The organism is Phreatobacter sp. AB_2022a (assembly GCF_026847585.1).
Lineage (GTDB): Bacteria > Pseudomonadota > Alphaproteobacteria > Rhizobiales > Phreatobacteraceae > Phreatobacter.
Window position 1 is genome coordinate 1 of the sequence record NZ_JAPSET010000043.1, and the last position, 56,169, is coordinate 56,169.

Genomic DNA, 56,169 nt, shown 5'->3' on the forward strand with positions numbered 1-56,169 from the left:
GTCGGGCGCCCGGCGCGAGGTGCGCGTCGCCGCCGCCCCCGGCTCGGATCGCTCGGCCGGGCTCGACCCGCGCCTGAGCGAACGTTCGCCCCAGGGGCCGCTGCCGCGCGTCGCCGCCGACGGCCGCAAGCCTTACGAGGCCTATGGCCGCAGCTTCCGGCCACCGGCCGGCAACGAGGCCAACCTGCCGCAGGTAGCGATCCTGATCGGCGGGCTCGGCATCGGACAGAACAGCACGGCCGAGGCGATCAGCAAGCTGCCGGGTGCCGTGTCGCTGGCCTTCACGCCCTACGGCGCCGACCTCGAGCGGGTGGTCTCGCGCGCACGCGCCGAGGGGCACGAGGTGTTCCTGCAGGTCCCGATGGAGCCGCTGGACTTTCCGGAGAACGATCCCGGCCCGCAGACGCTCCTCACCACGCTCTCCGTCGAGCGCAACACCGAGCGGCTGCACTGGGCGATGAGCCGGTTCCAGGGCTATGCCGGCATCGTCAACTACATGGGTGCCAAGTTCACCGCCGCCGAAGGCGCGCTGGCGCCGATCCTGCGCGAGACGGCGCGGCGCGGCCTGATGGTGGTGGACGATGGCACCAGCGCCCGCAGCCTGGTGCCGCAGCTCGCCGGCACGCTGCAGCAGCCGATGGCCCGCGCCGACCTGCAGATCGACCGCGTGCCGACGCCGGCCGAGCTCGACGCCCAGCTCGCCCGGCTGGAGGCGCGCGCCCGCGAGCGTGGCTTCGCCTTCGGCGTCGGCGCGGCCCTGCCGGTCACCATCGACCGCGTCAGCCAATGGGCGCGGGCGCTGGAAAGCCGCGGATTGCTGCTGGTTCCGGTGACCAGCGCGGTGGCGCGCCGCGCGCCGGCTGGCTAAGATGCCGGCCCGTGTCGTGATTTCGAAATGGCTTCATTTTGATGTCGGGCACGGAGCGAACTTCGAAATCGAAACGACACCGGCTATCAGTAAGCTGCCGGTGTCCCGAACCGGACATTCGCTCCGCGCGCGCCGTTGGCCGAGGCGAATTTCAGGTTCGGGACACTCGTATTGACCGGACATGCGCCATGGCCCGCTTCGAAGACCTGCCCTACCGCCCCTGTGTCGGGGTGGTGCTGATCAACCGTGACGGCCTCGTCTTCGCTGGCAAGCGCCGCGGTCCCGCTCCCGAACATGTCGACGGCACGCATGCTTGGCAAATGCCGCAAGGCGGCATCGATGCCGGCGAGGCGCCGCTCGCCGCGGCGACGCGCGAGCTCTACGAAGAAACCAATGTCCGCTCGGCGACCCTGCTCGCCGAGGCGCCGGAATGGTTCGCCTACGACCTGCCGCCGGTCGTCGCCGGCCAGGCCTGGCGCGGGCGCTACCGCGGCCAGACCCAGAAATGGTTCGCCTTCCGCTTCGACGGCGAGGACAGCGAGATCGACGTCGCCCGGCCGGGCGGCGGCGCCCACAAGCCCGAATTCGAGGCCTGGCGCTGGGAGCATCTCGACGCCATGCCGGGCCTGATCATTCCATTCAAGCGCGGTGTCTACGAGCGCGTGGTGCAAACCTTCAAGCCGTTCACCCGTTGAGCGGCGAACGCCGCGCGGCCGGGCCTTAGGGGTTCTTCCGCATCGCATCCGGCGGTGATCGGGTTAGCCTTGCCGGCATCACCCCACGCCGCCGGGAGGCCACCATGGACAGGCCATTTGCCATCGACCGCCGCAGTCTCGTCGCCGGCGCCGCCGTGCTGGTCGCGAGCAGTCCCGGCTCATCGGCGCAGACACAGGACCGCCCCATGATCGACGCCAGGACCGCCCTCATCGTCGTCGACGTTCAGAACGACTTCTGTCCCGGAGGCCGGCTCGCCGTGCCGCGCGGCGACGAGGTGGTCGCCGTCGTCAATGCCATCGGCACGCGCTTCGCCAATGTGGTCCTGACCCAGGACTGGCACCCGGCCGGGCACAAGTCCTTCGCCTCGAGCCATCCCGGCAAGAAGCCGTTCGAGCTCGTCGACATGCCCTATGGCCCGCAGGTGCTGTGGCCCGACCACTGCATCTGGAACAGCGAGGGCGCGGCCTTCCATCCGGCGCTGGCGCTGCCCCACGCCCAGACCATCGTGCGCAAGGGCTACCGGCCCGAGGTCGACAGCTATTCCGGCTTCCTGGAGGCCGACCGGCGCACGCCGACGGGGCTCGGCGGCTATCTGAAGGAGCGTGCCATCACGCGCGCCGTGGTGGTCGGGCTCGCCACCGATTTCTGCGTCGGCTGGACCGCGCAGGACGCGGCCAAGGCCGGCCTCGAGACCTTCGTCGTCGAAGAGGCCTGCCGGGCGATCGACCTCAACGGGTCGCTCGCCAAGGCCTGGACCGACATGGCCGCCGCCGGGGTGAAGCGCATCAAGGTGGCCGACCTGCCGGCCTGACAATCGACCCGTCCTCCGGAAGCCGGACGGTGCGCTGGATATCCATCAGTCGAGCAATTTCACGGCCGTTGCGACCGGCAGCAACCGGCTGATCGGGCGGCTGGCAAGAGGCGTGAAACCGAACCGTCGATGGAAGCGCGGAGTATCTTCGTCCTGCGCATCGACGAGGATCGGGAACACCGCCGTCTCCGCCCGTGCGACGCGCATGATCGCGTCGAACAGCAAGGCCGCGCCCAGGCCTTGGGCGCGATACCGGTGATGCCGGCAGCACCCGATCGCGGGGCAGGCGCGCGGCGTCCGCCTCGGGCAATTCCGACATCGGCATGCCGGCGGCGGCGGCGTGCAGTAGCCGGCGACGATGGGATCTTCCGCCGGCAAAGCGACGCTGCAATGCACCGCCGGATGACCTGGCCGACCCGCGCGCGGAAACAGCGATCGAGCGCATTCCACCCCGCAGGAAAAGACCGCGCGATCATGCCCGGCCGCCAGTGGCCGGACAACGAAGCGAGCGGTCGCTGCGATCGCTGCACGCGGAGCCGATGCGCGTCACGCGCTTTGCGAGGCGCGGCCTTCGGTACAGGGGGCCGGTGAGCGCCGACGCGAGCGCCTGTTTGTCATCGCCTGACAGGGGCGATGCGGATCTCCGTGATCGTCCCTCGCCGCGGCCTCATGGGCGGCGGTGACGACGAGATCACCCAAGGTTCGTACGGCTCATCACCGGACATTCCAGGATGGCTCGCGGCGATCCGGCGCGCCGCCGCGCATTCCCGTGGGGGCGGCCCGGCCGCCATTTGTCCCGCGGCCGATCCATCCGGTCCAAAAAAGCAAGGGCCGCCCTGCAGGCGGCCCTTGAACTATCCGTCTGACGCCGACGCTCAGTGCGTCGACTTGTCAGTGCGTCGACTTGTCAGTGCGTCGACTTGGCGGTGGCGAGCACGGCCTTGACGCTGTTCAGCTGGTCGAGCTTCTGCGCCGCCTTGGCGCGCGCCGCGTCGTCCTTGGCGTCGGCGAGATCGTCCTGAGCGTCCTTGATCTCGGCGTCGATCTGGTCGGCGCGCAGGTCCTCGACCGCCGTCGCCGTCTCGGCGAGCACGGTCAGGGTGCCTTCGGCCACCTCGGCGAAACCGCCGCGGACATAGAGCCGCTTCGGCTGGCCGTCGCCATGGATCGTCAGGATGCCGGGGCGCAGCGAGGAGACGAAGGGCGCGTGGTTGGCCAGCACGCCGAAGTCACCTTCCGAGCCCGGCACGACGACCTGCTCGACGGCGCCGGAGAAGAGCTGCCGCTCGGGGCTGACCAGTTCGAATGTAAAGGTCGTCATGAATGCGGTCCCTCAATCGCTAAAGGATCAGGCCGCTTCCGCGGCGAGCTTGCGGCCCTTCTCGACCGCTTCCTCGATGGTGCCGACCATGTAGAAGGCGGCTTCCGGGAGGTAGTCGTACTTGCCGTCGCAGAGGTCGCCGAAGCCCTTGATGGTGTCCTTCAGGTCGACGAACTTGCCCGGCGAGCCGGTGAACACTTCGGCGACGTGGAACGGCTGCGACAGGAAGCGCTCGACCTTGCGGGCGCGGGCCACCGTCAGCTTGTCCTCTTCCGACAGCTCGTCCATGCCGAGGATGGCGATGATGTCCTGGAGCGACTTGTAGCGCTGCAGCGTCTGCTGGACCTTGCGGGCCACCTGGTAGTGATCCTCGCCGATGACGCGCGGGTCGAGCATGCGCGAGGTCGAGTCGAGCGGGTCGACCGCCGGATAGATGCCCTTTTCCGCGATCGAGCGGTTGAGCACGGTGGTCGCGTCGAGGTGGGCGAAGGAGGTCGCCGGCGCCGGGTCGGTCAAGTCGTCGGCCGGGACGTAGATGGCCTGCACCGAGGTGATCGAGCCCTTCTGGGTGGTGGTGATGCGCTCCTGCAGCGCGCCCATGTCGGTGGCGAGCGTCGGCTGATAGCCCACCGCCGAGGGGATGCGGCCGAGCAGAGCCGACACTTCCGAGCCGGCCTGGGTGAAGCGGAAGATGTTGTCCACGAAGAACAGCACGTCCTGGCCCTGGTCGCGGAAGTCCTCGGCGATCGTCAGGCCGGAGAGCGCGACGCGCGCGCGGGCGCCCGGGGGCTCGTTCATCTGGCCGAACACCAGGGCGCACTTGGAGCCCTCGCCGCCGCCCTTCTTGTTGACGCCCGATTCGATGAACTCGTGATAGAGGTCGTTGCCTTCGCGGGTGCGCTCGCCGACGCCGGCGAACACCGAATAGCCGCCGTGGGCCTTGGCGACGTTGTTGATCAGCTCCTGGATGAGCACGGTCTTGCCGACGCCGGCGCCGCCGAACAGGCCGATCTTGCCGCCCTTGGCGTAGGGCGCCAGGAGGTCGACGACCTTGATGCCGGTGACGAGGATCTCGGCCTCGGTCGACTGCTCGGCGAAGGACGGCGCCGGCTGGTGGATGGCGCGCGTGCGCTCGGTCTTGACGGGACCGGCTTCGTCGATCGGCTCGCCGATGACGTTGAGGATGCGGCCGAGCGTCTCGGCGCCGACCGGCACGGCGATCGGCTGGCCGGTATCGGTCACGTCCTGACCGCGGACGAGGCCTTCGGAGGTGTCCATGGCGATGCAGCGCACGGTGTTCTCACCGAGGTGCTGAGCCACTTCCAGCACCATGCGGGCGCCGTTGTTGGTGGTCTCCAGCGCGTTCAGGATCTGCGGCAGGTGATTGTCGAACTGCACGTCGACAACGGCGCCGATGACCTGGGTGATGCGGCCAACGGTGCCCGCTCCAGCGGCCGTCGCGCTCGTCGCTTTCTTCGCCATGATACGGTCCTCGATCTAACTTTTCGGCTTCAGAGCGCTTCGGCGCCCGAGATGATTTCAATGAGTTCCTTGGTGATCATCGCCTGACGCGCGCGGTTGTACTTGAGCGTCTGCTTCCTGATCATTTCGCCGGCATTCCGGGTCGCGTTGTCCATGGAGGTCATCTGCGCGCCGTAGAACGAGGCGTTGTTCTCCAGGAGGGCCCGGAAGATCTGCACCGCGATGTTGCGCGGCAGAAGATCGGACAGGATCTCGCCCTCGCCGGGCTCGAACTCGTAAGGGGTGCGGCTGCCGCTGGCATCGCCGGCAACCTCGGCCGGGATGATCTGGCGCGCGGTCGGCTCCTGGGCGATCACCGACTTGAACCGGGAGAAGAACAGCGTGGCGACGTCGAACTCGCCGGCGTCGAACAGCTTGAGGATCTCCTGCGCCACCTGCTCGGCCTGGGCATAGGCGAGCTGGCGCACGGCACGGAACTCGAGATAGCCGACGATCTGCTTCTCGAACTGGCGGCGGATCAGTTCGTAGCCCTTGCGGCCGACGCAGAAGAACTTGACCGTCTTGCCTTCGGCCTGCAGCGCCAGCGCCTTCTCCCGGGCGAGACGCACGATCGAGGTGTTGAAGGCGCCGCACAGGCCACGCTCGCCGGTGCAGACGAGCAGCAGGTGTACGTCCGACTTGCCGGTGCCGGTCAGCAGCAGCGGCGCATCCGCGCCGGCGACCGAACCGGTCAGGTTGGCGAGCACCGCTTCCATCTTCTCGGCATAGGGGCGGGCCGCCTCGGCAGCCGTCTGGGCCCGCTTCAGCTTCGCCGCGGCCACCATCTGCATGGCCTTGGTGATCTTCTGCGTCGCCTTGACCGACGAGATGCGGTTTCTGAGATCCTTCAAGCTCGGCATCAGCCGACATCCCTTCTGGCTTCGATGGCCTCACCCACCTTGCGGCGGAAGGTCAGCGGATCAGCAATTCTCTTGATGGGCGTGGCGTTGATGCCCGTGCCGTGGATCGTCACGTGCCCGAAGTTCAGAAGCCGGCCCCAGAAGGTCTGATCGACCGAGATCGAATCGACCTTCTCGAGCCGTTGCTCGATGGTGGAACGGGCGATCAGGCCCCATTTCGCCACCACCTTGCGCGAGGTCACCGCCAGTTCCGTCGCCCGGGTCAGGATCCAGGCGCCCAGCAGCCAGACGAGGCCGGCTGCCAGAACCACCGCCCCGTAGGGCGGCAGCAGAACGGTCGCGACCAGGCCGACGAGCACGGCCACGATAGGCCAGGCATAGGCGATCCAATGGATCGTGGCTTGGTGCACGACCGTCTCGCCCGGACCTAAGCTATCGGTGACGTAGCTCATGGACGGCCCGCGATCAGGCGAAGGACGCCGCGAAGCTCTCCACCACGGCCTTCAGCTTGCCGGCGGTCTCGTCCGACAGATCCTTGGACGTGCGAATCGCCTCCAGGATCGTGCCTTCCGAGTGAAGCTTGCCGAGCAGGCCTTCCTCGAAGCCGCGCACGCGGTTGAGCGGCAGCTTGTCGAGATAGCCGTTGGTGCCGGCCCAGATGACGCAGACCTGCTCCTCCATCTTGAGCGGCGAGTACTGGTTCTGCTTCAGAAGCTCGGTGAGGCGCGAGCCGCGGTTCAGGAGGCGCTGCGTGGTCGCATCGAGGTCCGAACCGAACTGGGCGAAGGCGGCCATTTCGCGGTACTGGGCGAGCTCGCCCTTGATCTTGCCGGCGACCTTCTTCATCGCCTTGGTCTGGGCCGAGGAGCCGACGCGCGACACCGACAGACCGACGTTCACGGCCGGGCGGATGCCCTGGAAGAACAGATCGGTCTCCAGGAAGATCTGGCCGTCGGTGATCGAGATCACGTTGGTCGGAATATAGGCCGACACGTCGTTGGCCTGGGTTTCGATGACGGGAAGAGCGGTCAGCGAGCCCTTGCCGGCATCGTCACCCATCTTCGCGGCGCGCTCGAGCAGGCGGGAGTGGAGATAGAACACGTCGCCCGGATAGGCTTCGCGGCCGGGCGGGCGGCGCAGCAGCAGCGACATCTGGCGGTAGGCGACGGCCTGCTTGGACAGGTCGTCATAGATGATGACCGCGTGCATGCCGTTGTCGCGGAAGAACTCGCCCATGGCGCAGCCGGAGAAGGGCGCCAGGAACTGCATCGGCGCCGGGTCGGAAGCGGTCGCGGCGATCACGATCGAATATTCGAGCGCGCCGTTCTCTTCCAGAGCCTTGACGAACTGGGCGACCGTGGAGCGCTTCTGGCCAACGGCGACATAGACGCAGTAGAGCTTGGCGCTCTCGTCATTGCCCTGGTTGAGCGGCTTCTGGTTGAGGATGGTGTCGAGCGCGATCGCGGTCTTGCCGGTCTGGCGGTCGCCGATGATCAGCTCGCGCTGGCCGCGGCCGATCGGGATCAGCGCGTCGATCGACTTCAGGCCGGTGGCCATCGGCTCGTGCACCGACTTGCGCGGAATGATGCCGGGCGCCTTGACGTCGACGCGGGCGCGCTTGTCGGCGACGATCGGCCCCTTGCCGTCGATCGGATTGCCGAGCGCGTCGACCACGCGGCCGAGCAGGCCCTTGCCGACCGGCACGTCGACGATGGCGCCGGTGCGCTTGACGGTGTCGCCTTCCTTGATGTCGCGGTCGTTGCCGAACAGCACGATGCCGACATTGTCGACTTCGAGGTTCAGCGCCATGCCGCGGATGCCGTTGTTGAACTCGACCATCTCGCCCGCCTGGACGTTGTCGAGACCATAGACGCGGGCGATACCGTCACCGACGGACAGCACCTGGCCGACTTCCGAGACTTCCGCCTCTTGGCCGAAGTTCTTGATCTGGTCCTTGAGGATCGCAGAGATTTCAGCGGCGCGGATGTCCATCAGCCGACCTCTTTCATGGCGTTTTTAATAGAATTGAGCTTGGTGCGGAGCGAAGTGTCGATCATGCGCGAGCCGACCTTGACGATCAGCCCACCGAGAATGGCCGGATCCACCTTCACATCGATCCTGGGTTCCTTGCCGAGCACGTCCTTCAGCGCCTCGGTCAGCGTCTTGGCGTGGGCGGCCGAGAGCTCCTCGGCGACCGTCACCTCGGCGGTCACCTCGCCGCGCGCCTGGGCGACCAGGGCGTTGAAGCCGCGGATGATGCCCTCGACGGCGAACAGGCGACGATTGGACGCAACCACCTTGATCAGATTGCCGGCGAGACCGCCGATCTTGGCCTGATCGAGAATGGCGGTGATCGCCTTGACCTGATCGTCGGCGGCGAAGACCGGGCTCTGGACCAGTCGCTTCAGATCGTCGGAACCATCGAGAAGAGCCTGGAAGCGGCCGAGATCGGCGGCAACCGCATCGATCTGTCCTGCCTCGGTCGCCAGTTCAAAAAGAGCAGAGGCATAACGCCCTGCCATGCCCGAAACGGTCTTATCTTCGACGGCCACCGCGTGTCTCTCGCGCTCGGCGCCGAGCCATTTCGTTCAGACCTTCGGCCGCACTCGCGTGTGACAGCCGCAAACCCTTGGCTCGACTGGGGAATTGATAACCGGAGAGAATGCGCTGGTGCGCCTGCCCCCCAAGGTCGCGTGTCCGTTAGCACACGTATTCCCGTGGTGCAACGGCACTTAGGGGCGGATCCGGTGCGCAAGAGACGGCAATCCCGGGCAAAAAGGCCACATGCCGCGGAATGGTCCGGATCGTCGCAGGCGGCACCGGCGGGACGGGCCGTGTCAGGCCGCGGGATGGACGGCGAGCCGCACCAGGGCCCGCGGCACCACCGCGCCCGGCCGGACGAGGCGGTCGCTCATGAGAATGCCGTCGAGGTGATCGATCTCGTGCTGAACGAGCTCGGCGAGGGCGGGATCGAGCGCTGCCGACCGGACGGCGCCGCCGTCGGAACGCGCGCATTGGAACCCGACGGAGCGGTGTCGCATGACCGCCATGCAGAGGTCTGGCAGGCTGAAGCAGTCGTCCCAGACCGGCATCAGCGCCTCGGATCGCCAGGTGATCTCGGGATTGACGGCGACGAAATGCCCGAGCGCGCAATCGAAGGCGATCAGGCGGAAGGGCGAGCCGATCTGCGGACCGGCGAGCGCGCGGCCGAAACCGAGCCGGCGACGAAGGTCGGCGAGTGTGTCGGCGAGATCGCGGGCGTCGTCCCGCCAGTCGTCGCGGTCGAGGTCCACCGGCCGGGCCGGACGGCGCAGCCGCGGGTCGCCGAAAGCGAGGACCGGCCTGACCGGCACCGCTCAGGCTTCCGCGGCAGGCATGTTGCCGCCGCACAGGACGGTTGCCACGGTCTTGCCGGCGAAACGGCCGGCGCGGGACATGACGGCGGCAAGGCCTGCCGCGCCCGCCGGTTCGACGATCAGGCCGTAGTGCCGGCGACAGAGGGCCATGGCTTCGCCGATCGCCGCCTCGTCGACCGCCAGGACCTCGTCCACCGTCGTCCGCATGCAGGCGAGGGCATAGTCGACCGGCTCGCGCACCGCGATGCCGTCGGCCATCGTTTCGGCCCGCGCGGTGGTCTCGATCCGGCCGCGCTCCCAGGACAGCTTCATGGCCGGGGCCGCGGCGGCAACCACGCCGATGACCCGCACCGCCGGCCGCGCCGTGCGCATCCATGCGCCCATGCCGGTGAGCAGGGCGCCATTGCCGAGCGGCACGACCAGCGTGTCGAGGCCCGCCTGGCGCCGGTCGAGCGTTTCGGTGATCTCGCGGGCGATGGTGCCGGCGCCTTCGGCGATCAGGCGCTCGCCGCCGTCCTCGACGAAGATCAGGCCCTCCGCGGCGGCGAACCGGCGCGCCGCGGCCTTGGCGGCGTCGAAATCGGCACCGTCGAGGACGACGGTCGCGCCCAGCCGCCGCATGGCCGCGACCTTGCCCGGATTGGCGGCCGCCGCCGCGAAGACGGTGAGCCGGCGGCCGCGCCGCCGCGCGGCATAAGCAAGACCCTGGCCGAAATTGCCGGCGGAGGCGGAAACGATCGGCCGGTCGGATGCGCCAAGGTGGGCCAGCCACCAGTCGGTGCCGCGCCCCTTGAAGGAGCGAATCGGGTTGAGCGTCTCGACCTTCGCGAGCAGCCGGCAGCCGAGCGCGGCATTGGCCTCGTCATGTTCGACGAGCGGCGTGTCGAGGAAGATCGGGTCGATCCGGCCGGCCGCGGCCGCGATCCCCTCGGCAGTGGGAGGCATCAGGTTGCTCATGCACTCTTGCTATCAAGTCCGTCTGGGTGAAAATCCCGAAAATGGCGGACAGATCGGGCGGAATTCCCAAAAGATGCAGCGAACGGGGGCGATCATGGAGCTGACTGGCCACGACAGGGCGATCCTGCGGGAGATGCAGCGCGATGCCGGGCAGACGATCGGCGAGCTTGCCGACAAGGTCGGCCTGTCGCCGTCCTCGACCCAGCGCCGGCTGCAGCGGCTCAGGGACGAAAAGGTCATCCTGCGCGATGTCTCGATCGTCGAGCCGCGCAGCCTCGGGGCGAGCGTCACCCTGCTGGTCGAGCTGGAGCTCGAACGCGACCGCCCCGAGCTCCTGCCCTCGCTCCATCACTGGATCTCACGCACGCCGGACGTGCAGCAGGCCTGGTGCCTTACCGGCCGCGGCGACTACACGCTGGTGGTGGTGACGGCATCGATCGACACATTCGACGTCCTGGCCGACCGCATGATGGCCGACAATCCGAACATCCGGAAATTCACCACCAGCGTGGTGCTCAAGCAGCTCAAGCGATCGCTGGAGGTGCCGGTCTGACGGCGGCCCGGACGCAGCGTCGCGCAGCAGGACGCGGGCCGGAACCGCATGGCACCGTTGCGCGACAGGCCATAGGAAAAACCTATGGATGCCCGACCAATGACGATTTGCCCGTCGCCGGCCGGCTCAGGAAGATCCCCGGCGCACTTGGACATCAGGGGGATTTCGATGGTTCCGACACGTCGCGCCTTGCTGAAGACTGCCGCCGCCTCGGTCGCGGCGGCCGCGTGGCCGCTCAACGCGCCGGCCATCGGCCAGACCGCCGGCCGGCGCGTCCTGCGGTTCGTGCCCCAGGCCAACCTGTCGGCGCTCGATCCGGTCTGGACCTTTGCCGCCGTCACCATCACCCATGGCTATTGCGTCTTCGATACGCTCTACGGCGTCGACGGCAAGCTTCATCCGCGGCCGCAAATGGCGGAGGGCGCGACGGTCTCGGACGACCAGCGGACCTGGCTGATCACCTTGCGCGAGGGCCTCGAGTTCCATGACGGCGAGCGCGTGCTCGCCCGCGACTGCGCCGCGAGCCTCGAGCGCTGGAGCAAGCGCGACCAGTTCGGCCAGACGCTCGCCGCGGCGACGGAGGCCTTCGAAGCCGCCGACGACCGGACCCTTCGGATCCGGCTGAAGCACCCCTTCCCGCTGCTGCTCGACGCCATCGGCAAGCCGCATTCCTCGCCGGCCTTCATCATGCCCGAGCGGCTGGCCAGGACCGACCCCATGACCCAGGTGACCGACATGGTCGGCTCGGGGCCGTTCCGCTTCAAGGCCGACGAATATGTGTCGGGCGCGCGCGCCGTCTACGAGCGCTTCGACCGGTACCGGCCGCGCGCCGAGCCGGCGGACTGGACCTCCGGCGGCAAGCGCGTGGAGATCGACCGCCTCGAATGGGCGATCATGCCCGATCCCAGCACGGCGGCGGCGGCATTGCAGACCGGCGAGATCGACTGGTGGGAGCAGGCACTGCCCGACCTGATCCCCCTGCTCGCCCGATCGCGCGACATCGGCATCCGCAACCAGGATCCTTACGGTTTCGTCGCGATGGCGCGCTTCAACGCCATCCAGCCGCCGTTCAACAACGCCAAGCTGCGCCAGGTTGCGCTGTCGGTGCTCCAGCAGGACGACTACATGCAGGCGATCGTCGGCACCGAGGCCGAGGCCTACCGGCGCTGCCGGACCATGCTGCCCTGCGGCATGCCGGGTGTGACCGAGCTCGGCGCCACGCAGATGCCGGCATCGCGCGACCTCGCCAAGGCGCGCGCGGCGGTCAAGGCCGCAGGCTATGCCGGCGAGAAGGTGGTCATCGTCAACCCGGTCGACTATCCCGCGATCAGCCCGCATGGACAGATCACCGCCGAGCTCCTGAAGTCGATCGGCTTCAACGTCGATCTCCAGGACATGGACTGGGGCAGCGTGCTGCAGCGCCGGCTGTCCAAGGAGCCGGTCGAACGTGGCGGCTGGAGCATCTACCACACCAACTGGCCGAGCGTTTCGATCGCCAATCCGGCGGTCAACACGACCATCCGGGGCGATGCCAACTGGACCGGCTGGTACAAGGACGACGAAACCGAGCGCCTGACCGCGGAATGGCTGGTCGCGACCGACCCGGCGCGCCAGCAGAGCCTCCTGGACGATATCCAGCGGCGCGCCCTGGACCAGGTGCCGATCCTGCCGCTCGGGCAGTTCTTCATCAAGACGGCGTTCCGCAAGTCCGTCCAGGGCGTCAAGGACGGCTCGGTCTGCTATTTCTGGGATGTGTTGAAAGCCTGACCATGACCCATCCAGCGGAGGCCGCCCCCGGCAGCTTCGACGTGATCATTCTCGGCGGCGGCTCGGCCGGATGCGTGCTGGCGGCACGCCTGTCCGAGGATGCGGCCCGCCAGGTCCTGCTGGTCGAGGCGGGACAGGACCTCGCTCCGGGCGCGGTCCCCGCGGTCATCGCCTCGCCCTATCCCGGCCGCGCCTATTTCAACAAGGACTGGACCTGGCCGGACCTCAGCGTCGCCATGGGCATCGGCGGGGGCGAGCACGACCGGGCCGCGCCGCGGCCCTACGAACAGGCGCGCATTCTGGGCGGCGGCTCGTCGATCAACGGCATCGGCGCCAATCGCGGCGCGCCGGCCGACTATGACGAATGGGCGGCGGAAGGCGCGAAGGGCTGGAACTGGGACAATGTCCTGCCCTTCTTCCGCAAGCTCGAACACGATCTCGACTACCAGGACGGCAATACGCTCCACGGCCATCTCGGCCCGATCCCCGTGAAGCGTGTCCCGCGCACGCTCCATGCCGGCTTCGTGCGGCATGTCGAAGCCGAGCTCGAGGCCCAGGGCTATGCCGCGCGCGACGACCAGAACGGCGCCTGGGAGGACGGCGTCTATCCGATCGCCACCAATCTCGACGAAGGCAACCGGCGGGTTTCGGCCGCCGTCGGCTATCTCACCGCGACGGTCCGCGCGCGGCCGAACCTGACGATCTGGACCGACAGCCATGTCGAGCGGATCCTGATGGACGGCGTCAGGGCCGTCGGCGCCCGCCTGTCACGCGCGGGCCGTTCGCTGGAGGTCAGGTCCCGTCTGGTCGTCGTCAGCTGCGGCGCGCTTCATTCGCCGGCCGTGCTCATGCGCAGCGGCATCGGCGCGCCGGACCACCTGTCGCGCCTCGGCATCGGCACCGTGGTGGGCCGGCCGGGCGTCGGCCGCAATCTGCAGGAGCATCCCTCGATCGGCGTCTCCGCCTATATCCCCGGGGAAAACCGGCTGCCGCGCGGCGACCACTATCATATCCAGGCGATCCTGCGCTGGTCCTCCGGGCTTGCCGGCGCACCGCGGGGCGACATGCATCTGGCCGTCAACGCGCGATCGGGCTGGCATGCGGTCGGCCATCGGATCGGAACGCTGTTCGGCTGGGTCAACAAGTCGGTCTCGCGCGGCTTCGTCACGCTCGCCTCGGCCGATCCGCGTGTCGAACCGCATGTCGATTTCCGGCTGCTGTCCGATCCCGCGGACCTGATGCGCCTCGCGGCGAGCTTCCGCCTTTCGGCCTCGATCCTGCAGGGCGTCGCGCTGCGCGGCGGCTGCCAGGACGCCTTTCCCTCGACCTATTCGGCGCGGGTGAAGAAATGGCTGCGCCCGGATCCGGTCAACGGCATCGCCATGGGCATCGTCGGACCGGCCATGGATGCGAGCGCCGGCCTGCGCCGGCTCGTCCTGAAGGCTGCCAATGACGGCACGCCCTCGGTCGAGGCCCTCATCGCCGACGAGGCCCTGCTTCACGCCTATCTCAAACTCAATGTCGGCGGCGTCTGGCACCCGTGTGGAACCTGCAGGATGGGCGACCCGGACGATCCGGCCGTCGTCTGCGACAGCCGCGGAGCGGTGGTCGGCACCGAAGGGCTGATCGTCTGCGACGCCTCGGTCATGCCGACCATCCCCTGCGCCAACCTCAACATCCCCGTGCTGATGATCGCCGAAAAAATCGCCGACCAGATCAGGCACGGCCCGCACGCCTGACGGCGGTCCTGCCGCGAGCGCTCGCCGCGCCGGGCGGCCGGCCTATCCGCGCCATTTGAGGCGCTCTTGCAGCTCCGCCTGCAGATGGCCGATGAAGGCGTCGGCGGCCCGCGAAATGGGGCGATGCGGCGCGACGAGCGCGTTCAGCGTCGCCCGCGCGCCCGACACGACCGGACGCTCGGCCACATCGGGAAACAGATCCCCGAGATTGGAGAAGGGATCGACGATCGCGACGCCGGCCTTGGCCTGAACCAGCGCCCAGGCCTGGGCGATATCGGTCACGGCGGCGACCGATCGGAAGGAAATGCCGGCTTCGGCGAACAGGCCGTTGGCGACCGGGGCAAGCCCCTTGCTGGACGCATAGGTGATCAGGGGGAAGCGGATGAGATCGGCAATGCGGATCTCGTCGAGCTCAGCCAGGGGGTGGCCGCTCGGGCAGATGCAGGTGAGCGGCGCCTTCACCAGTTCGCGCCGGACGACCCGCGGATCGTTGTCGTGGTAGAATGCCAGCCCGATCCCGTTCGCATCGGACAGGACGGAATCGACGAGATCGAAGTGCCGCCGGATGATCAGGCGCGACCGCACATCGGTCTTGGACGTGATGAAATCGCCGAGCAGCTTCGGCAGGATGTAGAGGCCGAGGGCCGATGTCGTGACGATGCTGACCGAACCGAGCTGCGCGTCGCGCAGCAGCTCCGAGGAATGATTGAGGCTCGAAACCCGCTCGAAAATGGCCTGGGCTTCACCGAACAGGATCTGGGCCTCGGGGGTCGGGACGAGCCGGCCCTTGATCCGCGCGAACAGCCGATATTTGAGCTTCTCCTCCGTCCGCCGCAGCATCTCGGTCACGGAAGGCTGCGACAGGTTCAGGGACTTCGCCGCGCCGGTGATGGTCCCCGCGAGCATCACGGCCCTGAATATTTCCATCTGGCGCAGGTTCATCGTCGTTCCGGCAATCTGCGGTGCGGATTCCCCGCCCTCGGCGGGCCCGGATTTCCGGCAGGCCCACGTGCCATAACACGGCGGGCGGCGGCGATCATCCGATGCCGAAACGACAGCGGGCGGCCCGAAGGCCGCCCGCCATGACGCAATCCGATCGAGGCGCCGTCAGGCGGCCTGCCTGGCCGCCTTCGGACCGTAGAAGGTCTCGCCGGAGGCGGCCATGTCGCGCAGCAGCCTGTTCGGCAGGAAACGGTCGCCGTACTTGGCGGCGAGCGCGTCGGCGCGCGCCACCAGCGCCTTGAGGCCGTACATGTCGATATAGGACAGCGTGCCGCCGGACCACGGCGCAAAGCCGAAGCCGAGGATCGAGCCGACATCGGCCTCGCGCGGGTCGGTGACGACGCCCTCCTCGAAGCAGCGCGCCGCCTCCAGCGCGCAGGTCATCAGGAGGCGGTCGATCACCTCCTGGCGGTCGACATCCTCAGGCGCGATCTGCGTGCCGACGAAGTCCTTCAGGCCCGGCCAGATGGTCTTCTTCTTGCCGTCCGGATAGTCGTAGAAACCCTTCTTCGCCTTCTTGCCGATCCGGCCCTCCTGCTCGACCAGGAAGGTCAGCAGCTTTTCCTGCTGCGGATCGACCGCCTGGGCGCCGACCTGCTGCTTGGTGGCTTTCAGGATCTTCAGGCCAAGGTCGATGGCGACCTCGTCGTTGAGCGTCAGCGGCCCGACCGGCATGCCCGCCTGCTTGGCGAGATTGTCGATCATCACGGCCGGCACGCCTTCCATCAGCAGGAGGTGGGCCTCCCGGATATAGTTGCCGACGCAGCGATTGACGTAGAAGCCCCTGGTGTCGTTGACCACGATCGGCGTCTTCTTGATCGCCTTGACGTAGTCGAGCGCAGTCGCCAGCGCCCGGTCCCCGGTCTTCTTGGCCATGATCGTCTCGACCAGCATCATCTTGTCGACGGGCGAGAAGAAGTGGATGCCGATGAACTGCTCGGGGCGGACCGAGTGCTCGGCCAGGCCGGTGATCGGCAGGGTCGAGGTGTTGGAGGCGAAGATGCAGTCCGGGCGGATCGCGGCTTCCGCCTTCTTGATGACGTCGGCCTTGACCGCCGGATCCTCGAAGACGGCCTCGATGATCAGATCGCAGCCGGCAAGGTCGGCATAGTCCGCCGTCGGCTTGATCTTGGCGAGCAGGGCATCGCGCGCCGCGCTGGTCGACCGGCCCTTGTTGATCTGGTCGGTGACCAGCTTGTGCGAATGGGCCTTGCCCTTCTCGGCGCTCTCCATGTCGCGGTCGAGCAGGACGACGTCCATGCCGGCGAGCGCGGTGACATAGGCGATGCTCGCGCCCATGAAGCCGGCGCCGAGCACGCCGACCGTCTTCAGCTGCGAAGCCGGCACGCCCCGGGGCCGGCGCAGACCCTTGCCGAGCGCGCCGATCGAGACGAACAGCGAGCGGATCATCGCCTGGGCCTGCGGCGAGCGCAGGACATGGGCGAAATGACGCGACTCGATGCGCAGAGCCGTATCCATCGGCACCTGCAGGCCTTCATAGACCACCTGCAGGATGGCGCGGGCGCCGGGATAATTGTCGTAGGTCTCGCGCCGGTAGATGGCGTTGGCCGGCGGCCAGGTCATCATGCCGGCCGGCGAATAGACCGGACCGGAGGGCAGGCGGAACTTCTCCTTGTCCCAGGGCTTCTTCGGATCGACGCCCGCCTTCAGGCGCGCCTTGGCAGCCTCGATCAGGTTCGCCGCCGGCACGACCTCGTCGATCAGGCCCATGGCCTTGGCGCGGTCGGCCTTGAGCTGGTCGCCCTTCAGCAGCATCTGCAGGGCGTCCTGCGTGTTGGTCATGCGCGGCACCCGCTGGGTGCCGCCGGCGCCCGGAAACAGGCCGACCTTCACCTCGGGCAGGCCGACGCGCAGCTTCGGATTGTCGGAGGCGATGCGGGCGTGGCTCGCCAGCGCGATCTCGAAAGCCCCGCCTAGACACATGCCGTTGATGGCGGCGACGAAGGGCTTGCCGCAGGTCTCCAGCTTGCGCAGCACCAGCGACAGCGACCGGCTCTCCTCGAAGAAGGCGGCCATGGCCGCTTCCGGACCCTTGGTCCTGACATTCGCCGCATAGGCCTTGCCGGAGCGCTCGAGCATGGTGAGGTCGGCGCCGGCGGAGAAGGTGTCCTTGCCCGAGGTGATCACGCAGCCCTTGATGGCCGGGTCGGCGACCACCGCGTCGATCGCCGCGTTGAGATCCTCGCCCACGGACTCGTCGATGACGTTCATCGACTTGTCCTTCATGTCCCAGGTCAGGAGCGCGATGCCGTCGGCGTCGACGGAAAAGGTGAAGTTCTTGAGGTTCATGACGGGAACTCTCCTCTCAGACGCGCTCGATGATGGTCGCGGTGCCCATGCCGGCACCGATGCACAGCGTGACGAGCGCGGTCGACTTGCCGGTGCGCTCGAGCTCGTCCAGCACAGTGCCGAGGATCATCGCGCCGGTCGCGCCGAGCGGGTGGCCCATGGCGATGGCGCCGCCGCAGACGTTGATCTTGTCGTGGGGGATGTCGAAATACTGCATGTAGCGCAGCACGACGGAGGCGAAGGCCTCGTTCAGCTCGAACAGGTCGATGTCGCCGACCGACATGCCGGCCTTCTTCAGGAGCTTGTTGGTGACGTCGATCGGGCCGGTCAGCATGATCGCCGGCTCAGAGCCCATATTGGCGAAGGCGCGGATGCGGGCGCGGGGTTTGAGGCCCGCGGCGAGGCCGGCCTCCTTCGAGCCGAGCAGGACGGCGGCCGCGCCGTCGACGATGCCGGAGGAATTGCCGGCATGGTGCACGTGGTTGACGCCCTCGATTTCCGGATGGGCCTGCACGGCGACGGCGTCGAAGCCGGCGGCCTCGCCCATCATGACGAAGGAGGCGTTGAGGCTTGCCAGCGACTGCATGGTGGTCGAGGGCCGCATGTGCTCGTCATGGTCGAGAATGGTCAGGCCGTTGATGTCCTTGACCGCGATGACCGAATTCTTGAACCGGCCCTCCTCCCAGGAGCGCGCGGCGCGCTTCTGGCTCTCCACGGCATAGGCGTCGACATCGGCGCGCGAGAAGCCGTATTTGGTGGCGATCAGGTCGGCCGAAACGCCCTGCGGCATGAAGTAGCTTTTCACCGCGATGGACGGGTCGACCGGCCAGGCGCCGCCCGAGGCGCCCATGCCGACACGCGACATGCTCTCGACGCCGCCGGCCACGGTCATGTCGTGCTGGCCGGCCATCACCTGGGCGGCCGCGAAATTGACCGCATCGAGGCCGGAGGCGCAGAACCGGTTGATCTGCACGCCCGGAACCTCCTGGCCATAGTCGGCCTTCAGCGCGGCGATGCGGGCGATGTCGCCGCCGGCTTCGCCGACCGGGTCGACGCAGCCGAGCACGACGTCGTCGACGAGCCGCTTGGTGTCGAGATTGTTGCGCGCCTTGATCGCCTTCAGCGCCTGGGTCGCCAGCTCGAGGGCGGTCACCTCGTGCAGGGACCCGTCGGCCTTGCCTTTGCCGCGCGGCGTGCGGACATGGTCATAGACGAAAACGTCGGTCATGGCGGGTTCCTTTCCCGTGATCCTAGCGTTTGGCTTGGCGCGCCCGCTTCAAAGCGTGCGCGAAATCAGAAGCTTCATGATCTCGTTGGTGCCGCCGTAGATGCGCTGGATGCGCGCGTCGCGGTACATGCGCGAGATCGGGTATTCGTCCATGAAGCCGTAGCCGCCGAAGAGCTGGAGGCAGCGGTCGACGATGGTGTTCTGCAGGTCGGAGAGCTTGTATTTGGCCATGGAGGCGGTGGCCGTGTCGCAGCGCCCCTCGATGTGCAGGCCGACGCAGGTATTGTAGAAGGCCTTGGCCATGGTCGCCTCGGTCTTCATGTCGGCCAGCTCGAACTGGGTGTTCTGGAAATCCAGGATGCGCTTGCCGAAGGCCTTGCGCTCCTTGACGTAGTCGATGGTCAGGCCGAGCGCGCGCTCCATCATGGCGACCGCCGCGCCGGCAATGGTCAGGCGCTCCTGCGGCAGCGCCTTCATCATCTGGTAGAAGCCCTGGTTCGCCTCCTGGCCGAGCAGCGCCTCGGCCGGCAGCTTCATGTCGTCGAAGAACAGTTCGGAGGTATCGGCCCAGTCGAGGCCGAGCTTCTTCAGCTTGCGACCGCGGCGGAAGCCCGGAGCGTTGTCGGTCTCGACCACGAACAGCGACACGCCCTTGGCACCCTGGCTCGGATCGGTCTTGGCCGCCACCACGATCAGGTTGGCGTGCTGGCCATTGGTAATGAAGGTCTTGGAGCCGTTCAGCACCCAGCCATTGCCCGAGCGCTCGGCCTTGGTGCGGATCGCCTGGACGTCGGAGCCGGCGCCCGGCTCGGTCATGGCGAGCGCGGCGATCAGTTCGCCGGTGGCCAGCTTCGGCAGCCAGTGGCGCTTCTGCTCCTCGGTGCCGTAGTGCTGGATATAGGGGGCGACGATCGGCCCGTGGATGGCCCAGCCCCAGCTGTCGGCGCCGGCAAGGCCGATCTCATGGGCAATGATCGCCTCGTGGCTGTAGTTGCCGCCGGCGCCGCCATATTCCTCCGGGATCGACGCCGACAAGAGGCCGGCGGCGCCGGCCTTCGTCCAGGCGTCGCGGTCCATCACGCCGGCCTCGGTCCAGCGGTCGATATTGGGCACGAATTCCTTGGCGAGGAAGGCCTTCGCGCTTTCGGCGAGCATGTCGTGCTCTTCGGTGTGCCAGGCCGGCTTCGGCAGGTTGATCGCGCTCATCGGATGAACTCCCGGGGTCATGTGCGGCGGCGACTGTCGCAGATCGGATGTGCTGTTACACCCTCCAAATCTCAGGCGACGTCATCTCTCTTTTGGGAGAGCCCGCCGGCGTTCCCGCGGGCCCTCCGGTCACGAAACCTTTCCGGCCGTCAGAACATCTCGGCCGGCAGCGCCATCATCGAATCGGCGCCGGCGGAAATGCGGGCGAGATGCGCCGCCGTTTCCGGCAGCATCTGCTCGAAGAAGAAGCGGGCGGTGGCGAGCTTGGCCTTCATCCGCTCCTCGTCGCTGCCGGCGGCGATCCTCTCGTTGGCGGCCTTCGCGATGCGCGCCCACATGTAGCCGAGCGCGACGAGGCCGAAGAGATGCATATAGGGCGTCGACCCGGCGCCGGCATTGTCGGGCTTGGCCATGGCGTTCTGCATGAACCACATGGTGGCCGACTGCAGATCCTTCAAACCCTTGGAGAGGGCTGCGACAAAGGGCCCGAGCGCGGCATCGTCCTTGTGCTGCGCGCAGAAGGCGCCGACCTCGCCGAAGAAGGCCATGACCGCGCGGCCGCCATTGGCGCCGAGCTTGCGGCCGACCAGGTCGAGCGCCTGGATGCCGTTGGCGCCCTCGTAGATCATGGTGATGCGGGCATCGCGGACGAACTGGCCCATGCCCCATTCGTTGATGTAGCCATGGCCGCCATACATCTGCTGGGCCTTGACCGCGTTGTCGAAGCCAAGATCGGTCAGGACGCCCTTCACCACCGGCGTCATCAGGCCGAGATGGTCGTCGGCCTTCTGCCGCTCGGCGGCATCGGTGGAACGGTGGTGCACGTCGGCGGCGAGCGCCGTCCACAGCACCAGCGCACGGCCGGCCTCGTTGATCGCGCGCATGGTCATCAGGGTGCGGCGCACGTCGGGATGGACGATGATCGGGTCGGCCGGCTTGTCGGGCGCCTTGGGGCCGGACAGCGACCGGCCCTGCAGGCGGTCCCTGGCATAGGCGACGGCGTTCTGGTAGGCGACCTCGGACTGCGACAGACCCTGCAGGCCGACCGACAGGCGCGCCTCGTTCATCATCACGAACATGGCCGCCAGGCCCTTGTTCTCCTGGCCGACGAGCCAGCCCGTCGCCCCGTCATAGTTCATGACGCAGGTCGAATTGCCGTGAATGCCCATCTTCTCCTCGATCTTGCCGCAGGAGACCGGGTTGCGGCTGCCGGCATTGCCGGCTGCGTCGGGCAGGAATTTCGGCACGACGAACAGCGAGATGCCCTTGGTGCCGGCCGGCGCGCCCTCGATGCGGGCGAGCACCAGGTGCACGATGTTGGCGGACATGTCGTGCTCGCCGGCGGAGATGAAGATCTTCTGGCCGGAAATCTTGTAGGAGCCGTCGGCCTGGGGCACGGCCTTGGTGCGCAGGAGGCCGAGATCCGTGCCGCAGTGCGGCTCGGTCAGGTTCATCGTTCCGGTCCACTCGCCGGTGGCCATCTTCGGCAGATAGGTGCGCTTGATCTCGTCATTGGCGTGGACGTGCAGCGCCGCCATGGCGCCCTGGGTCAGGCCCGGATACATGGCCCAGGCCAGGTTCGCCGACGACAGATATTCGCCGATCACCGCGTTGAGCACGACCGGCAGGCCCTGGCCGCCATAGGCCGGGTCGGTGGAAAGCGCGAGCCAGCCGCCCTCGCGATATTGCTGATAGGCCTCCTTGAAGCCCGGCGGGGTGGTGACCGAGCCGTCGTCGTTGCGATGGCAGCCGACCGTGTCGCCGACGACGTTGAGCGGCTGCAGCACCTCCTCGCAGAGCTTGGCGCCTTCGTTCAGCACGGCCTCGACGAGATCGCGCGGCGCATCGGCGAAACCGGCGAGATTGCCGTAATTCTCCATCTTCAGGACGTCGTAGAGAACGAACAGCGAATCGTCGACAGGGGCCTTGTAGACCGGCATGGCTCTTCTCCCTCAAGACAACCGGGCAGCGGCGGGGCTGCGCCGGGGTGTTCCGTTGCCGGCGGCGCGCCGGCGCGATGTCAGTCTTCGGCCGGCGCGGGACCGGCCGTATCCTTGGCCGCGAGCCGATGGTCGATGACCATGATGGCCCGCTCGAGTTCGCTGATCGCCGTGTCGATGTCGCGTTTCTGGGCGCGCAGCCGGGCGATCTGCTCGCGATATTTGCCGCGCGCCACCTTCATCTGCGTGACGCCGCCGTCGCCGAGGTCGTAGAGGTCGAGCATGGCCTTGACCTCTTCCAGCGAGAAGCCGACGCATTTGCCCATCAGGACCAGGCGCAGCCGGCCACGGTCGCGGCGCGAATAGAGCCGGTCCTGGCCGTCGCGCGTCGGCGCGATCAGGCCCTTTTCCTCGTAGAAGCGCAGCGCGCGGGCGGTGACGCCGAATTCGCGGGTCATCTCGCGGATGGTGATGAGATCTTTCGCCGCGGTCGGCGACCCGCCGCCGGCACCGGCCACCAGATCAGCCAGGGTCATGGTGGAGCCGCGGGCGTCACGGCCTTGGGCATCGAGGATCAGCGATTGCGCCATCCGGAAAGGACCTCGCGTCGTCTTGGGCCAGATGCTCGGGCAGGGCTCTGCCGCGATGGCGCCGGGTCTATCTGACGTTGACGTAAACGTCAACATATTTTGCCACAGCGAAGCTGACCGGAACCTCCGCCGACTTCGCCCGGCGGCCGTGAAATGCTAGGCCTTGCCACGAGGCTGCCGGCGGCCCTCGCGGCGCGCGGCCGGCCGGGCTAACCTTCGCGTTGTAACGTTCGCACCCCGGCGCCCGATATCGGAACAGGCATGGATCCCACGTGAAAGACCGTGACGAAGAATGGCGCGGGCTGATGCGGGCGGGTCTTGCCGGCGACGAGGCCGCCTATCGACAGCTCCTGCACGCGCTTGCGCCGTTCCTGCGGCAGATCGCGCGCAGCGGACTGGCCCGGGCGGGCCGGCCGGTCGCGGAAGCGGAGGACATCGTGCAGGAAGTCTTGATCGCCATCCACCTGAAGCGCGCGAGCTGGCTCAGCACCGAGCCCTTCGTGCCCTGGGTGCGCGCGATCCTCCGCCACAAGCTGATCGACGCGCTGCGCCGGCGCGGGGCGACGGGCAGCGTCGACATCGACGACCTCGCCGAGGTGATCGCCGCGCCCGACGGCACGCCGGAGATCGCGACGCGCGACGTGGTGAAGCTCGCCGAGACCCTGCCGGCCGGGCAGAAGGCGGTGATCCGCGCCATGTTCGTCGATGGCCACGACACGGCGGAAACCGCACGCGCCCTGAACATGAGCCCCGGAGCGGTGCGGGTGCAGCTGCACCGGGCCCTCGGCGCGCTCGCCGGCATGCTGCGCGGAACGATATGAGGCGGCCATGAAGACCGAGGACCTGATCGCCGCACTCGCCCGTGACGCCAAACCGGCAGGCCTTGCCCCCTCGCGCCGGCTGATGCTGGCGCTGGCGTCGGCCCCCATCATGGCCTTCGCCCTGCTGATCCTGGTGGTCAAGCCGCGCGCCGACCTCGCGGCCGCGGCGGGCAGCATGCTGTTCGAACTGAAGATCCTGTTCGTGGCGACCCTGGCGGTCGCCGCCATCGCGCTCGTCCGGGCGGCCGCCCGGCCGGACGGCGCCCTGCCGCGCGCGCTGATGGTCGTGCCGGCGCTCGTCCTGCTGTTCGGCCTCGGCCATGAAATCGCGACGCAGCCGGCCTCGCTCTACATGAGCCGCCTCGTCGGGCGCAGCTGGCAGCTCTGCCTTCTCGCCATCCCGTTCATGGCCGCCGGCCCGCTCGCCGCGCTGCTCTTCGCGCTGCGCTCGGCGGCCCCCGCCGATCCCGCCCGCGCCGGTGCCATGGCGGGTCTCGCCGCCGCGGCCATCGCAGCCCTGTTCTACGGCCTGCACTGCACCGACGACTCGCCGTTTTTCGTCGCCACCTGGTATTCGGTCGCGATCGGCGCGACCACCGCCGCCGGCGCCCTGCTCGGCCGGCGGCTGCTCGCCTGGTAGAGGCGGGGCCGGACCGCCATCGGCGGGCTTTCAGGTGTCCGCCCGACCGCCATCGGCCGGCCAGCGCGCCCGCCTGATCCGCGCCCGGCATTTCGGCGCACAGACGGCAAGGGATCGCCCGCTTCCGAGGGATGCGGCGGACGAAGGCGACGAGGCGGCATCGACCGGCGCGAAGATCGCCTCTCCCCGTCCGGCCGCGTGACGAACAGGAAGCGGCCGGCGGCGCCAAACCCGAAAGGATCGAGGAGCGTGCCGCCGCGCCCGCATGCGGCCATCTCGTCGGCCAGGCGCGCGAAACGTGTCCCTTCTTCCCCAGAACCCCCAGAAAGTTGGGCGGATGCTGAATCAATCCCTCAATGCCCGGCGCTGCCGCCCGTCGGCGCCGCGCACCGCGCGAAAAGGGCCGTTCGGCGCGAACGGCATGGGGACCGACGGGATCTTTCCGAACCGGGCCAAGGGCACGCGCAAGGCCGGCCCTCCCGCTGAGCAGGCGTTAGCGCGGCGTACCAAATGTCGCAGTCCGGCGCGCCGGAATCGGCCTTGCGTCACCCGTCACGTCATGCTTGACTGATCGAACAGTCAGTTCTCGGGCCCGCTTCTGCCCATGCCGCAGACCATCGCGAAAAACCGCGCCAAATCGACGTCGAAGGAAGACATCCTCGACGCTGCCGAGCGGTTGTTCGCCCGCCGCGGCTTCGACGGCACGAGCATGCGCGAGATCGCGCAGGCGGCCGGCGTGGCCCAGGCGCTGCTGCACTATCATTTCCGAACGAAGGAAGGGCTGTTCGAGGCGATGTTCGCGCGCCGGTCCGGCGCCATCAACCGGATCCGCCTCGCCCGGCTCGACACGATGATCGCGCGCGGCCAGGTGACCGTCGAGGAGATCGTCGATTCCCTTTTGCGGCCCACCGTCGAGGCCGGTCACGATCCCTCGCGCGGCGGCCATTATTTCGCGAACCTGATCCTGACGACCGCCGCCTCCAACAATCCCTGGGCACAGGGGCTGATCGCAGCGAGCTACGATGTGATGGCGAAGCGCTACATCGCCGCCCTCCGGATGGCGCTGCCGGAACTGTCGCTGGCAGACGCGACCTGGGGCTATCTCTTCATCATCGGTGCGACGCTGACGCAGATGTCGCCGACCGGTCGCGCCGACCGCCTGTCCGACGGGGCGACGACCGACAAGGACACCGAGGCGCTGCTGTCGCGCGCCGGTGCCTTCGCCGCCGCTGGCCTCAGGGCCTTCGTCGGCGACAAGACGCAGACCCGATCGCCGGGGGCCGCCGCGCCCTCGCGTTAAGTCCCTTTCATCATCAGCAGTTACCGGACGGCGAAGATCCGGATCGGAACAAGCTCGGCTCTAGGAGGATGAGATCCATGACCAAACTGACCCGCCGCGGTTTCACGGGCGGCCTTGCCGCCGGCACGGCCCTGACCGGCTTTCCCGCCATCGCGCAGACCCCGATGAAGGTGACCGTCGGCTATACCGCAGTCGCCGACTTCACCTCGGCCTTCGTCGCCCAGGAAAACGGCTATTTCCGCTCGCGCGGGCTCGAGGTCAATTTCCAGCTGATCGCGCTCAATTCCAACATTCCCGCGGCCATGCAGGCCGACAGCGTCCAGATCGGCGGCCCGACTCCCTCGGTCATGCTGCAGGCCAATGACGGCGGCCTCGATCTGGTGGCCGTCGCCGGCGGTTCGGTCACCTCCAAGGACGTCGCCAATTACGGTTTCGTGGAGAAGAACGGCGCGGGCATCACCGACGCCAAGTCGGCCGAGGGCAAGCGCGTCGGCGTGCCCGGCCTCGGCGCCTTCCTGCATGTCCTGTTCCGCAAGTGGATGACCGAGAAGGGGGCCGACTGGAAGAAGGTGACCTTCGTGGAAACGGCCTTCCCGCAGATGGCCGATATCCTGCGCGGCGGCTCGGTCGACGCGCTCGTCACCGGCTCGCCGATCATGGAACGCATCGTCCAGGGCAATATCGGCCGCGTGGTGTCCTATTTCCACACCGAGCTGCCGGCCGGCCTGCCGGCGATCCTGTATTCCACCACCCGCGCCTGGGCGACCAAGAACCCGCAGGCGATCAAGGCCTTCCGCGAGGGCCTCGCCGAGGGTTCGGCCTTCGTCGCCGACAAGGCCAACGACGCCAAGGTGCGCGCAGCGATCGGCAAATACATCGCACTGCCGCCGGCCGTGCTCGCCAATGCGATCATCTCCGCGCAGAAGCCGACCATCACCGTCTCGGAGATCGACTACTGGATCACCATCATGCGTGAACAGGAAATGCTGCGCGGCCAGCCAGTCGCCAGCAACGTCGTTCTGCCGTGAGCGGGACCATGCTCGCCCGTTCGCCGGCCGACCAGGCCGCGATCGCCTTCGCCGGGCTCCGTGTGGAGCTCGGCGGCAAGCCGATCCTGACGGATGTGAACCTCTCGGTGAAGCCGGGAGAGTTCGTCTGCGTCATGGGACCTTCCGGCTGCGGCAAGACCACGCTGCTGCGCGTGGTCGCCGGCCTCGTTGCCGCCTCGGGCGGCAGCGTCACCTCGTTCGGGCGGCCGATCACCGGCCCGACGCGCGAGGTGTCGGTGGTGTTCCAGGACTACGGCCGGGCGCTGCTGCCCTGGCGCGACGCGCGCGGCAATGTCGCGCTCGCCCTGGAGGCGGCCGGCATGCCACGCGCCGAGCAGGGTCCGCTGATCGAGACGCTGCTCGCCAAGGTCGGCCTGAAGGACCACGGCGCCAAGTTCCCCTCGCAGCTCTCCGGCGGCATGCAGCAGCGCCTGCAGATCGCCCGCTGCCTGGCGCAGGATCCGAAGGTGCTGCTGATGGACGAGCCGTTCGGCGCGCTCGACGCCATGACGCGCCAGCAGCTCCAGGACGAGGTCCTGGCGCTCGCCGCCGAGCGCAACACGACCGTGTTCTTCGTCACCCACGATCTCGAGGAAGCGCTCTATCTCGGCGACCGGGTGGTGGCGCTGATGCCCAATCCGGGCCGGATCGGCCGGCTGGTCGACGTGCCGCTGGCCCGCCCGCGCAACCAGCTCACCACGCGCGAGCACCCCGACTTCCTCAGGCTGCGGCGCGACCTGTTCGACATGATGCAAGAGAGCCACTGATGGCCTCCTCCTCCACCCGCTGGCTCAAGGCCGCGGCATTGCCGGTGGCCTTCCTCGCCGCGGCCGAGATCTGGTTCCGGGGACCGGGCAAGGATTCGGAAAGCCTCGCGGCGCCGACCGCCGTCGCCCGCGCCTGGGTCGAGGCGGCGGGCGACGGCACGCTGGCCCTCGCCACCTGGCAGACCCTGCTCGGCGCCGTCGGCGGGCTCGCCCTCGGCGCCGTCACCGGCCTCGCCCTCGGCTTCCTCATCGGCCTGTCGCGCACCGCCATCACGCTGACGACACCAGCGGTCGAGCTGTTCCGCCCGATCCCCTCGGTCGCGCTCATCCCGCTCGCCATGCTGGTGTTCGGCTTCGGCTACGGCATCGAGATGGCGATCGTCGCCTTCGCCACCTTCTGGCCCTGCCTGATCCTCGCCCAGGCCGCCGCGTCGCAGATCGAGCCCCGGCTCCTGGAGGTGTCGCGCGTGCTCGGCCTCTCGGGCGCGCAGCGCCTGTGGAAGATCGTGCTGCCGGCCGCCATGCCGCGCATCTTCGTGGCGCTGCGCCTTGCCGCCGGCTTCGCCCTGGTGGTGGCGGTCACCGTCGAGATCGCCGCCAATCCGCAGGGGCTCGGCTACATGCTGATGATCGCCCAGCAGACGCTGCGGCCGGAGCTGATGCTGGCGGCGCTCGTCTGGATCGGGTTCCTCGGCTGGGCCGTCAATGCCGGGCTCAACGCGCTGCAGCACCGGCTGTTCCGTCACCAGCGCATCGGCGCGGAGGCTCGGCCATGAAGAGCCGCGACATCGTCCTGTTCATCGGCTCGCTCGCCCTCGTCGCGGCCATGCTGTTTCTCTGGTGGCTCGCCTCGGTGGCCGGCTGGGTTTCGCGCGCCTTCGTGCCGAACCCGTTCGACGCCTGGGCGGCGCTCGTCAACGGCTTCCGGCGCGGCGACCTCGCGGCCCAGACGCTCGGCACGGTCGGCCGCATGCTGCAGGGCTGGCTGCTCGCCGGGCTGATCGGCATCGTGCTGGGCGCGGCGATCGGCCTGTCCAAGACCGCCCGCGACTATCTGCAGCCGACGCTGGAATTCCTCCGGCCGCTGCCGGCCTCGGCGATCATTCCGGTCGCCATCGCGCTGATGGGCCTGTCGCCGGCCATGGCGCTGACCGTCGTCGCCTTCGGCTCGCTCTGGCCGACCCTGCTCGGCACCATCCACGGCTTCGCCGAGGTCGAGCCACGGCTGAAGGAGGTGGCGCGCTGCCTGCAGATGTCCGGGCCGGCCTTCGCCTGGAAGATGGGCCTGCCCAATGCCATGCCCGACATCCTCGCCGGCATGCGGCTGTCGATGACGGTGGCGCTGATCCTCGCGATCATCTGCGAGATGCTGGCCTCCCAGGCCGGGCTCGGCACCGCCATCCTGCTCGCCGCCCGCTCGTTCCAGTCGGCCGACCTGTTCGCCGGCATCGCGCTGCTCGGTGCGATCGGCCTCGTTTCCAATCTGGCGCTGCGCCTCGTCGAGAAGCGTACCCTGCGCTGGCAGACCCAACATTGACGGAGGAACACTCATGGCGCGCCGCATCATCGATCTCTCGGTATCGCTGAGGTCCGACATCGCGTCCGATCCGCCGGGCACGACCCCGTCGATCACCTATGTCGACCACAAGGCCTCCGTCGACCAGATCCTGCGCTTCTTTCCCGGCCTGACCGCCGACGACCTGCCCGGCGGCGACGGCTGGGCGGTGGAGATGCTCGCCTGCTCCACGCATAACGGCACCCATCTCGACGCGCCCTATCATTTCCATTCGACCACCGACGGCGGCAAGCCGGCCTGGACGATCGACGAAATGCCGCTCGACTGGTGCCTGCAGCGGGGCGTCAAGCTCGACTTCCGCCACCTGCCCGACGGCTATGTGGCCACCCCCGACGATATCGAGGCCGAGCTGAAGCGCACCGGCGTGACGCTGCAGCCGCTCGACATCGTGGTGGTCAACACCGCTGCCGGCGCGCGCTACGGCGAGCCCGACTATCTCGCGCGCGGCTGCGGCATGGGCCGCGAAGCGACGCTCTATCTGACCGAGCGCGGCGTCCGCATCACCGGCACCGACGCCTGGAGCTGGGACGCGCCCTTCGTCCACACCGCCAGGAAATATGCCGAGACCGGGGATGCCGGCCTGATCTGGGAAGGTCATCGCGCCGGCATGGTGCGCGCCTACGGCCATATCGAGAAGCTGACCAATCTCGACCAGCTGCCGGCGACCGGCTTCCAGATCTCCTGCTTCCCGTTCAAGATTCACAAGGCCTCCGCCGGGTTCTGCCGCGCGGTCGCGATCTTCGAGGACTGACGCCGATGAAACTCGTCACGTTTTCCGCCGGCGACGCCGAGAAGCTCGGTGTCGTCACCGGCGCCGAGGGCGCCGAGACGGTGCTGGATCTCGCCGCGGCCGCGGCCCGGGCCGGCCGGCCGGACGAGGCCTTCGGCTCCATGCTGGCGCTGATCGCAGCGGGCCCCGCGGGCCTCGATCGCGTGCGCGCGATGATCGACGCGCGCGCCGGCGAGGCCGACCTGACGCGCCCGCTCGGCGAGACGCGGCTGCTCGCGCCGATCCCGGTGCCGCCGCAAATGCGCGACTTCTCGGTCTTCCCCGACCACATCACCGATGCGCCGGTGGGCATGCGCCGGATCATCGCGCGGATGAAGGGAGACGAGGCCGGCGCGCTGGCGCTGAAGCCCGACGCCGATGTGCCGCCGATCTATCGCGAGAAGCCGATCTACTACTTCACCAACCGCTTCAGCGTGGTCGGCACCGGCACGGACGTCCGCTGGCCGACCTATAGCCGGATCATGGACTACGAGCTGGAATTCGGCATCGTGCTCGGCAAGGGCGGCAGCGACATCGCCCATGCCGACGCCCGCGGCCACGTCTTCGGCTACATGGTGTTCAACGACTTCTCGGCGCGCGATGCCCAGCTCGCCGAAATGCAGGGCATGCTCGGCCCGGCGAAAGGCAAGAGCTTCGATGCCGGCAATGCGATGGGACCCTACCTCGTCACCGCCGACGCGGTAACGGACCCCTATGCGCTGAAGGCCGTCGCCCGGGTCAACGGCGAGGTGTGGACCGATAGCTCGACGGCCGGAATGCTGCATTCCTTCGAGGACATGATCGCCTATGTCTCGCGCTCGGAGACGCTGCATGCCGGCGAGTTCTTCGGCTCGGGCACGGTCAATGGCGGCTGCGGCCTGGAGCATGACCGCTTCCTGAAGCACGGCGACGTGGTCGAGCTGAGCGTCGAAGGTCTCGGCACGCTGACGAACCGCGTCCTGAGGACCGACGCCTGACGGCTGCCGCGGCAGCCGTCCCCCTTCCCTTCATCCGGCCCGCGGGGCACCAAGACCCCGGGGCGAACCTTGCGAGTGAAACGCCATGGCCAGCAGCCCGGCCAAGAACCCCATCGACGGCTTTACCGTCGACCGCACCCAGATCGGCTATGTCGGCGAGGGCCTGCAGCGTCCCGAATGCATCCTGGCCGAGCGTGACGGCTCGCTCTGGGCGGCGGACGCCCGCGGCGGCGTCGTGCATATCCGCCCCGACGGCACGCAGAAGCTGATCACCCAGAGCGAGGGCCAGGCCTTTGCCGGCGCCGGCGACGAAGAAACCCGCTTCACGGTCGGGACCCTGCCGAACGGGCTCGCCTTCGCCCGCAACGGCGACATCGTCATCTCCAATTTCGGCACCGACCGGCTGGAGCTGATGAACCGGACGACCGGCGCCACCGAGGTGCTGGCGGACACGATCGACGGGCGGCCGATCGGCAAGGTCAACTTCGTTCTGCGCGACAGCCGGGACCGGCTCTGGCTGACGATCTCCACCCGCATCGTCAACTGGATGCAGGCCGTCTCGCCCGCCATCGTCGACGGCTATATCGCCCTGTTCGACCAGGGCCGGCTCAGGGTCGTCGCCGACAATATCGCCTTCACCAACGAGATCCGCCTCGATGCCCGCGAGGAATGGCTCTATGTCGCGGAAACCACGGGGCCGCGCGTCACCCGGTTCCGGGTCGGCGAGGACGGCAGCCTGACGAGCCGGCAAACCTTCGGCCCGGAGGACCATGGCGCACCGATCGACGGCATCGCCTTCGACGCCTACGGCAATCTGTGGGGCACCCATGTGATGATGGATCGCATCTTCGCGATCACGCCGGAAGGCGAGCTGCGCATCATCCTGGACGACCACGATCCCTGGGCGAGCCGCCAGCTGATGGACGCCTTCTACAAGGGCACGGCGACGCCGGAGCTGATGCTGGCCGCCGGCGGCCGCATCGCGCCGTGGTTCGCCTCGGTCACCTTCGGCGGGCCGGACCTGTCGACCGTCTATATCGGCTCGCTGCGCGGCACGCGCATTCCGTTCTTCCGCTCGCCGGTCGCCGGCCTGCCGATGGTCCACTGGAACGAACGGTAGGCCGGCCGGCGATCGGTCAGGACGGGGTTGCCGCCGGCGCCTGGGCCGCGCCGGCGCGCTCGGCCGCCTTGGCGAGCAGCGACTGGCGCCACGCCTGCAGCGCATGGCGCTCCTCGTCGTTGAGCCCGATCACCGTCAGGTCGTCGTCGAGCAGCAGCGCCTCGCTGCCGGGCCTGCCGACGACAGCCAGCGCCTTGGTGTTTTCCGGGTTGAGAAAGAACGGCCAGGTGCCCGCTGGAAAGCGCACGGCGGTCTCCTTGCCGAGCGAGGGTCCGGCCGGCGTGTAGCGCCAGACCCAACCCTTGTCACCTTCCTCGTCGTGGCCGGTGACGTCGGCGATGACCGGCGTCATGACCGTGTTGTGCAGCGGCTTGAACACCTTGTTCATGCCCTCGTTGCGGCTGAAGGCCTTCCTGAGCAGGCCGAAGGCGCCGATGACGAACAGCGCGAAAAGGCCGACCGCGAGCAGGATGCGGTCCCAGAGATGCTCGAGCGCCAGCGACGTCGTCTGCATCGAGGGATTGTCCTTATGCTCGACGACATGCACCTGGTAGGAGCCGAAATGCAGGTCGAGGAAGGCGAAATGCGTCTCTTCCCGGGCCGAGCCCGACGGGCCGCGCCGCTCGATCGTGGCGTCGCAGAAGTGCAGGATCAGCTTGCTGCGGCACTTGCCGGAGACGACGCGGGCGTTGGCGGCCGGCACGTCGTTGCCGCTGATCTGGTAATCCCTGATCAGGCCGGGGCCGGCCAGATAGGCGAGGCCGCCGGCAAGGCCGATCAGAACGACGAAGAAAAAGATCGCCGCGATCTTGCTGGTGGCCTTCGGCAGGATGACCGGCAAGGGTCTGGTCGGGAAAATCGGGTTGGCCATGGCATCCTCAAATCAAAAAGGCCGGCTGTCGCGAGGTCGGGACCCAAGGCAGGCGCGGCGAATCTCCTAGGGGAAGCAGCGTAATTTCGCCGCGGAAATGCCTTGTTTCAACATTTGTCCGCGATGTGCTGCTCTTCCGCCCGTGCAGGGCGGCGCCGAATCGCGGCGCCGGCGGATGGATCGCATCGCCATGTTGCAGCTTGGTTGCGTCGCCCGCCCCCGGCACGGGCTGGCCGAGCCGATGCCGCAACGCCGGCGCCGCCCTGGCCAGCGCCACCCATGTACCGCGGGCGCCACGCTTCAGCCGTGCAGACCGGCTGCCGCCGACAACGCCTTTTCCTGTGGAAAACAGCCGGCGACGATCCCTAAAGCCGCCTGGTACAAGGGCTCGGGCGAAGCCGAAGACGACATGACGCGGGCGTCCGCGCCGGTCATAATGGCAGCCGACCCATCCGAGGCCGCACCGCATCATGACCGCAGATCATCACCGCCCCGTCCGCGAAGGCGATCGTGTCTTTCTCGTCGACGCCTCGTCCTTCGTGTTCCGCTCCTATTTCCAGTCGATGAACCAGGACCGGAAGTACAATTCCCGCTCGGACGGCCTGCCGACCGGCGCGGTGCGGCTGTTCGCCACCAAGATCCTGCAATTCGTCCAGGACGGCGCGCTCGGCGTGACGCCGACCCATCTCGCCATGATCCTGGACAAGAGCGAGAACTCGTTCCGCAAGGCGCTCTATCCCGCCTACAAGGGCAACCGGCCGCCGCCGCCGGAAGACCTCGTGCCGCAGTTCCCGCTGATGCGCCACGCCATCCGGGCCTTCGGCCTCCTGCCGATCGAGCAGGACACCTACGAGGCCGACGACCTGATCGCCACCTATGCCGAGCTCGCCAAGGCGCGCGGCGCCGACGTGCTGATCATTTCGGCGGACAAGGACCTGATGCAGCTCGTCGGGCCGCGGGTCGCCTTCTACGACCCGGAAAGCGGCATCAAGGGCAAGCCCGGCTACCGGCCCGAGCGCCTGCTCGTCCATGGCGACCGTTTCGAGCGCTGGAACGTGCCGCCCGACAAGCTCGGGGACGTCACCGAATATTGGGAAGGCCTGCCGCCCGAGAAGATCATCGACATCCAGGCGCTCGAGGGCGACACCTCGGACAATGTGCCCGGCGCGCCCGGCATCGGCCGCAAGACGGCCGCGCAGCTCATCGCCGAATATGGCGATGTCGAAGCGTTGCTCGCGCGGGCCGGCGAGATCAAGCAGCCGAAGCGGCGCGAGACCCTGACCGACCCGGCGGTCGTCGAGAGGGTGCGCCTGTCGCGCCGGCTGGTCGAGCTTGTCCGCGACGTCGCGCTGGAAGTGCCGCTCGACGATATCGGCCTCGAAAAGCCCGACGGCCGCACCCTGGTGAGCTTCCTCAAGGCCATGGAGTTCACCACCATCACGCGGCGCGTCGCCGAGCTCTACGGCGTCGATGCCGGCGCGGTGGAGGCCGATCCCGAACTGGCCGCCACGCCCGGCGCGACCCGCCCCGCGACGCCGGCCGCAGCCCCGGGCGCAGCCGAGGCCGCGGCCGCGAAGCCTGATACCGACGGCGCGGCGACACCGGAAGCGCTCGCCGCGCGCATCGCCGAGGCGGTGCGCCAGACGCCGGTCGACCGGTCGGGCTATCTCTGCATCACCACGGTCGAGGCGCTCGACGACTTCATCGCCGAGGCGCGCGAAAAGGGCGTTGTCGCGCTCGATACCGAGACCACCTCGCTGGACGCGATGAGCGCGGATCTCGTCGGCTTCTCGCTCGCCTACGGACCGGGCAGGGCGGCCTATGTGCCGATCGGCCATCGCGGCGGCGATGCCGGCCTGTTCGATTCAGGGCTCGTGCCGGACCAGATCCCGGCGCGGGCGGCGCTCGACCGGCTGAAGGCGCTGGCGGAAGATCCCGGCGTCCTGAAGATCGGCCAGAACCTCAAATACGACCTCCTGATCCTTCGCCGGCACGGCATCCGGGTGGCGCCCTACGACGACACCATGCTGATCTCCTATGTGCTCGACGGCGGCCGGGGCAATCACGGCATGGACGCGCTCTCCGAGCGTCACCTCGGCCATGAGACCATCGCCTATGCGAGCGTCGCCGGCACCGGCAAGAACGCCATCACCTTCGACCGCGTGCCGCTCGACAAGGCCACCGCCTATGCCGCCGAGGACGCCGACGTGACGCTGCGGCTCTGGCAGGTGCTGAAGCCGCGCCTGCCGGCCGAGGCGAAGACGACCGTCTACGAGACGCTGGAGCGGCCGCTGGTCGAGGTGCTGGCCGGCATGGAGCGGCGCGGCATCCTGATCGACCGACAGGTTCTGGCGCGCCTCTCGGGCGACTTCGCCCAGACCGCGGCGCGCGTCGAGGCCGAAATCCAGGAGCTCGCCGGCGAGCCGCTCAATCCGGGCTCGCCGAAACAGCTCGGCGACATCCTGTTCGGCAAGATGGGCCTGCCGGGCGGCACCAAGACCAAGACCGGCGCCTGGTCGACGGCGGCCGGCGTGCTCGAGGATCTCGCCGAGGAGGGCCATGCCCTGCCCCAGAAGATCCTGGAATGGCGCACGGTCTCCAAGCTCAAGTCGACCTATACCGACGCGCTGCCGACCTATGTGAACGCCGAGACCGGCCGGGTCCATACCTCGTTCTCGCTGGCCGCCACCACGACCGGCCGCCTGTCGTCCTCGGAGCCGAACATCCAGAACATTCCGGTGCGCACCGAGGAAGGCCGCAAGATCCGCACCGCCTTCATCGCCGCGCCCGGCCGCAAGCTCGTCTCGGCCGACTACAGCCAGATCGAGCTCAGGGTGCTCGCCCATATCGCCGACATCCCGCAGCTCCGGCAGGCCTTCGCCGACGGCGTCGACATCCACGCCATGACGGCCTCGGAAATGTTCGGCGTGCCGGTCAAGGGCATGGACCCGCTGGTGCGCCGGCGCGCCAAGGCGATCAATTTCGGCATCATCTACGGCATTTCCGCCTTCGGCCTCGCCAACCAGCTCGGCATCGCCCGCGAGGAGGCGAGCGCCTATATCAAGAAATATTTCGAACGCTTCCCCGGCATCCGCGACTACATGGACCGGACCAAGGCGTTCTGCCGCGACAACGGCTATGTCGAGACCATTTTCGGCCGACGCTGCCATTTCCCGGCGATCAAGTCGGGCAATCCGTCGGAACGTGCCTTCGTCGAGCGCCAGGCGATCAACGCGCCGATCCAGGGCTCGGCGGCCGACATCATCCGCCGCGCCATGGCGCGCATGGACGAGGCGCTGGCGGCCGCACGGCTCGACGGCCTGATGCTGCTGCAGGTGCACGACGAACTGGTGTTCGAGGTGCCCGACGAGCAGGTGGAGCGGACGCTGCCGGTGGTGCGCCGGGTGATGGAGGAGGCGCCGATGCCGGCGCTCCAGCTCAAGGTGCCGCTCGCCGTCGACGCGCGCGCCGCGGCCAATTGGGAAGAGGCGCACTGACCCCTGCGAATGGCGAATGGCAAGTAGCGAATGGGGATCAAGCCGTTCGCTACTCGCCGTTCGCCGCTGATCACCGCCGCTCGGCGATGACCTGGGCGATGGCGGCGCGCAGTTCGGGAATGCCGAGCCCCTTGCGGCTGGAGGTCGCGATGATCTCGGGGAAGGCGGCGGCGCGGGTCTTCAAGGTCGCGAGCGTCGCGGCGGTCAGGCCGGCGAGCGCGCTGGCGGAGATCTGATCGGCCTTGGTCAGCACGACCTGATAGGACACGGCCGACTTGCCGAGTTCGTCGAGCACTTCCATGTCGACCGGCTTCAGGCCGTGACGGGCATCGACCAGCACGTAGACACGCGCCAGATTCTGCCGGCCGCGCAGATAGTCGTGGATCAGCCGCGTCCAGGCCTTCACCTTGGCCTCCGGCGCGGCCGCGAAGCCGTAGCCGGGCATGTCCACGACGACGAGATCGGCCGGCGCACCGTCCTGCGGCGGCGCATGGAAGAAGTTCAGCTCCTGCGTGCGGCCGGGCGTGTTGGAGGTGCGCGCCAGGTTGTTCTGATTGACGAGGGCGTTGATCAGGCTGGACTTGCCGACATTGGAGCGGCCGGCAAAGGCGACCTCGACGCCGGTCATGGGCGGCAGATGCGCCATGTCGGGCGTGCCGCGCCAGAAGATCCAGGGCCGCGCGAACAGCTTGCGTCCGGTTTCGATCAGGCTGTCGGTCACGGGCCGCTCCGTCGGAATGGGTTGCAGCGGGGCGCTCACATTTCGGCCCTGCATTCAGGTCGGCGGCGGCGCCCTGCAGCCTATTGAACAACGGCGATCCCGCGCCGGCAGGCGCGGGACCTCTCGAAAGTGCCGGTCCGGCTCAGCTCGCGGGTTTCTTCGCCTGGCCGAACATCGACTTGATGTTGTCCCACAGCTCCAGCTTGACGCCGTAGCGGCGCATGATCACCGCCTGCTGCAGCACCGACAGCGTGTTGTTCCAGGCCCAGTAGATGACGAGGCCGGCGGGGAACGAGGCGAGCATGAAGGTGAAGAGGATCGGCATCCACTTGAAGAAGGTCGCCTGGATCGGATCGGTCGGCGCCGGGTTCATCTGCATCTGCACCCACATGGTGACGCCCATGATCAGCGGCCAAATGCCGATCAGCAGGAAATGCGGCACCTCGAAGGGCAGGAGGCCGAACAGATTGAACAGCGAGGTCGGGTCCGGCGCCGACAGGTCGCGGATCCAGCCGAAGAACGGCGCCTGGCGCATCTCGATGGTGATGAACAGCACTTTGTAGAGCGCGAAGAACACCGGGATCTGGATGACGATCGGCCAACAGCCCGCCAGCGGGTTGATCTTCTCCCGCTTGTAGAGCGCCATCAGCTCCTGCTGCTGCTTCATCTTGTCGTCCGCGAAGCGGTCGCGGATTTCCATCATTTCCGGCTGCACCTTCTTCATCATGGTGATGGAGGCGTAGCTCTTGTTGGCGAGCGGGAAGAACAGCGCCTTGACCAGCAGGGTGACGAGCAGGATGGCGATGCCGAAATTGCCGGTCTTCAGGAAGATCCAGTCCATCACCTTGAACAGCGGCTTGGTGATGAAATAGAACCAGCCCCAGTCGATCAGGCGGTCGAACCGGTCGACATTGAGGCTCGCCGCATAGCCGTCGACGACGGCGACTTCCTTGGCGCCGGCGAACAGGCGCGAGGTGGTCTCGACGGTGGCGCCCGGGGCAATGGTCAGGGCCGGCTTCAGATAGTCGGTCTGATAGCTCTTGAACGTGCCCGACTGGAAGAACTTGAAGCTCGAATCGGTGTCGGTGGCCTGGTCCGGGATCAGCGCCGCCGCCCAGTACTTGTCGGTGATGCCGAGCCAGCCGCCGCGCGAGCGGAAGGCCTGGGCCCGCGCCGTCTCGATGGCGGAATAGCCGACCTCCTGCAGGCCCTTGTCGCCGAACACGCCGATCAGGCCCTCGTGCAGGATGTAGTAGCCGGAGGTCTGCGGCGTGCCGTGGCGCGAGATGAGGCCATAGGGGTGCAGCACAGCCTGCGCCTGACCGCGGTTCACCACGCTGTCGCGCACGGTGATCATGTAGGTCGGGTCGATCTCGTAGGTGCGCTGGAAGGTGAGGCCCTGGCCATTGTCCCAGGTCAGCGTCACCGGCGTCGACGGCGTCAGCTTGCCGCTGCCGGTCTGGGTCCAGCGGGTCTCGGCATTGGGCACCGGGATCGTCTGGCCGGCGCCCGGCACGAATCCGAATTCGGCGTAGAACGGCTGGCGATGATGGGTCGGATCGATCGGCGAGCCCTGCGGCGACAGCAGGATGACGTTCGGGCTGTTCCTCTCCACCGTCTCCCGATAGGTGGCGAGGACGAGATCGTCGACACGACCGCCGACGAGATTGATCGAGCCGGTGAGGCGCGGCGTCTCGATGGCGACGCGCGGGGTGGCGGCGATCACCTGTTCACGCGTCTGGGCGACCATGGCGGCGGGGGCGCTGGCGCCGGGCGCCGCGCCGGCCGACGGCTGCGGCGCACCCTGCTGCTGGGCCTGCTGTTGCGCCTGCTGCTGGCGCTGGGCCTCGCGCTGGCGCTCCATCTGGGGCATGCCGACGAAATACTGCCAGCCGACCAGCACCAGGATGGAGAGCACGATCGCTAGGATGTAATTGCGGTTGTTGTCGGCCATCGGTCCATGCAGGTGCGGCGAGAGGGATCGGAAGGTCAGCGCGCCGGCGGCGTGCCGCCGGACGGGCTGTCGGAACTGCGGTGCGGCGTGCGCTCGGGCTTCGCCTTCGGCCCGGCTTTGGCCGCCGCGGCGCGGCGGAGCGCCTCGGTGAGATCGGCGACGAGGCTTTCGAAGGGCCGGTCGAGGGCGGCACGGCCCAGCACCAGCACGTAGTCGGAGCCCGGCTGCGCCGCGTCGCGGGCGCCGAGGCGGACCACTTCCTTCAGGCGACGGCGCATCCGGTTGCGCTCCACCGCCCCGCCGGTCTTCTTGGTCACCGTGAAGCCGAAGCGCGGACCCTTGTCGTCGCCGCGCCGGCGTTCCTGCAAGACGAAGGCCGCCGTTGGGAAACGGCGGCCCTTGGAACAGGCGATGAAGTCGGCACGGCGGACGAGGCGGCTCGGTGGTGTCAAACCGGTCATCGTCGGCCTCCGGTCACGCGGACCGGCCGAAAGCTCGGCCGTGTCGGGTTACGCCGACAGGCGCTTGCGGCCACGCGCACGGCGCGCCGCGAGGACGCGCTGGCCGCCCTTGGTGGCCATGCGGGCGCGGAAGCCATGCCGGCGCTTGCGCACGAGCTTGGAGGGTTGGTAGGTGCGTTTCACGGGACATCTCCGCGCGGATCTGGATCAAAACGATCGGATGGGGTTCGGGTCGGCACGCCTCAGGCAGGCCGTAAACGGAACCCGCCTCGGGCGCGGGCCGCTCCCAAGTCGGGCGGGTTATAGGCAGGACGGCATGGAAAAGTCAACGCGCGGGCAGAGGTTCCGATGCCGCAGGCCGGAATGGCCGCCTGAAAGCCGCGCCGCGCGGGCCGCGTCAGGTCAGCGGAATGCTGCCGACATGGGCGACGAAGGCCGGCCGTTCGGCCATCAGCCGGTACCAGCGATCGAGATGGGCGAGCCGCGGCCCGTCCTGGATCAGCCCGTAGTACCGATAGGCGACGATGGCGAGCGGAATGTCGGCCACCGAAAAGGTGTTGCCGACGACATGGCTGTGCCGGCCGAGCTCGGCGTCGAGGATGGTCATGGCCGCGATCGACTTCTTCTTGCCGTCCGCGATCGCAGCCTGGTCGCGCCGTTCCGGCGGGGTGCGCACGAGGCCCCAGAAGACCGGGCTCAGCGCCGGCATGGCCTCGGTCTGCTGCCAGTCCATCCACATGTCGACCCGCGCCTTGTCGGCGAGAGCGGCCGGCAGCAGCCGGCCGTGCTTGCGCGCCAGATGCCGGCAGATGGCGTTGGATTCCCACAAGGTGACGCCGTCGTCGAGGATCGTCGGCACCCGGCCATTGGGGTTGCGCGCCCGGTAGTCGGGGTCGTCGACCACCCCGAACTCGCGGCCCGCATCGATGCGGCAGTGCTCCAGGCCGAGCTCGCCGACGCACCACATCACCTTTTGCACATTGGAGGAATTCACCCTCCCCCAGATCGTCAGCATGGCGGCCATCTCCCTCAGCGCTGGCAGGTCGGGCAATAGAAGGTCGAGCGGTTGGACTGCACCATGCGGCGCACGGTGCTGCGGCAGCCCGCGGTGAGGCAGGCCTCACCCTCGCGATCGTAGATCTGGAAGCGGTGCTGGAAATAGCCGAGCTCGCCGGAGGGCTGGGCATGGTCGCGCAAGGTCGAGCCGCCAGCTTCCAGCGCCTCGGCGATGACCGCGTGGATGACCGGCACCAGCCGTTCCAGGCGGGCGGTGGCGGCGCCCGCCTTGGTCACCAGGCTGCCGGCCTTGCGGGTCGGGGCGAGGCCGGCGCGGAACAGCGCCTCGCAGACATAGATGTTGCCGAGGCCGGCAATGATCGACTGGTCGAGCAGCGCCGCCTTCAGCGGCGCCTGCTTGTCGCGGAACCGTTCGGCGAGATAGGCGGCGGACAGGGCATTGCCCGTCGGCTCGACGCCGAGATGGGCGAACAGCGGATGATCGGCGAGCGCGGCGCGGCCCGAAAGCAGCATGAAGCCGAACCGGCGCGGGTCGTTGTAGGTCACGGTCGCGCCGGAGCTCAGGTGGAACACCACATGGTCATGGGCGGCATCGCGCGAGCGGGCATGGTGGAAGTCGCCCTGGACCGCCGTCTCGATGCGGAACGAGCCGGACATGCCGAGATGCATGATCACCACCTCGCCGCCATCGAGGTCGGCCAGCAGATATTTCGCCCGGCGGCCGAGGCTCTCGATGCGCCGGCCGGTCAGCCGCTCCTGGAACCCGTCCGGAAAGGGGAAGCGCAGATCCTTGCGCCGCACTTCGGCGCGGGTGATGGTCGCGCCCTCCATGACCGGCACGAGGCCGCGCCGGACGGTTTCGACTTCGGGCAATTCCGGCATGGGCTGATCGCGTCCCGTCAGACTGGGTTGAACGCATGCTGAGTTGAACGCATGGGCACGCGGCAGGCGATCCCGCGCCCCCGTCGTCATAGCGCGCGCCAAGAGGTTCCGCTATGGTCCGGCCGCATGCAAGAGGTCCCGTTCATGTCCGCCGCCCCGCAAACCGATTTTGGCTATGCCCGCGTCGATCTCGACGCCAAGCAGGGCCTGGTCGACGACGTCTTCCATAAAGTGGCCGGCCGCTACGACCTGATGAACGACCTGATGTCCGCAGGTCTGCATCGCATCTGGAAGGACGTGATGGTGACGCGGCTCGGCGTTTCCAGGACGCGCCCCTTCGCGCATCTGGACGTTGCCGGCGGCACCGGCGACGTCGCCTTCAAGGTCGTCGCGGCGGGAGCGGAAGCCGCGGCGACCGTCTGTGACATCAATGCCGAGATGCTCAAGGTCGGCCGCGACCGCGCGCTGAAGCGCGGGCTCGACCACCGCGTCGAATTCGTCCAGGGCAATGCCGAGGCGCTGCCGTTCCCGAGCGGCTCGTTCGACGGCTATACGATCGCCTTCGGCATCCGCAACGTGCCGCGGATCCAGCTGGCGCTCGAGGAGGCCTATCGGGTGCTCCGGCCCGGCGGCCGGCTGCTCGTGCTGGAATTCTCTCCCGAGGTCGTGCCGGGCCTCGACCGGATCTACGACGCCTATTCGTTCGCCGTCATCCCGCAGCTCGGCCGGCTGGTGACGGGCGATGCCGAGCCCTATCGCTATCTCGTCGAATCGATCCGCAGGTTTCCGCGGCCGGAGGCCTTTTCGGGCATGATCGCCAAGGCCGGCTTCGGCCGGGTCGAAGCCACCGCCATGACCGGCGGCATCGTCTATCTGCACGGCGCCTGGAAGGTCTGACCTTGCTCGGCGCAACCCTCCATGTCCTGCGGCTCGGCCGCGCGGCCTATGTTTTCGCCCGCGAGGGCGTGTTCGGCCTGCTTGACGCCGACAGCCTGCCCCGCCCGGCCCGTCTCGGCCTGAGAGCCGCGCGGCTGATCGAGCGGCGCCGGGCCGGCACGCGCTCCGACAAGCTGACCGCGGCCCTGACCCGGCTCGGCCCGACCTATGTCAAGCTCGGCCAGTTCCTCTCGACCCGTCCCGACGTGGTCGGGACGGCCATCGCGAACGATCTGGAGGCCCTGCAGGACCAGGTGCCGCCCTTCGCGCAGGACGTCGCCGAGCGGATCGTCGCCGAGACGCTCGGCGAGCCGACGGCCGCGCTGTTCGCCAGCTTCGGCCCGGCGATCGCCGCCGCCTCCGTCGCCCAGGTGCACCGCGCGCGCATCCGCGACGGCGAGGGCGAACGCGAGGTTGCGGTAAAGGTGCTGCGGCCGGGGGTCGCCGACCGCTTCCGCGCCGACCTCGCAGACTATTATTTCGCCGCCCGCTTCGCGGAACGGTTCGTGCCCGACAGCCGAAGGCTGCGGCCGATCGGCATCGTCGACACGCTCGCCCGCTCGATGGCGCTCGAGCTCGACATGCGGCTGGAAGCGGCGGCGGCATCCGAAATGGCCGAAAGGACCAGGGACGATCCCGGCTTCCGGGTGCCGATCGTCGACTGGAACCGCACCGGCAAGCTGGTGCTGACCACCGAATGGATCGACGGGCTCAGGCTCGCCGACCGCGACGGCCTCGCCCGCGCCGGCATCGATCCGCAGGCGCTCGGCCGCACCGTCATCCAGAGCTTCCTGCGCCATGCCCTGCGCGACGGCTTCTTCCACGCCGACATGCACCAGGGCAATCTGTTCGCCGATGCCGCGGGCAATCTGGTGGCTGTCGATTTCGGGATAATGGGCCGGATCGGCCCGAAGGAACGGCGTTTCCTCGCCGAGATCCTGCTCGGCTTCATCACCAAGGACTACCGGCGCGTCGCCGAAGTCCATTTCGAAGCCGGCTATGTCCCGGCGCACCATTCGGTCGACGAATTCGCCCAGGCGATCCGTGCCATCGGCGAGCCGATCCATTCGCGCACCGCCGACCAGATCTCGATGGCCAAGCTCCTGTCGCTGCTGTTCGAGGTGACGGCCATTTTCGACATGACCACCCGCACCGAGCTGATCCTGCTGCAGAAGACCATGGTGGTGGTGGAAGGCGTCGCCCGTTCGCTCGACCCAAGGCTCGACATGTGGTCGACCGCCGAGCCGGTCGTGCGCGAATGGATCACCCGCAATCTCGGGCCGGTCGGCCGCCTGCAGGACGCCGGCGAAGGCGCGCGGGTGCTCGCCAAGGTGGCCGGCGACCTGCCGGCCCTGCTCAACCGGGCCGCCCGCCTGTCGGAGCGGGTCGACGAACTGACCCGCGACGGCTTCGTGCTGGCACCGCAATCGCTCAGGGGCATCGGCGAGGCCGAAGCCCGGCGCAACCGCTGGAGCACCGTCGCGCTCTGGCTGATCGCGCTCCTGCTCGCGGCCCATCTGTTCCTCGACTGAGCGACACCTACCGGTGCCGGCCGCGAGCGACTATGTTCGGTCATGGTTCAAGTGCTGACACCCGATAACGCCGTCGACCGCCTCGAGGAGCTCTATGCCGAGGCGACGCAGGCGCTGCGCGCCGCGCTCGCCCGCTTCGTCGACGGCGGCCCGCCGCCCTCCACCGACGAACGCACCCGCTTCGTCTATCCCGAGCTCGCGGTCACCTATGCGCCCGACCGCGCCGCGCCGCGCAACCGGCGCGCCTACGGCAAGTTCGCCCATCCCGGGCTGTACACGACCACCGTGACCCATCCGGGCGATTTCCGCCGCTACCTGCTCGACCAGCTCCGCCCGCTCGTCTCCGAATATGGCGCGACCATCGAGGTCCGGCCGAGCACCCAGGAAATCCCCTATCCCTACGTGCTCGACGGCGGCAACGAGTTCGCCACCGGCCATGCGACGCCGGCCGAGCTCGCCCGCTTCTTTCCGGTGCCGCTGCTGGCGCTCGTCGGCGACGAGATCGCCGACGGCACCTATGAGGGACCGGCGGTCAGCGGCCGGCCGCTGGCGCTGTTCGATGCCGTCAGGGTCGACTATTCGCTGCGCCGGATCGTCCACTACACCGGCACCGACTGGCGCGCGGTGCAGCCCTGGATCCTGCTGACCAACTACCACCGCTATGTCGACCAGTTCGTCGCCTGGGCGGTGACCGAGATCGCGGAAGGGCGGGCCGAGCGGCTGGTCGCGCCGGGCGGGCTCAGCGTCGACCGCGGCAGCCTGGAGGGCGCCGCCGAGCGCATCGCCATCTCGGCCTGGCATCGCTTCCAGATGCCGGCCTATCATCTGGAACGGGCGGGCACCCCCGGCGTGACGCTGGTCAATATCGGCGTCGGCCCGTCCAATGCCAAGAACATGACCGACCATCTTGCCGTGCTGCGGCCGGATTGCTGGCTGATGGTCGGCCATTGCGGCGGCCTGCGCCAGGCCCAGGAGATCGGCGACTATGTGCTGGCCCATGCCTATCTCCGGCGCGACCGCATCCTGGACGGCCTGCTGCCGCCGGAAATCCCGATCCCGGCGCTCGCCGAGATCCAGACCGCCCTGCAGGAAGCCTGCGCCGCCGTCACCGGCGCGAGCGGCGAACAGCTCAAGCATCGCCTGCGCACCGGCACCGTGGTGACCAATGACGACCGCAACTGGGAGCTGCGCTACACCCAGGAAAAACAGCTGATCAACCTCTCGCGCGCCATCGCCGTCGACATGGAGAGCGGCACGATCGCAGCCCAGGGCTATCGGCTCCGCGTGCCCTACGGCACGCTGCTCTGCGTTTCCGACAAGCCCCTGCACGGCGAGATCAAGCTGCCGGGCGCCGCCAACACCTTCTATGCCAATGCGGTCGCGCAGCACCTGCTGGTCGGCCTCGACGCCATCGAGCGGCTGAAACGGACCGGCGGGGCCATCCATTCACGCAAGCTCAGAAGCTTCGACGAACCGCCGTTCCGCTGAACACCCCTCGCAAGGCGAGCTTGATCGGCCCCTCCAACCGGCTAGTGTCCTGAACCTGAAATTCGCCATAGCCCGATATCGCGCGGAGCGAATTTCAAGTTCATAAGGACACTAGCAACTTATTGATTTCTGGTGTCGTTTTTGATTTCGAAGTTCGCGCCGCGCCTGATATCAAAACGAAGCGGACGTCGAAATCACGACATTAGGCTCGCGCACCTGTCGCGCCCGGACCCATCATCATGCTCCAGTCCAAGCGGATCCTTCTGATCATCGGCGGCGGCATCGCCGCCTACAAGTCGCTCGAGCTGATCCGGCGGCTGCAGGATCGCGGTGCCAGCGTGCACTGCATCCTGACCAGGGCCGGGGCCGAATTCGTCACCCCCCTGTCGGTCGGCTCGCTGTCGGGCGCCAAGGTGCACCAGGAGCTGTTCTCGCTGACCGACGAGGCGGAGATGGGCCATATCGAGCTGTCGCGTGATGCCGATCTCCTGGTGGTGGCGCCGGCGACGGCCGATCTCATGGCCAAGATGGCCCATGGCCTCGCCAATGACCTCGCCTCGACCGCGCTCCTGGCGACCGACAAGCGGGTGCTGCTCGCCCCGGCGATGAACGTGCGCATGTGGCTCAATCCCGCCACCCAGCGCAATCTCGCCATCCTCAAGGGCGACGGCGTTGAGACGGTCGGCCCGAACGACGGCGGCATGGCCTGCGGCGAGTTCGGTCCGGGCCGCATGGCCGAACCGCACGAGATCATCGCCACCATCGAGCGGATGATGCAGGATCCGGCGGTGAGCCGGCCGCTGCAAGGCAAGCGCGTGGTGGTCACCTCGGGCCCGACGCGCGAGGCGATCGATCCGGTGCGCTACATTTCCAACAATTCGTCGGGCAAGCAGGGCCATGCCATCGCCCGCGCCGCGGCCGAGGCGGGCGCCTCGGTGACGCTGGTGTCCGGTCCGGTTGCCTTGCCCGACCCGGTCGGCGTCGACGTCGTTCATGTCGAGAGCGCCCGCGACATGATGGCGGCGGTCGAAGCGGCGCTGCCCGCCGACGTCGCGGTGTTCGCCGCTGCGGTCGCCGACTGGCGGGTTGCCGAGGTCGCCGGCGGCAAGCTGAAGAAGGGGCCGGCCGGCCCGCCGAGCCTCGGCTTCGTCGAAAATCCCGACATTCTCGCCACCATCGCCCGGCACCCGACGCAGCGGCCGCGCGTCGTCGTCGGCTTCGCAGCGGAGACCGACGACGTGATCGACAATGCCCGGGCCAAGCTCGCCCGCAAGGGCTCGGACCTGATCGTCGCCAATGATGTCGGCACGGCGACGGGCACCTTCGGCGGCGACGCCAATACCGTGCATATCGTCTCGGCCGAGGGGGTCGAAAGCTGGACCCGACAATCCAAGGACGAGGTTGCCCGCAACCTGGTCCGGCTCATTGCCAAGAAGCTGTAGCCGCGGCCCTTGCCGCGACATCGTCCTGCCGCCCTCAAGCCGTCGAGACATCATGACATCGCCGCTCGCCATCCCGGTTCGCCGGCTCGCCCATGCCGAAGGCCTTCCCCTGCCCGCCCACCAGACCGAGGGCAGCGCCGGCATGGATCTGGTCGCGGCCCTCGCCGAGGACATGCCGCTGGTGCTCGCGCCGGCGGAGCGGGCGGCGGTGCCGACCGGCCTCGTCCTTGCGATCCCCGGCGGTTTCGAGGGTCAGGTGCGGCCGCGCTCGGGGCTCGCCCTGAAGCATGGCCTGACCGTCGCCAATGCGCCCGGCACGGTCGATTCCGATTATCGCGGAGAGGTGAAAGTCATCCTGATCAACCTGGGAGAGCAACCCGTGACGATCCGCCGCGGCGAACGCATCGCCCAGCTGGTCATTGCGCCGGTGACCAGGGCAGCGCTGCTTTTGGCCGAAAATCTCGATGAAACCGACCGCGGCAGCGGCGGTTTCGGCTCAACCGGCCGTTAACCACGTCGCAAATTCCGGGCCAGTACGACCCCACGTTCGGACATGACCCCTGCGCTGCAATCACAGGTCGTATGCAAAACACGCCTGTTCTGAGTCAGGTAACATGTGCTCACCTTCCGCAAAGTGAAATCTACGTTAGCGCGACATTGGCCCTTGTGGCTGAGGTATCCATGCCCGTCCTGTCCCGCCGCGGCCGGTTGGCCATAGCGGCTGTCGTCGACATTGCCATCCATGGGCGCGAGGCGCCGGTGGCGGCAAAAGCCCTGGCGCAGCGGCACGCGCTGCCGCCGCGCCATCTGGAGCCCCTGCTGCAGAACCTGGTGCGCGCCGGCATTCTGCGCGGCATGCGCGGCCCGCGCGGCGGCTACGACATTGCGCGCGACGGCCGCAAGATCAGCTGCGGCGAGATCGTCCGCGCAGTCACCACCGTCAGCGAGGACGATGCCGAGGAGGCGACCGTCCTGATGACCTCGGTGGTGGAACCGGCAATCGCCGAGGCCGAGCGCCGCTTCTTCGCCGAGCTCGACCGGGTCGCGGTGGCGGATCTGTGCGCCGCCGCGCTCGACCCCGCGCGCGGAATGCCGTCGCTGGCGCCGGCCTGAGAACCGGCCGGCCCGGCGCGGTTTCAGAACACGCGGGCGAGCCGTTCGAGGGCGCCGTTCAGCATTTCGTCCTTCTTGGCGAAGCAGAAACGCACGACCGAGGTGACCGGCGTCTCGGCATAGAAGGCGGAGACCGGGATCGCCGCGACGCCATGGTCGGTGACCAGCTTGCGGCAGAAGGCGACGTCGTCGGCAATGCCCGCGCCGGCGAGGTCGACATTGATGAAATAGGTCGCCGCGCTCGGCAGGACATCGAAGCCGGCGGCGGCAAGGCCCTTGGCGAACAGGTCGCGCGCACGTCCGAGATCGGCGCGCATGGCGGTGAAATAGCCGTCGTCCTTGGCGAGGCCGTAGGCGACCGCCGCCTGCAGGTTCGGCGGCGTGGTGAAGGTCAGGAACTGGTGGGCCTTCGCCAGCACCTTCATCAGGGCCGGCGCGGCCGCGACGAAACCGACCTTCCAGCCGGTCAGCGAAAAGATCTTGCCGGCCGAGCCGATCTTCACCGCCCGCTCGCGCAGCGTGTCGACCGCCAGGACCGAGACGTGGCGCCGGCCGTCGAAGACGACATGTTCCCAGACCTCGTCGGAGACGACGGTGGCGCCGAAGCGCGTGCAGAACCGGCCGAGCAGCTCGAGATCCTCGCGCGGGAATACCGAGGCCGAGGGATTGAGCGGATTGTTGAACAGCACGACCTTGGTCCGCTCGGAGAAGGCGGCGGCAAGATCAGCTTCGCTGAAGCGCCAGTGCGGCGGCCGCAAGGTGACGAAGCGCGGCACGCCGCCGGCCCGCTTCACCAGCGGCAGGTAGGCATCGTACATCGGCTGGAACAGCACGACCTCGTCGCCCGGCTCGATCAGCGCGAACAACGCACCGGCGATCGCTTCCGTCGCCCCCGAGGTGATCATGACCTCGCGGTCGGCATCGAGCGCCAGGTCCTGGAACCTCGCATAGTGCGCCGCCACCGCCTCGCGCAGTTCCGGCAGGCCCATCATCGGCGGATACTGGTTCCAGCCCGAGATGACGGCCTCGGCCGCCTTCCGCCGCACGTCTTCCGGGCCGGGATCGTCCGGAAAGCCCTGGCCGAGATTGATCGCGCCCGTCTCACGGGCAAGCTGCGACATGACCTCGAAGACCGTGGTCGGAATATCGGCAAAGATCGGGTTCATGGGACTACCGGAGCCTGTGTCGTTCGTTTCGACGAACGGGACGATCGGTATGCAGAAAGCTCCGCCACGAGTCAATTCGAGCGGGCGGCGGCCGAGCCCATCCGGCGCGATCAGTTCGGCCGCGCCACGAAGGTCATCCGGTGCGGCGTCAGGCCGAGATTGACCGGGTGGCGAGCGGCCGCGAAACCGTGCTCGCCGAACAGCTCGAGCATGTCGCTTTCGGAATAGGTCGAGAGGCCGAGCTCGCTGCGGATCTTGCGATAGGGCGAGACGGCGGTGGCGGCGAGACCTGCGACAGCCGCCATCAGGAAACCATTGGCGAGACCGTTGCGCAGGAGGGAGCCGACGTCGGCGACGATGCCGGTATCGGGCGAAATGACATCGGCAATGACGAGCCGCCCCGACGGCTTCAGCTTCGCCCTGAACCGGTCCAGCAGCGCGCCGAATTCGGCGCGTGTGAGATATTGGATCAGCGAGGAGACGACGATCAGATCGGCCGCATGGTCCGCGAGCACCTCGTCGAGGTCTTCCGGCAGCACGCTCACGACCTTGCCGAGGCCGTCGAAATGATCCTTCAGCCTGGCGACGACCGAGGGCGCGCCGTCGCACAGCACGAGGCGTCCGGCCGCCGCCGCGACCCGGCCAGCCTCCAGCGCCTCGCCGCAGGCATAATCGAGCACCACGGCATCGCGGCCGGCCCCGGTCGCCGCCAGATGCGCCAGGATGCCATCGGCGATCGCCCGGTAGTGCACGTCCTTGTGACGGGCATTGACGTAGATCGCGTGCTCGCCGTCCCAGAAGGAGCGCCAGTCGGTCATCGGGCCCCCGTCAATGCGCGTCCGAGAGTTTGTCCGACAAGGCCAGGAACACGCCGGAGACGACGAAGACGACATGGATGCCGACGAGCCACATCAGATCGCGATCCGACATGGCCGAGACATTCATGAAGGCCTTCAGAAGGTGGATCGCCGAGATCGCGACGATCGAGGCCAGCAGTTTCAGCTTCAGGCCGGAAAAATCGATGGTGCCCATCCATTCCGGACGATCATCCTCGTGCACGTTGTGCATTTTCGAGATGAAGTTCTCGTAGCCCGAGAACACCACCATGATGACGAGGTTGGCGGCAAGCGACAGGTCGACCAGCGTCAGGATGCCCAGGATGACGTCCGATTCCTTGGCGCTCGGAATATGCGTGACGAGGTGGACGAGCTCGCGCACGAAGGTAATGACCAGCAGGGTCAGCGCGATGACGAGGCCGATATAGAACGGCGCCATCAGCCAGCGGCTGGCGAACAGGAACCTCTCGACCGCGCGGGCGCCGGGCGAGCCCTCGGCGCGCGACTTGACGGACTCAGCGTCACTCATCGGGATTTTCTCGCATGTGCAATGCAGCACGGCAAGCGGGCCGGGCCGGGCTGTCTTTTTCCGGCGCCTGCCCGCCGCCCGAAATCGGGGCGCGCGGACCGATGCCGGGCGCAAGGACCATGCGCAATCCACAGATTGCGGATGGATCTTGGACTTCGACAACCGCGTTTGGCGGCCGATGTCAACGGGATAGGTTGACCGAAGCGCACGTCGCGCGCGCGAGGCCGGCTATTCCCCCTCGCCAAAGCGATCGGCGACGAGGGAGGCGATGGCATCGACGGCCTCGTTCGCCTCGCGGCCGGTGGCCCGCACGGTGATCGACGTGCCGATGCCGGCAGCCAGCATCATCAGGCCCATGATGGAGGTTCCATCCACGGTCTCGCCGCAGCGCGACACCTTGACCGCGGCGTCGAACCGGTCGGCGCAGGCGACGAACTTGGCCGATGCCCGCGCATGCAGGCCCCGCTTGTTGAGGATCGGCACCTCGCGGACGACCTCGCCTTCGGCGGCCGGCGCAGCCGGCGGACAGTCGGTTTCCTCATCCGGCGTCGACACGGGGGTTCCTCGGCTCCTGAACGGCGCCGCGCGGCGCCCGGTGACATTGAGCCGCGCCGCGCCGAAGGCCTCAATGGCCGGCGAGGACCCGGCTGGCGATATTGATATATTTGCGACCCGCTTCCTGCGCGTGCAGCACCGCCTCCTGCAGCGGCTTCTCGCCGCGCACCGTGGCAAGCTTGACCAGCATGGGCAGGTTGATGCCGGCGATCACTTCGACCGCCCGGCCGTTCATCACGGAAATGGCGAGATTGGACGGCGTGCCGCCGAACATGTCGGTGAGCACGGCGACGCCGTCGCCGCTATCGACACGGTCGACGGCGGCGATGATGTCGCGCCGCCGCTGATCCATGTCGTCGTTCGGCCCGATGGCCACTGTTTCGACCTGACGCTGTGGTCCCACCACATGTTCCATGGCGGCGCGGAACTCGATTGCGAGTTGACCATGCGTGACGATGACGAGACCGATCATCCGGCACTCCGCGCGCGGGAACCTGCGCGCTTGACCACAAAAGAGGCGGATATGATCACCATGTCATCAGCAAGTGCAAGGCCTGTCCTCGCCAAGGACCGTGGATTGGTGCGCCGCAGCAACAGTGCCCGCAACGAGAGCCCCTCTTTATCGTCGTTCCTTCAATAGCGAGAGCACAAGCGGCAGCGGATCGCAACCGCTGGCGACCGGCAGGCGCGACACCGTGACGCCCTCCACAACCGTTTCGAGCGCGGTGCCCTCGGGCATGCGCGCCGCATCGGCAGCGTCGAGATCGACGATCAGGCCGACCACCGCCACGGCCTCGTAGGCGCGGGACACGACGCCGCGGCCCCGTTGCTCGACGAGGCCGGCGATCGGTACCGGTGCCCGTACGATGAGTCGGCCGCCGGCCGCTTCCAAGAGCACGCGGTCGTCGGCAATGAGCCGCGCGAAGCGCGGACCGGCCGGGCCGGCCGCATCGATCAGGCCGAGCGCCAGGCGCGACTTGCCGGCCCCCGAGGCGCCGCGAATCAGCACCGCCTTGGCATCGACCAGGACCGCCGTGGCATGAACGGTGGCAGGCCCGGGCATGGCTCAGGCCGCCGGCAGGCGCACGACGAAACGCGCGCCAAGGCTTGTCGGCTCGCCCTCGGCATCGGCCGGCCCCGGCCGGTTCTCGGCCCAGATGCGACCGCCATGGGCCTCGATGATCTGCCGCGAGATCGACAGGCCGAGGCCGGAATTCTGGCCGTAGTCCTGGTGCGGCCGGTCGGTATAGAAGCGCTCGAAGATGCGCTGCAGGGCATCCGGTCGGATACCCGGCCCGTCATCGTCGACGATGATCTCGATGGCGCCCTTCAGCTTGCGGGCGGTGACCCGCACCTCGCCGCCCTGGCTCGAGAACGAGCGGGCATTGTCGATGAGGTTGGTGATCACCTGGCTGATGCGGCTGTCATGGCCGGGCACCACGAAGTCCTGCGGCTTGCCGCCCTCGAAACCGAGGGAGACCTTGACGCCGTCGTCGCGCTTCACCTCGTTGGCGATGGTGACGATCGTGCCGAGCAGGCGCGACAGGTCGACCTTGGTCGCCTCCTGCCGCTGCAGTTCGGCGTCGAGCCTGCTCGCATCGGAAATGTCGGTGATCAGCCTGTCGAGCCGGCGGACATCGTGCTGGATCACCTCCAGGAGGCGCGCGCGCGAGCTGTCCGTCTTGGCCAGCGGCAGGGTTTCCACCGCCGAGCGCAGCGAGGTCAGCGGGTTCTTCAGCTCGTGCGCGACGTCGGCGGCAAAGCTCTCGATCGCCGCGATGCGGGCATAGAGGGCGTCGGTCATGTCGCGCAGCGAGCGCGAGAGATGGCCGATTTCGTCGCGGCGGTGCGAGAAATCCGGGATCTCCTCGCGCGAGCGGTGCTGGCGGCGCACCTTTTCCGCGCCGGCGGCCAGCTTGCGCACCGGGCCGGCAATGGTGCGCGCCATCAGGACCGACAGGACCACCATGACAAGCGCCGCGACCAGGAAGACGCGCAGCACCTGCAGGCGTTCGGCATCGATGACGGCGTCGATCTCGCCGCCCTGGGTGTTGAGCAGGAGCACGCCAAGCACGCCGCGGAAGCGCTGGACCGGGATCGCCACGGACACCACCACCTCGCCGCGGTCGTTGACCCGGACCATGCTGGCCTTCTGGCCGTTCAGCGCCTGGGCGACCTCCGGATAGATCTTGCCATTGCGGAAGCCGACGTCGCGGTAGATCGGGAAGTCGCCGCCGCCGCGCAGGAAGCGGCGGATCTCGTTCCACCATTTCTCGTAGAAGGGCGGCTTCTGGCCGATCGGCGGCAGGTCGAAGGTGGAGATATCGCCGCGGCCATAGAGGTTGCGGCTGTCGAGGATGAGGTTGCCCTCGCGGTCGTAGATGCGCGCCTGGGTCTCGGTCGGGCCGGTCAGGCGGCGCAGGACCGGTGCCACCCGCTCCGGATTGATCGGGAATTCGAGCAGGGCGCCGGGATCGTCCACCGACGCGCCGGAGCCGCCGAGCTGCATTTCGAACAGCTTGTCCGGATCGATCGGGATCACCGAGCCGTCGACCGCCGCCGAGGCTGCGATGGCGCCGGCGATGATCTCGCCCTGCACCAGCAGGCTCTGCACCCGCGATTCGATGAGGCCGGCGCGGAACTGCGACAGCCAGAGAATGCCGGAGACCAGCGCCACCAGTCCGGCGAGGTTGAGCAGCACGATGCGGCGGGTGAGGCTCGAAAACGAGCGGTTCAGCACCGCGCGCATGCCACGCGCCAGAATGTGGACGAGCCGGGACCATGGCCGGGCCGGCCGCATGTTCAGGGCCACTTGCGAGCCTTCGAGGCTTGAGGGCGGCGTCCGGTCGAGCATGATCCAGGGCTGATCCGGCCGCCTCACTCCTTGAAACGATAGCCGACGCCGTAGAGCGTCTCGATCATTTCGAAATCGTCGTCGACCACCTTGAACTTCTTGCGCAGACGCTTGATGTGGCTGTCGATCGTCCGGTCGTCGACATAGACCTGATCATCGTAAGCCGCGTCCATCAGCGCGTTGCGGCTCTTGACCACGCCCGGGCGCTGGGCCAACGCCTGCAGGATGAGGAATTCGGTCACCGTGAGCGTCACCTGATGGCCGTCCCAGGTGCAGGTATGGCGCTCCGGATCCATGCGCAGCTTGCCGCGCTCCAGCACCTTGGCGTCGGCGCGCGGCTCGGCCGCGGGGTCCTTGGCCTGAGCCCGCCGCAGAACCGCCTTGACGCGCTCGACCAGAAGGCGCTGCGAGAACGGCTTCCGGATGAAATCGTCCGCGCCCATCTTCAGGCCGAACAGCTCGTCGATCTCCTCATCCTTGGAGGTGAGGAAGATGACCGGCATGTCGGTCTTCTGGCGCAGCCGGCGCAACAGCTCCATGCCGTCCATGCGCGGCATCTTGATGTCGAGGATGGCGAGATCGGGCGGCGACTGCTTGAAGCCGTCCAGCGCCGAGGCACCGTCGTTGTAGGTCACGATCCGGTAACCTTCAGCTTCGAGCGCGATCGCGACCGAGGTCAGAATGTTCCGGTCGTCGTCGACGAGTGCGATGGTCGGCATTGTTCAACCTTGAATAGGGGCAAGACCTGCCGTTCGAACGGGCTAAGCGTGGCGAAAGTGGGACTCGCTCAGGATAATGCCATGGCGGACCAATGTCATGGCCCGATTTGACACCGATTCTGCTTTGAATCCGCTCGGTAAACCCACCTTTCGCGGGCCGTCATGGTCAAAGCAAAAGGCCGGGGCGAGCCCCGGCCTTGCATCTGACGGGAACGGCCGGCGCGCTCAGCGCGGCAGTTCGACCGGCGTATCGGCCTGCTGGGCGAGCCAGGCGAGAAGATCGGCGCGCTGCTGCTCGGAGCGGATGCCGGCAAACGACATGGTCGTGCCCGGCACCGCGGTGCGCGGCGAGGCGAGGAAGGCGAACAGGGCCTCGAAGGTCCAGGGATCCGAGCTCTTGCCCTTCATCGCCGCGGAATAGTTGAAGCCGGGCGAACCGGCATGGGGGCGATTGACGACGCCATAGAGATTCGGGCCGGCGCCGTTCGGGCCGCCCTTCGCGGCGTTGTGGCAGGCCTGGCACTGGCGGAACACCGCCTGGCCGTTGGCGGCATTGGCCGAAGCCATCACCTCGGCGATCGGCTTGGCCGGCGCAGCGGCCGCGGCGGGAGCCGCGCTCGGCGCTTCCTGCACCGCGACCTCGAAGCCGGGCTTGGCGGGCTTGGCGGCCTTGTAGATGAAGTCATTCGCCAGAATGCTGGTGCCGAGCGTGCCGACCCCGACCAGGAGGACGGCCATCGCGACCTTATTGAATTCAAATCCGTCCATCGGGACAAGCTCCTGGCAACCGGCGACGCTTCGACATAAAGAACCCGCGGAAACCCGCGCGGATGAGGCCGGCCAATTCGGCGCGGACACTATCCAATTTGCTCCTCCTGAGGCAACCCGTATAAGCACGCCTCGCGCATGCTTCTTTTGGACACCTCCAAACTGGCCTTCTACCCCAAAATCCCTCGATGACAACCTCTATCGTCCTCATTCCAGCCCGCATGAGCGCATCGCGCCTGCCCGGCAAGCCGCTGGCCGACATTTGCGGCCTGCCGATGATCGTGCACGTCATGCGGCGGGCCGCCGCGGCCGGTCTGGGACGGGTGGTGGTGGCGACCGATTCGGACGAGATCCTCAAGGTGGTCGAGGCCGCCGGCGGCGAGGCCGTCATGACCCGGGCCGACCATCCGACCGGATCCGACCGGATCCGCGAGGCCGCCGACCTCGTCGACCCCGATCGCCGGTTCGAGCGCATCATCAACGTCCAGGGCGACCTGCCGACCCTCGATCCCGGCATCGTCAGCGCCGCGGCGCAGCTGCTCGACGATCCCGCCGTCGATATCGGCACGCTCGCGGCGGTCATCGTGCGTCCCGAGGAGGTGTCCAATCCCGCCGTGGTCAAGGCGATCGGCACGCCGGTCGGCGAAAGGCGTCTGAGGGCGCTCTATTTCAGCCGCGCCACCGCCCCGTCGGGCGAGGGGCCGCTCTATCACCACATCGGCCTCTACGCCTATCGGCGCGCCGCGCTCGAGCGCTTCGTCTCCCTGCCGCCGGCCCCCCTGGAACAGCGCGAACGGCTGGAACAGCTCAGGGCGCTGGAGAACGGCATGCGCATCGACGTCGCGGTGGTCGACACCGTGCCGCTCGGCGTCGACACGCCGGCCGAGCTCGAACGGGCGCGTGCACTGATCGCCGCATCCTGATAGAGCAGCCATGACGCAGCCCGGCATCCCTGGCCGAACCGGCACCGACCGCCCCGCCCCCCGGCGACCGGCGAGCCATCGTCCGGCTGCAGATTTCGTGTTCCAGAACTTCGTCTTCTTCGACCCCAACGACCCTGAGC

General features: G+C 68.2%; 55 protein-coding genes. 24 read left to right on the forward strand and 31 right to left on the reverse strand.

Going from position 1 to position 56,169, the window contains the following annotated elements; genetic code table 11:
* The 3 genes from OZ671_RS24695 to pncA all read left to right on the forward strand — a co-directional run.
* A partial coding sequence (locus OZ671_RS24695; RefSeq protein ID WP_268863187.1) for a divergent polysaccharide deacetylase family protein occupies positions 1–868 on the forward strand: 868 nt, incomplete at its 5' end.
* 188 nt (positions 869–1,056) lie between these two features.
* On the forward strand, positions 1,057–1,563 hold the full coding sequence (locus OZ671_RS24700) for an RNA pyrophosphohydrolase (protein ID WP_268863188.1): 507 nt from the start codon (positions 1,057–1,059) through the stop codon (positions 1,561–1,563).
* A 104-nt stretch (positions 1,564–1,667) separates the two neighbouring features.
* Positions 1,668–2,396 carry a bifunctional nicotinamidase/pyrazinamidase gene (gene pncA / locus OZ671_RS24705; protein WP_038305140.1) on the forward strand — a complete coding sequence of 243 codons (729 nt, stop codon included), beginning with the start codon at positions 1,668–1,670 and terminating at the stop codon, positions 2,394–2,396.
* 45 nt (positions 2,397–2,441) lie between these two features.
* Here pncA and OZ671_RS24710 read toward each other — a convergent pair whose 3' ends face one another.
* The 9 genes from OZ671_RS24710 to OZ671_RS24750 form a co-directional block, all read right to left on the reverse strand.
* Positions 2,442–2,621: a hypothetical protein gene (locus OZ671_RS24710; RefSeq protein WP_268863189.1), complete on the reverse strand. Its 180-nt coding sequence runs from the start codon at positions 2,619–2,621 to the stop codon at positions 2,442–2,444.
* A gap of 682 nt (positions 2,622–3,303) precedes the next feature.
* Positions 3,304–3,717, reverse strand: coding sequence for a F0F1 ATP synthase subunit epsilon (locus OZ671_RS24715; RefSeq protein WP_038305142.1), 414 nt, complete (start codon positions 3,715–3,717; stop codon positions 3,304–3,306).
* Between the two features lie 27 nt (positions 3,718–3,744).
* Positions 3,745–5,199 carry a F0F1 ATP synthase subunit beta gene (gene atpD, locus OZ671_RS24720; RefSeq protein ID WP_103169534.1) on the reverse strand — a complete coding sequence of 485 codons (1,455 nt, stop codon included), beginning with the start codon at positions 5,197–5,199 and terminating at the stop codon, positions 3,745–3,747.
* A 29-nt stretch (positions 5,200–5,228) separates the two neighbouring features.
* Positions 5,229–6,098 carry a F0F1 ATP synthase subunit gamma gene (locus OZ671_RS24725; protein WP_268863190.1) on the reverse strand — a complete coding sequence of 290 codons (870 nt, stop codon included), beginning with the start codon at positions 6,096–6,098 and terminating at the stop codon, positions 5,229–5,231.
* Entirely contained in the window at positions 6,098–6,550 is a 453-nt protein-coding gene (locus OZ671_RS24730) for a PH domain-containing protein (RefSeq protein WP_268863191.1), read from the reverse strand. The genes OZ671_RS24725 and OZ671_RS24730 overlap by 1 nt, the downstream gene beginning before the upstream one ends.
* Before the next feature lie 13 nt (positions 6,551–6,563).
* Positions 6,564–8,090, reverse strand: coding sequence for a F0F1 ATP synthase subunit alpha (gene atpA, locus OZ671_RS24735; protein WP_038305151.1), 1,527 nt, complete (start codon positions 8,088–8,090; stop codon positions 6,564–6,566).
* Complete coding sequence (locus OZ671_RS24740) at positions 8,090–8,650, reverse strand: F0F1 ATP synthase subunit delta (RefSeq protein WP_268863192.1); 561 nt, start codon at positions 8,648–8,650, stop codon at positions 8,090–8,092. Before OZ671_RS24740 ends, atpA begins: the two co-directional genes overlap by 1 nt.
* A 285-nt stretch (positions 8,651–8,935) precedes the next feature.
* Positions 8,936–9,451 (reverse strand): peptide deformylase, encoded by a 516-nt coding sequence (locus OZ671_RS24745; RefSeq protein WP_268863193.1) that lies wholly within the window; start codon positions 9,449–9,451, stop codon positions 8,936–8,938.
* A gap of 3 nt (positions 9,452–9,454) precedes the next feature.
* Complete coding sequence (locus tag OZ671_RS24750; RefSeq protein WP_268863194.1) at positions 9,455–10,399, reverse strand: threonine ammonia-lyase; 945 nt, start codon at positions 10,397–10,399, stop codon at positions 9,455–9,457.
* Between the two features lie 106 nt (positions 10,400–10,505).
* Here OZ671_RS24750 and OZ671_RS24755 point away from each other — a divergent pair, with 106 nt between their 5' ends.
* The 3 genes from OZ671_RS24755 (at position 10,506) to OZ671_RS24765 (ending at position 14,470) form a co-directional block, all read left to right on the forward strand.
* Entirely contained in the window at positions 10,506–10,964 is a 459-nt protein-coding gene (locus OZ671_RS24755) for an Lrp/AsnC family transcriptional regulator (protein ID WP_268863195.1), read from the forward strand.
* A 168-nt stretch (positions 10,965–11,132) separates the two neighbouring features.
* Complete coding sequence (locus tag OZ671_RS24760; protein ID WP_268863196.1) at positions 11,133–12,731, forward strand: ABC transporter substrate-binding protein; 1,599 nt, start codon at positions 11,133–11,135, stop codon at positions 12,729–12,731.
* 2 nt (positions 12,732–12,733) lie between these two features.
* On the forward strand, positions 12,734–14,470 hold the full coding sequence (locus tag OZ671_RS24765; RefSeq protein WP_268863197.1) for a GMC family oxidoreductase: 1,737 nt from the start codon (positions 12,734–12,736) through the stop codon (positions 14,468–14,470).
* Between the two features lie 42 nt (positions 14,471–14,512).
* On the opposite strand, the gene OZ671_RS24770 is transcribed toward OZ671_RS24765, so the two are convergent.
* The 6 genes from OZ671_RS24770 to OZ671_RS24795 all read right to left on the reverse strand — a co-directional run bounded on the left by OZ671_RS24770 (position 14,513) and on the right by OZ671_RS24795 (position 22,746).
* Entirely contained in the window at positions 14,513–15,412 is a 900-nt protein-coding gene (locus OZ671_RS24770) for a LysR substrate-binding domain-containing protein (protein WP_268863198.1), read from the reverse strand.
* Positions 15,413–15,577: 165 nt separating this feature from the next.
* Positions 15,578–17,782, reverse strand: a complete 2,205-nt coding sequence (locus tag OZ671_RS24775) for a 3-hydroxyacyl-CoA dehydrogenase NAD-binding domain-containing protein (RefSeq protein WP_268863199.1) — start codon at positions 17,780–17,782, stop codon at positions 15,578–15,580.
* A gap of 16 nt (positions 17,783–17,798) precedes the next feature.
* A complete protein-coding gene (locus OZ671_RS24780) occupies positions 17,799–19,010 on the reverse strand; it encodes an acetyl-CoA C-acetyltransferase (protein ID WP_268863200.1) in 1,212 nt (403 codons plus the stop codon).
* Positions 19,011–19,058: 48 nt separating this feature from the next.
* A complete protein-coding gene (locus OZ671_RS24785) occupies positions 19,059–20,216 on the reverse strand; it encodes an acyl-CoA dehydrogenase family protein (protein ID WP_268863201.1) in 1,158 nt (385 codons plus the stop codon).
* 149 nt (positions 20,217–20,365) lie between these two features.
* The gene (locus tag OZ671_RS24790) at positions 20,366–22,156 is read right to left on the reverse strand and encodes an acyl-CoA dehydrogenase C-terminal domain-containing protein (protein ID WP_268863202.1); all 1,791 of its coding nucleotides are present in this window, start codon (positions 22,154–22,156) and stop codon (positions 20,366–20,368) included.
* Between the two features lie 80 nt (positions 22,157–22,236).
* Positions 22,237–22,746, reverse strand: a complete 510-nt coding sequence (locus OZ671_RS24795) for a MerR family transcriptional regulator (RefSeq protein WP_268863203.1) — start codon at positions 22,744–22,746, stop codon at positions 22,237–22,239.
* Positions 22,747–23,018: 272 nt separating this feature from the next.
* Between OZ671_RS24795 and OZ671_RS24800 the strand changes: the two genes are divergently transcribed.
* The 10 genes from OZ671_RS24800 (at position 23,019) to OZ671_RS24845 (ending at position 31,765) form a co-directional block, all read left to right on the forward strand.
* Positions 23,019–23,567: a sigma-70 family RNA polymerase sigma factor gene (locus OZ671_RS24800; protein ID WP_268863204.1), complete on the forward strand. Its 549-nt coding sequence runs from the start codon at positions 23,019–23,021 to the stop codon at positions 23,565–23,567.
* Between the two features lie 7 nt (positions 23,568–23,574).
* Positions 23,575–24,207, forward strand: a complete 633-nt coding sequence (locus tag OZ671_RS24805) for an NrsF family protein (RefSeq protein WP_268863205.1) — start codon at positions 23,575–23,577, stop codon at positions 24,205–24,207.
* A 604-nt stretch (positions 24,208–24,811) separates the two neighbouring features.
* Positions 24,812–25,507, forward strand: coding sequence for a TetR/AcrR family transcriptional regulator (locus tag OZ671_RS24810; protein ID WP_268863206.1), 696 nt, complete (start codon positions 24,812–24,814; stop codon positions 25,505–25,507).
* Between the two features lie 77 nt (positions 25,508–25,584).
* Positions 25,585–26,535 carry an ABC transporter substrate-binding protein gene (locus OZ671_RS24815; RefSeq protein ID WP_268863207.1) on the forward strand — a complete coding sequence of 317 codons (951 nt, stop codon included), beginning with the start codon at positions 25,585–25,587 and terminating at the stop codon, positions 26,533–26,535.
* 8 nt (positions 26,536–26,543) lie between these two features.
* Positions 26,544–27,323: an ABC transporter ATP-binding protein gene (locus OZ671_RS24820; RefSeq protein WP_038305193.1), complete on the forward strand. Its 780-nt coding sequence runs from the start codon at positions 26,544–26,546 to the stop codon at positions 27,321–27,323.
* The gene (locus OZ671_RS24825; RefSeq protein ID WP_268863208.1) at positions 27,323–28,099 is read left to right on the forward strand and encodes an ABC transporter permease; all 777 of its coding nucleotides are present in this window, start codon (positions 27,323–27,325) and stop codon (positions 28,097–28,099) included. Before OZ671_RS24820 ends, OZ671_RS24825 begins: the two co-directional genes overlap by 1 nt.
* Positions 28,096–28,860, forward strand: a complete 765-nt coding sequence (locus OZ671_RS24830) for an ABC transporter permease (protein ID WP_268863209.1) — start codon at positions 28,096–28,098, stop codon at positions 28,858–28,860. The genes OZ671_RS24825 and OZ671_RS24830 overlap by 4 nt, the downstream gene beginning before the upstream one ends.
* Positions 28,861–28,873: 13 nt before the next feature.
* A complete protein-coding gene (locus tag OZ671_RS24835; protein ID WP_038305201.1) occupies positions 28,874–29,650 on the forward strand; it encodes a cyclase family protein in 777 nt (258 codons plus the stop codon).
* 5 nt (positions 29,651–29,655) lie between these two features.
* Positions 29,656–30,645, forward strand: a complete 990-nt coding sequence (locus OZ671_RS24840) for a fumarylacetoacetate hydrolase family protein (RefSeq protein ID WP_268863210.1) — start codon at positions 29,656–29,658, stop codon at positions 30,643–30,645.
* 85 nt (positions 30,646–30,730) lie between these two features.
* Positions 30,731–31,765 carry an SMP-30/gluconolactonase/LRE family protein gene (locus tag OZ671_RS24845; protein ID WP_268863211.1) on the forward strand — a complete coding sequence of 345 codons (1,035 nt, stop codon included), beginning with the start codon at positions 30,731–30,733 and terminating at the stop codon, positions 31,763–31,765.
* Positions 31,766–31,781: 16 nt separating this feature from the next.
* Here OZ671_RS24845 and OZ671_RS24850 read toward each other — a convergent pair whose 3' ends face one another.
* Positions 31,782–32,636: a hypothetical protein gene (locus OZ671_RS24850; RefSeq protein ID WP_268863212.1), complete on the reverse strand. Its 855-nt coding sequence runs from the start codon at positions 32,634–32,636 to the stop codon at positions 31,782–31,784.
* A gap of 470 nt (positions 32,637–33,106) precedes the next feature.
* Between OZ671_RS24850 and polA the strand changes: the two genes are divergently transcribed.
* Entirely contained in the window at positions 33,107–36,133 is a 3,027-nt protein-coding gene (gene polA, locus OZ671_RS24855; protein WP_268863213.1) for a DNA polymerase I, read from the forward strand.
* 70 nt (positions 36,134–36,203) lie between these two features.
* On the opposite strand, the gene yihA is transcribed toward polA, so the two are convergent.
* The 6 genes from yihA to mutM all read right to left on the reverse strand — a co-directional run bounded on the left by yihA (position 36,204) and on the right by mutM (position 41,168).
* Entirely contained in the window at positions 36,204–36,854 is a 651-nt protein-coding gene (gene yihA / locus OZ671_RS24860; protein WP_268863214.1) for a ribosome biogenesis GTP-binding protein YihA/YsxC, read from the reverse strand.
* Positions 36,855–36,996: 142 nt separating this feature from the next.
* A complete protein-coding gene (gene yidC / locus OZ671_RS24865; RefSeq protein ID WP_268863215.1) occupies positions 36,997–38,808 on the reverse strand; it encodes a membrane protein insertase YidC in 1,812 nt (603 codons plus the stop codon).
* A gap of 35 nt (positions 38,809–38,843) precedes the next feature.
* Complete coding sequence (gene rnpA, locus OZ671_RS24870; RefSeq protein WP_268863216.1) at positions 38,844–39,269, reverse strand: ribonuclease P protein component; 426 nt, start codon at positions 39,267–39,269, stop codon at positions 38,844–38,846.
* Positions 39,270–39,317: 48 nt separating this feature from the next.
* Positions 39,318–39,452, reverse strand: coding sequence for a 50S ribosomal protein L34 (gene rpmH / locus OZ671_RS24875; RefSeq protein ID WP_038305233.1), 135 nt, complete (start codon positions 39,450–39,452; stop codon positions 39,318–39,320).
* Between the two features lie 214 nt (positions 39,453–39,666).
* Positions 39,667–40,284: a glutathione S-transferase family protein gene (locus tag OZ671_RS24880; protein WP_268863217.1), complete on the reverse strand. Its 618-nt coding sequence runs from the start codon at positions 40,282–40,284 to the stop codon at positions 39,667–39,669.
* Between the two features lie 14 nt (positions 40,285–40,298).
* Positions 40,299–41,168 carry a bifunctional DNA-formamidopyrimidine glycosylase/DNA-(apurinic or apyrimidinic site) lyase gene (gene mutM, locus OZ671_RS24885; protein ID WP_268863218.1) on the reverse strand — a complete coding sequence of 290 codons (870 nt, stop codon included), beginning with the start codon at positions 41,166–41,168 and terminating at the stop codon, positions 40,299–40,301.
* 144 nt (positions 41,169–41,312) lie between these two features.
* Here mutM and ubiE point away from each other — a divergent pair, with 144 nt between their 5' ends.
* The 6 genes from ubiE to OZ671_RS24915 all read left to right on the forward strand — a co-directional run bounded on the left by ubiE (position 41,313) and on the right by OZ671_RS24915 (position 47,679).
* Positions 41,313–42,065 (forward strand): bifunctional demethylmenaquinone methyltransferase/2-methoxy-6-polyprenyl-1,4-benzoquinol methylase UbiE, encoded by a 753-nt coding sequence (gene ubiE / locus OZ671_RS24890; RefSeq protein ID WP_268863219.1) that lies wholly within the window; start codon positions 41,313–41,315, stop codon positions 42,063–42,065.
* Between the two features lie 2 nt (positions 42,066–42,067).
* The gene (gene ubiB, locus OZ671_RS24895) at positions 42,068–43,636 is read left to right on the forward strand and encodes a 2-polyprenylphenol 6-hydroxylase (RefSeq protein WP_268863220.1); all 1,569 of its coding nucleotides are present in this window, start codon (positions 42,068–42,070) and stop codon (positions 43,634–43,636) included.
* A gap of 42 nt (positions 43,637–43,678) precedes the next feature.
* Positions 43,679–45,124, forward strand: a complete 1,446-nt coding sequence (locus OZ671_RS24900; RefSeq protein WP_268863221.1) for an AMP nucleosidase — start codon at positions 43,679–43,681, stop codon at positions 45,122–45,124.
* Positions 45,125–45,363: 239 nt separating this feature from the next.
* A complete protein-coding gene (coaBC, locus tag OZ671_RS24905; protein WP_268863222.1) occupies positions 45,364–46,566 on the forward strand; it encodes a bifunctional phosphopantothenoylcysteine decarboxylase/phosphopantothenate--cysteine ligase CoaBC in 1,203 nt (400 codons plus the stop codon).
* Between the two features lie 52 nt (positions 46,567–46,618).
* Entirely contained in the window at positions 46,619–47,077 is a 459-nt protein-coding gene (gene dut / locus OZ671_RS24910) for a dUTP diphosphatase (protein WP_268863223.1), read from the forward strand.
* Positions 47,078–47,247: 170 nt separating this feature from the next.
* The gene (locus OZ671_RS24915) at positions 47,248–47,679 is read left to right on the forward strand and encodes an RrF2 family transcriptional regulator (protein ID WP_268863224.1); all 432 of its coding nucleotides are present in this window, start codon (positions 47,248–47,250) and stop codon (positions 47,677–47,679) included.
* Between the two features lie 23 nt (positions 47,680–47,702).
* Here the strand turns inward: OZ671_RS24915 and OZ671_RS24920 are convergent, their stop codons facing one another.
* From OZ671_RS24920 to OZ671_RS24960, 9 genes are all read right to left on the reverse strand, one after another.
* Positions 47,703–48,845, reverse strand: coding sequence for an aminotransferase (locus OZ671_RS24920; protein ID WP_268863225.1), 1,143 nt, complete (start codon positions 48,843–48,845; stop codon positions 47,703–47,705).
* Positions 48,846–48,955: 110 nt separating this feature from the next.
* Positions 48,956–49,663, reverse strand: coding sequence for a class I SAM-dependent methyltransferase (locus OZ671_RS24925; protein ID WP_268863226.1), 708 nt, complete (start codon positions 49,661–49,663; stop codon positions 48,956–48,958).
* A 10-nt stretch (positions 49,664–49,673) separates the two neighbouring features.
* Positions 49,674–50,210 carry a TIGR00645 family protein gene (locus OZ671_RS24930; RefSeq protein ID WP_103169550.1) on the reverse strand — a complete coding sequence of 179 codons (537 nt, stop codon included), beginning with the start codon at positions 50,208–50,210 and terminating at the stop codon, positions 49,674–49,676.
* 228 nt (positions 50,211–50,438) lie between these two features.
* Positions 50,439–50,765: an HPr family phosphocarrier protein gene (locus OZ671_RS24935; RefSeq protein WP_038305247.1), complete on the reverse strand. Its 327-nt coding sequence runs from the start codon at positions 50,763–50,765 to the stop codon at positions 50,439–50,441.
* A 70-nt stretch (positions 50,766–50,835) separates the two neighbouring features.
* On the reverse strand, positions 50,836–51,237 hold the full coding sequence (locus OZ671_RS24940; RefSeq protein ID WP_038305249.1) for a PTS sugar transporter subunit IIA: 402 nt from the start codon (positions 51,235–51,237) through the stop codon (positions 50,836–50,838).
* Positions 51,238–51,384: 147 nt separating this feature from the next.
* Positions 51,385–51,828: an HPr kinase/phosphorylase gene (locus OZ671_RS24945; protein WP_268863227.1), complete on the reverse strand. Its 444-nt coding sequence runs from the start codon at positions 51,826–51,828 to the stop codon at positions 51,385–51,387.
* Positions 51,829–51,831: 3 nt separating this feature from the next.
* The gene (locus OZ671_RS24950) at positions 51,832–53,619 is read right to left on the reverse strand and encodes a stimulus-sensing domain-containing protein (protein WP_442957124.1); all 1,788 of its coding nucleotides are present in this window, start codon (positions 53,617–53,619) and stop codon (positions 51,832–51,834) included.
* A 23-nt stretch (positions 53,620–53,642) separates the two neighbouring features.
* The gene (locus OZ671_RS24955) at positions 53,643–54,338 is read right to left on the reverse strand and encodes a response regulator transcription factor (RefSeq protein ID WP_038305257.1); all 696 of its coding nucleotides are present in this window, start codon (positions 54,336–54,338) and stop codon (positions 53,643–53,645) included.
* Between the two features lie 225 nt (positions 54,339–54,563).
* Complete coding sequence (locus OZ671_RS24960; RefSeq protein WP_268863228.1) at positions 54,564–55,106, reverse strand: c-type cytochrome; 543 nt, start codon at positions 55,104–55,106, stop codon at positions 54,564–54,566.
* 188 nt (positions 55,107–55,294) lie between these two features.
* On the opposite strand from OZ671_RS24960, the gene OZ671_RS24965 reads away from it, so the two are divergent.
* Positions 55,295–56,029, forward strand: coding sequence for a 3-deoxy-manno-octulosonate cytidylyltransferase (locus OZ671_RS24965; protein ID WP_268863229.1), 735 nt, complete (start codon positions 55,295–55,297; stop codon positions 56,027–56,029).
* The last annotated feature ends 140 nt before the right edge of the window (positions 56,030–56,169 follow it).

Excerpts from the sequence above, each read along its gene's own strand:
- OZ671_RS24700 (WP_268863188.1), top strand. The coding sequence starts at position 1,057 with ATGGCCCGCTTCGAAGACCTGCCCTACCGCCCCTGTGTCGGGGTGGTG.
- pncA (WP_038305140.1), top strand. The coding sequence starts at position 1,668 with ATGGACAGGCCATTTGCCATCGACCGCCGCAGTCTCGTCGCCGGCGCC.
- OZ671_RS24715 (WP_038305142.1), bottom strand. The coding sequence starts at position 3,717 with ATGACGACCTTTACATTCGAACTGGTCAGCCCCGAGCGGCAGCTCTTC.
- atpD (WP_103169534.1), bottom strand. The coding sequence starts at position 5,199 with ATGGCGAAGAAAGCGACGAGCGCGACGGCCGCTGGAGCGGGCACCGTT.
- OZ671_RS24725 (WP_268863190.1), bottom strand. The coding sequence starts at position 6,098 with ATGCCGAGCTTGAAGGATCTCAGAAACCGCATCTCGTCGGTCAAGGCG.
- OZ671_RS24730 (WP_268863191.1), bottom strand. The coding sequence starts at position 6,550 with ATGAGCTACGTCACCGATAGCTTAGGTCCGGGCGAGACGGTCGTGCAC.
- atpA (WP_038305151.1), bottom strand. The coding sequence starts at position 8,090 with ATGGACATCCGCGCCGCTGAAATCTCTGCGATCCTCAAGGACCAGATC.
- OZ671_RS24750 (WP_268863194.1), bottom strand. The coding sequence starts at position 10,399 with ATGCCTCCCACTGCCGAGGGGATCGCGGCCGCGGCCGGCCGGATCGAC.
- OZ671_RS24755 (WP_268863195.1), top strand. The coding sequence starts at position 10,506 with ATGGAGCTGACTGGCCACGACAGGGCGATCCTGCGGGAGATGCAGCGC.
- OZ671_RS24760 (WP_268863196.1), top strand. The coding sequence starts at position 11,133 with ATGGTTCCGACACGTCGCGCCTTGCTGAAGACTGCCGCCGCCTCGGTC.
- OZ671_RS24765 (WP_268863197.1), top strand. The coding sequence starts at position 12,734 with ATGACCCATCCAGCGGAGGCCGCCCCCGGCAGCTTCGACGTGATCATT.
- OZ671_RS24770 (WP_268863198.1), bottom strand. The coding sequence starts at position 15,412 with ATGAACCTGCGCCAGATGGAAATATTCAGGGCCGTGATGCTCGCGGGG.
- OZ671_RS24775 (WP_268863199.1), bottom strand. The coding sequence starts at position 17,782 with ATGAACCTCAAGAACTTCACCTTTTCCGTCGACGCCGACGGCATCGCG.
- OZ671_RS24780 (WP_268863200.1), bottom strand. The coding sequence starts at position 19,010 with ATGACCGACGTTTTCGTCTATGACCATGTCCGCACGCCGCGCGGCAAA.
- OZ671_RS24785 (WP_268863201.1), bottom strand. The coding sequence starts at position 20,216 with ATGAGCGCGATCAACCTGCCGAAGCCGGCCTGGCACACCGAAGAGCAC.
- OZ671_RS24790 (WP_268863202.1), bottom strand. The coding sequence starts at position 22,156 with ATGCCGGTCTACAAGGCCCCTGTCGACGATTCGCTGTTCGTTCTCTAC.
- OZ671_RS24795 (WP_268863203.1), bottom strand. The coding sequence starts at position 22,746 with ATGGCGCAATCGCTGATCCTCGATGCCCAAGGCCGTGACGCCCGCGGC.
- OZ671_RS24805 (WP_268863205.1), top strand. The coding sequence starts at position 23,575 with ATGAAGACCGAGGACCTGATCGCCGCACTCGCCCGTGACGCCAAACCG.
- OZ671_RS24810 (WP_268863206.1), top strand. The coding sequence starts at position 24,812 with ATGCCGCAGACCATCGCGAAAAACCGCGCCAAATCGACGTCGAAGGAA.
- OZ671_RS24815 (WP_268863207.1), top strand. The coding sequence starts at position 25,585 with ATGACCAAACTGACCCGCCGCGGTTTCACGGGCGGCCTTGCCGCCGGC.
- OZ671_RS24820 (WP_038305193.1), top strand. The coding sequence starts at position 26,544 with ATGCTCGCCCGTTCGCCGGCCGACCAGGCCGCGATCGCCTTCGCCGGG.
- OZ671_RS24825 (WP_268863208.1), top strand. The coding sequence starts at position 27,323 with ATGGCCTCCTCCTCCACCCGCTGGCTCAAGGCCGCGGCATTGCCGGTG.
- OZ671_RS24830 (WP_268863209.1), top strand. The coding sequence starts at position 28,096 with ATGAAGAGCCGCGACATCGTCCTGTTCATCGGCTCGCTCGCCCTCGTC.
- OZ671_RS24835 (WP_038305201.1), top strand. The coding sequence starts at position 28,874 with ATGGCGCGCCGCATCATCGATCTCTCGGTATCGCTGAGGTCCGACATC.
- OZ671_RS24840 (WP_268863210.1), top strand. The coding sequence starts at position 29,656 with ATGAAACTCGTCACGTTTTCCGCCGGCGACGCCGAGAAGCTCGGTGTC.
- OZ671_RS24845 (WP_268863211.1), top strand. The coding sequence starts at position 30,731 with ATGGCCAGCAGCCCGGCCAAGAACCCCATCGACGGCTTTACCGTCGAC.
- OZ671_RS24850 (WP_268863212.1), bottom strand. The coding sequence starts at position 32,636 with ATGGCCAACCCGATTTTCCCGACCAGACCCTTGCCGGTCATCCTGCCG.
- polA (WP_268863213.1), top strand. The coding sequence starts at position 33,107 with ATGACCGCAGATCATCACCGCCCCGTCCGCGAAGGCGATCGTGTCTTT.
- yidC (WP_268863215.1), bottom strand. The coding sequence starts at position 38,808 with ATGGCCGACAACAACCGCAATTACATCCTAGCGATCGTGCTCTCCATC.
- rnpA (WP_268863216.1), bottom strand. The coding sequence starts at position 39,269 with ATGACCGGTTTGACACCACCGAGCCGCCTCGTCCGCCGTGCCGACTTC.
- OZ671_RS24880 (WP_268863217.1), bottom strand. The coding sequence starts at position 40,284 with ATGCTGACGATCTGGGGGAGGGTGAATTCCTCCAATGTGCAAAAGGTG.
- mutM (WP_268863218.1), bottom strand. The coding sequence starts at position 41,168 with ATGCCGGAATTGCCCGAAGTCGAAACCGTCCGGCGCGGCCTCGTGCCG.
- ubiE (WP_268863219.1), top strand. The coding sequence starts at position 41,313 with ATGTCCGCCGCCCCGCAAACCGATTTTGGCTATGCCCGCGTCGATCTC.
- OZ671_RS24900 (WP_268863221.1), top strand. The coding sequence starts at position 43,679 with ATGGTTCAAGTGCTGACACCCGATAACGCCGTCGACCGCCTCGAGGAG.
- coaBC (WP_268863222.1), top strand. The coding sequence starts at position 45,364 with ATGCTCCAGTCCAAGCGGATCCTTCTGATCATCGGCGGCGGCATCGCC.
- dut (WP_268863223.1), top strand. The coding sequence starts at position 46,619 with ATGACATCGCCGCTCGCCATCCCGGTTCGCCGGCTCGCCCATGCCGAA.
- OZ671_RS24915 (WP_268863224.1), top strand. The coding sequence starts at position 47,248 with ATGCCCGTCCTGTCCCGCCGCGGCCGGTTGGCCATAGCGGCTGTCGTC.
- OZ671_RS24920 (WP_268863225.1), bottom strand. The coding sequence starts at position 48,845 with ATGAACCCGATCTTTGCCGATATTCCGACCACGGTCTTCGAGGTCATG.
- OZ671_RS24925 (WP_268863226.1), bottom strand. The coding sequence starts at position 49,663 with ATGACCGACTGGCGCTCCTTCTGGGACGGCGAGCACGCGATCTACGTC.
- OZ671_RS24930 (WP_103169550.1), bottom strand. The coding sequence starts at position 50,210 with ATGAGTGACGCTGAGTCCGTCAAGTCGCGCGCCGAGGGCTCGCCCGGC.
- OZ671_RS24940 (WP_038305249.1), bottom strand. The coding sequence starts at position 51,237 with ATGATCGGTCTCGTCATCGTCACGCATGGTCAACTCGCAATCGAGTTC.
- OZ671_RS24945 (WP_268863227.1), bottom strand. The coding sequence starts at position 51,828 with ATGCCCGGGCCTGCCACCGTTCATGCCACGGCGGTCCTGGTCGATGCC.
- OZ671_RS24950 (WP_442957124.1), bottom strand. The coding sequence starts at position 53,619 with ATGCTCGACCGGACGCCGCCCTCAAGCCTCGAAGGCTCGCAAGTGGCC.
- OZ671_RS24955 (WP_038305257.1), bottom strand. The coding sequence starts at position 54,338 with ATGCCGACCATCGCACTCGTCGACGACGACCGGAACATTCTGACCTCG.
- OZ671_RS24960 (WP_268863228.1), bottom strand. The coding sequence starts at position 55,106 with ATGGACGGATTTGAATTCAATAAGGTCGCGATGGCCGTCCTCCTGGTC.
- OZ671_RS24965 (WP_268863229.1), top strand. The coding sequence starts at position 55,295 with ATGACAACCTCTATCGTCCTCATTCCAGCCCGCATGAGCGCATCGCGC.